Source organism: Candidatus Arthromitus sp. SFB-turkey, from assembly GCF_001655775.1.
GTDB lineage: Bacteria > Bacillota > Clostridia > Clostridiales > Clostridiaceae > Dwaynesavagella > Dwaynesavagella gallinarum.
In genome coordinates, this window is record NZ_LXFF01000004.1 from 15,326 (window position 1) to 68,513 (window position 53,188).

Genomic DNA, 53,188 nt, shown 5'->3' on the forward strand with positions numbered 1-53,188 from the left:
ACCGCAGGATTTTAAGTCCTGTGCGTCTGCCAATTTCGCCACTTCAGCTTATTCATTTTGTTTAACAACTACCTTATTAGTATAACTTATTTTAACTATACTGTCAATATATTTTTAAATTTAAAAATATACTTATCCAAAATTTCTCTTTCCATATCCTCTTTGCTTAGAATCCTGATTTTTTCTGAAGTCTTGCATCCTTTCTTCACTATCTTTCAAATATTTAGATAGTATATCCTCAAAATTTAATTTATTATTCTTACTAGATCTAACATTATCATTTTCTTTTTTATCATTACTTCTCTTATTGTTATTTTCAAACTTATCCTCAGCTTGTTTAATAGATAAACTCATTTTTCCATTGCCATCTACGGATAAAACCTTAACTTTTACATCTTTTTTATCCTTTAAATACTCTTTTATATCTTTTATATACTTATTTGATACCTCAGATATATGTACTAATCCAATCTCTCCATTTACATCTACAAAAGCTCCAAAATTCGTAACATTAACTATTTTTCCATCATAAATACTTCCTATGACTAAAGCCATATTAATTTTGTTCCTCCTTAAAATAACCTAATTATCTTTAACAACATTAATTATAGATTTTTCTCCATCAAATACATATCCCAGTCTATCTCTAACTAAAACTTCTAAATACTCTTCTGTATTTGATAGCTCTAATTCATCTTGTAATAATTGAATTTCATGATTTATATCACTTAATTTTTCTTGATATTTTATAAGCTGAACCTCTACATTATATCTATCAAAATCATTCTTTAACAAAGTAATCAAACTATAAATTAATATGACTAAAATCATAACATTCCTAATAAAGAAAATACGCTTCCTTTGCTTAATCAAAATACCCTCGTCTATAAAATAATTTTTTAACACATAAATATTTTAATACATATTCGTTTTTTTTCAATATTTTTATAAACTTTTATTGATTTTTTTATTAAAAATTCTCAAAAAAGTATAACACATATTTTTAAAAATTATTCTAAAGACAGTTAAAATACCGTTTATTAATATTTTAACTTTTAAAAATATATTTTTAGAAATAAATTTTAAATAAAAAACAACTCCTAAAAATATATAAAAGTAAGTATAAAAAGATAATATTGCATATTGAGTATATAATAAAAAACAAAATACTATAATTCCTATTATAATCCAAAATATACTACATTTAATAAAATTAAAAAAATTCTTCTTTGAATTTCCAACTAGTATTCTATACACATCAAAACTAATACCAAAAACTATTCCTGATAAAAAACTGTAAAGTAAAATTAAAACTTGTATACCTAAATTTATCATTATTTCTTACCTAAAAACTTTTTAAATACATTAGTTTTAACATTTTTTTGTTTTGTATCTTCTAAATACTTACATTCATGTATACTTCCCGAAATACTTACTTCTCCATTTTTAAGATCTAATTTAGAAATTTTAAGATTATTTCCCACTATTTCAAGTTTTTTTAATACAGTATTTAATAAAACCTTATCTTCATCAAAGGATAAAACTTCAAAAACCCCTGTAATACTTACTTTTTTTCTATTTTCCAAAAACACATTACTTTTTTTTATTAAATCACTATTTTCTTTTTTATAATCCATAGTTAACCTCCATCAAATATTCTTTATTAGAATAATATGAATATTTAATGTAAAGTATTACCTATATATTATATAATTCTATACATATTTTCTGCTTCATCTTTTCTTACATGCTCTTTTATTTCTAAAATTTCAACTTTAAAACTTGAATTTCCAAAATTTATTTCTAAAATATCTCCAACATTTACATTAGATGATGGTTTTGATAATTTCCCATTTATTAATATCTTATCAGAATCACAGGCATCTTTGGCAACTGTTCTTCTTTTTATAATTCTAGAAACTTTTAAAAACTTATCTAATCTCATCTTTCCTCCAAATTTAAAAATAAAGACCCGAGAATATCTCGGATCTTTATTTATTAACTCTTTCTTTAAATTCCTTACCCGCTTTAAATACAGGAACCTTAGCTGCAGGAATTTTAATAGGTTCATTATTTTGCGGATTTCTACCTTCTCTCTCAGCTCTCTCTCTAATTTCAAAAGTTCCAAAGCCTACTAATTGAACTTTGTCTCCATTTTCTAACGCTTCAAATACACTCTTTATAAATGAATTTAAAGCAGCCTCTGCATCTTTCTTACTAAGTTCACTTTTTTGCGACATACTCGCAACTAATTCAGCTTTATTCAACCCTATATCCTCCTTAAAATTAATTTATTTAATTACATAAAACTAAATTTACACAATTAAATAAAACTAAAATTAATTACTAAATTTATTTGCTTCAATTAATGTTATCATAAGTAAAAACATTATTCAATAATATTATTACATAAGTCTTAAATTTATATATATTCTATAATTACAATTTATAAAAATAATATTCATATTTTTATTTTATAGATAAAAATATATTATTTATTTCTTTTCTCTTAAAAATAACTACACTTAAAATATAAACTATTCCTCCAATTATTATACAACTCCCTAAACTTAATATAAGATTATCGAAAATATTATATAAATAATTAAAACTTATTAAAACAATAACAATCATCAATAATGAAGATAATAATGGTGACAATACAACATCTATTATATTAACATTTATTTTTAATTTATTTTTTATAGCCCTGATATTTAAATAACTTGTTAAAATATATGAAAAAATTGTAGCTAAAACCGCTCCATAAATATTAAACTTAGAATTACCTGTTAAACATAATGTTATAACTACCTTTAAAAAACATCCAATTAAAAGATTAATAACAGGTCTTATGTAATTATTTGTACTTTGAAGAATAGAGGTTGATACTTGAGAAAAAATTATAAAGGGTATACTAACTGAAGCATACTTTAAAATATCAAATCCATCAGAATTTTGAGGAAATATTACATTCATTATGGGCGCTGATAAGAAATATAATCCTATAAAACATGGAAAAGCAATATAACTAGATAATTTAAAAGATGTTATTACCTTTTCCTTAAATTGATCATATTTTTTTAAAACAAATAATTTAGATAATGCAGGAATAATAGATGTACCTAAAGCAATAGATAAAGCTAAAGGAACATTTATAAGAACTGAAACTTTACCTGTTAATTGACCATATAAAATAGTTGCTTCTTTATGACCATATCCAGCACTTAAAAGCATTTGAGGTACTAAAATAGAATCTATTAAAATCATTATAGTTGAAACCGTAGCCCCTAAAGATAATGGTATTGCAATTTTCAAAATTCTATTTAAATATAAATTACCATCTTTATTTACTTTAACATTGTAAAAATATTTCTTCTTAAATTTAATATAAACAATGATTATAAATAAAGTTGATATAAACCCTCCAAATGATGCTCCAAAAGCAGCTCCTCCTGCTGCATACTCAATCCCCATTGGAAAAAATATAAATGCCAAAGATACACCAAATATAACTCGTACAATTTGTTCAATTACTTGAGATACTCCAGTTGGAATCATATTTTCCATACCTTGAAATACTCCTCTAAATACCCCTAAAGCACAAACACTAATTGGGGCAATTGAAACACCTATTAATGACCAATACACTTTTGAATCCCATTTTAAAAAATCTATTATAAAATTTGAGCATGTAAACAAAATAAAACTAGTTCCTAAACCTAAAATAATCATAATTTTAAGAGATGATCTTACTATACTTAAAATGGAGCTTCTATCATCATAAGCAATTCTTTCTGACACAAGTTTAGATACAGCAATAGGCATTCCTGAAACTATTCCTATAAAAAACATATATAGAGGATAAGTCATTTGATAATATCCAATTCCTTCATCACCCATAAGCATAACAAGTGGCCATCTAAATAAAATGCCCAAAAATTTAGCTAATATACTGCTTAAACTTAATATAATTGTACTTTTTATAATTTGATTACTCATAACCCCCCCATAACTAAATAATTATATGCTTAATTTTTATTTTAAAATATAGAAAAATATTCTAATAAAAAATAAAAAAAGCTATGAATTCATAGCTTTATATGTATAAAATTATTCCATTTGCTTACCTAAAAATGAAGCAGCTGTTTCTGCAAGCTTTTGCTCAACAATTCCTAACTTTTCATCGCCTTCTTTAGATAAAATTATTACAGCTCCAATAGCATCACCCTCAGCAATAATTGGAGATATTATTTGAGAAGAATATTTATTTTGTAAATTTTCATCTGCACACAAAGGCAAAAATTCATTCTCTTCAGTTATACAAATTGTTTTTCTATTTTCTAATACTCTCTCTAACTCATGACTTATTTTTTTCTCCAAATACTCTTTTTTAGATATACCACAAACTGAAATAAACTCATCTTTATCTGCAATTAAAACTATATTTCCTATAGCTTGTTGTAAAGATTCAGCATATTCTTTTGAAAAATCACTTAACTCTTCTATAGGTGAATATTTTTTTAATATAACTCCACCGTCTCTATCTGTAAATATTTCAAGTGGATCTCCTTCTCTTATTCTAAGAGTTTTTCTAATTTCTTTAGGTATTACCACTCTTCCTAAATCATCTATTCTTCTAACTATACCTGTTGCTTTCATTATTTTTTCCTCCTAAAATTTACATATAACATACTCAACACTAATATTATCTATCATTTTTGCTATTTTATACATTAATTAGAAAAAAAGAGCAGCTTAATTGCTACTCTTTTTTCCCTAATATATTATCTTCGTATATTTTAACACCATATTTATCTTTAGCTTTTTGAATTAAAGAATCCATAACCTCATTTATTTTTTCTGCTTTAAGTGTCTCTTCTATGTTCTTAGAAACTCTATCAAGATCTTCAGTCCACTCATCTTCATTAACATTTTCAACCTTTATAATATGATATCCAAATTGCGTCTTAACAGGTCCTCTAACTTCCCCTTCTTCCATATCTCTAACTTCTTCCATAAACTCTTCAACAAGCTGAGAGTTTTCAAATTCTTGATAACCTAAGTACCCGCCAACACTAGCACTTCCATCTTGACTATGAATTTCTGCAAGCTTTGAAAAATCTTCTCCATTATCAAGTAGATCTAAAACCTTTAGTGCTGAACTTTCTTCATTTAAAAATATATGATAAACATCAGCTCCAGGACCCCTTACAAATTTATCAGAATTTTCTTTATAATAACTCTCTATCTCACTATTTGATACCTTTAAATTTTCAGTTTCTTTAGCTATTAATTCTTCTATAATTAAAGAAATTTTAAGTTTACTTTTGTAATCTTCTTCATCTTTAAATCTACTATTTATAATAGCTGTTGAAAAAGCTTCATCATTTCCAAATACTGATTTCATATTTTCAAATTCTTCATCAACTTTTTCTTGTATATCAGATTCATTAACTACCCCTTCATCTTTAGCTAACTGCACCAATACTCTTTGCTCAACATATTGATCTACTAAATCTAAATAAATTTGTTTAAAATCATCTGATTCTTTATAATCTTCTCCATATTGATCTATAAAACCATTTTCAAGTCCACTGTAATATTCATTAACTTCTTCCTTTTTCACAAACTCTTTTTCAATTTTTGCTACTACTTCAGGATCCTTGTGTGAACTTCCTTTATTAATACAGGAATACAAAGAAAATGCTATTATTACTGGTAAAACTACTGATGCAATTTTTCTAAATTTCATGTTATATTTCCTCCCATACTACCTTGAAACCTTAAAATTATTTTACTTTAAGATTTTTCTCTTTAAATAAATTTTCAGAAAACTCATTCACTAAATTTTGTTTCTTTTCAGTTAAAAGAGTTTCCTCTATATCCACCCTGACTGATTCAATATCATCATATTCAGGTTCACTTTTAATACCTTCAACTTTTATTATATGATATCCAAATTGAGTCTTAACTGGATCAGATATCTCTCCTTCACTAAGATTCTTAGCTCCTTCCAAAAAGTCCGCATCATAACTAGTATTGTCATATTCAACAAACCCTAAACTTCCTCCTGTTTGACTAGTAGCATCTTTGTTTAACTCTGCAGCTATATCTTCATATTTTTCACCTGCTTCAATTCTCTCCTTAACTTTTAATGCTTCCTCTTCCGTATCAACTAAAATATGATACATTGTTGCCCCTGCTCCTGTTTTATATTTTTCATCTTTATTGTTTTCATAATATTCAAGAATTTCATCTTCACTAACACTAACATCTTTTACTAAATCATCAACAAGTTTATTTATTTTTATAATATCTCTTTGCTTTGTTTTATAATCTTCAATATCTACATAAAAAGCTGCTTTCAATGCTTCATTTAATTTTTCTTCATTTACTTTATGTCCATGTCCATCATCTAAAGTTCCATTTTCTTCATCAATAAATAAATGCATAACTTCAGAAACCATATTATCTATTTCTTCATTAATCTCTTCTTCTGTAGCAATACCTCTTTTACCAAATTCTTCTACAAGTATAGAATTTTGCGCATAATTTTCTGCAAAAGCTTTTAATTGTTCATTTAAATACTCACTATTATTTTTATAATCTTCACCATACCTTTCAATTAACGCAGCATCAAACCCTTTAAAATAATCTTCTACTTCACCTCGTGTAATTTTTCTTCCATCATAAGTTGCCAATACTTCCCCTCTTATAGCTTCTTCAGTTTTTTGAACTATACTACAAGAAGACAAAACAAAAAACACTAATGCTATCATGGAAATCTTACTTATTAGTTTGTTAAATTTCATACTAAAATATCCTCCAATTTTCTAACTTTTATTAAATTTTAAAATACTACTTTCTTTTATTAAATTTTCTAACAAAATTATAAATTTATCAAGAAGATAATTTTTTTCTTCACCAATAATTTTATAAGAAAATGAAGGTTTATCTCCAGAATTAAATACAATATTTTCAGAGTAATTATTTAAAATATAATCAAAACTACCATTATCCACGTAATCTTTATTCTCATATTCAAAAATTACATTTTCTCCAACCTCTTTTATTTGAGAAAATCCTAATTTCCTTCCAAGAGCTCTTACATACGATATCTTTATAAGACATTCAACCTCTTTTGGTATATCTGAAAATCTATCTATAAGTTCTTCTCTTATGTATTTAATATCTTTCTTATCTTCAATACAAGAAATCTTTTTATAAATTTCAATCTTTTGCATTTCATCTTCAATATATTGAGATTTTATATATGCATCTATTTTAATATCAACAACTGTATTTACTTCCTCTTTACTAATATCTCCTTTTAAAAGTTTTATAGCATCCTCAAGCATTTTACAATATAAATCGTATCCAACAACACTCATTTGCCCATGTTGAGCTTCTCCCACAATATTTCCGGATCCCCTAATTTCTAAATCTTTCATAGCAACTTTAAAACCAGAACCAAGCTCTGTAAAATCTTTTAATGTTTTTAATCTTTTTTCAGCTACTTCAGTTAAAACCTTATCTTTTTTATAAGTTAAATAAGCATAAGCAACTTTATTACTTCTTCCAACTCTACCTCTTAATTGATAAAGCTGAGATAATCCAAATTTATCAGAATTATAAATAATTATAGTATTGGCATTTTCTATATCAATACCTGTTTCAATTATTGTAGTACAAACTAAAAAATCTATTTCCTTATCTAAAAATTTCATTACAATATCTTCTATTTCTCTCTCACTCATTTGACCATGAATTACAGAAAACCTACATTCAGGGACGAGATTTTGAAGATAAATATTCATTTTATCAATAGTCTCAACACTATTATAAACAAAAAATCCTTGTCCAAATCGTGAAATTTCCCTAATTATAGCATCTCTAATTAACTGATCACTATATTCAACAACATAAGTTTGAACTGGATATCTTTCCTCCGGTGGAGTATCAATAACACTTATATCCCTAACTCCTATCATAGACATATGTAAAGTTCTTGGAATTGGAGTTGCACTTAAACTAAGAACATCTATATTTTTTCTTAATTCTTTAATTTTTTCCTTATGTTTAACCCCAAATCTTTGCTCTTCATCTATAATTAAAAGTCCCAAATCCTTAAATTCAACATCTTTAGATAAAAGTCTGTGAGTTCCTACTATTATGTCAACTTCACCACTTTTAAGTTTTAAAAGAGTTTCTTTTTGTTGTTTTGGAGTTCTAAATCTACTTAAAACATCTACATTAAAAGAAAAATCTATAAACCTTCTCTTTATGTTATTATAATGCTGATCTGCAAGTATTGTAGTTGGAACTAAAAATGCAACTTGTTTTTTATCAACAACAGCCTTAAATACCGCCCTTAAAGCAACTTCTGTTTTTCCATATCCAACATCACCACACAAAAGCCTATCCATAGGCTTATTAGATTCCATATCCTTTTTAATATCATAAATAGCAGATATTTGATCAGGGGTCTCATTATATGGAAATTCATCTTCAAATTGATGTTGCCATTCACCATCTTTTGAAAAAGCATATCCATTTAAAATATTTCTCTCAGCATATAATCTTACCAAATTTTCTGCAATTTCATTTACAGATTTTTTAGTTTTAATTTTAATTTTTGCCCATTCACTTCCACCTAATTTATTAACCTTAGGGCTCTTTCCATCAATACCTATGTACTTTTGAACTAAATCTAGTTGCTCTATTGGAACATATAACTTATCATTTTTTTCATACTCTATATCTAAATAATCACGATTAATTCCTTGAACTTCTATTTGCTTAATACCTTTATATACTCCTATACCATGATTAACATGTACTATATAATCTCCTGGTTTTAACTCTGAAAAACTTTTAATTTTACTAAAACCTTTTTTAACAGAAGAAAAAGAAGTCTTATTTTTTTTATTTTTAGATTCTCCAAAAACTTCTTTATCTGATATTACATATAACTTTAAATCTAAAAAATCATAACCATCATTTAATGATCCTTTACTTATTATAACTTCTCCAAAATTAAATTTATTAAGATTTTCATCATAATACGCTTTTATATCATACTCTTCTAAAAGCTCTTTTAATTTCTCACCTCTCATTTTTGTAGAAGATAATATAACAACTGAATAATTTTTACTTAATTTTTCTTTTATTTCATTTAAAATAACATTTATTTTTCCATCCATTTTTACTGTGTCTTTAGTTTCAAATTCTACAATTGAATTACTATTTGACTCATTAAACAAACTAAATTTTAAATCATATACTTCATTTATCTTTTTATATAAAATACCTTTATCTAAAATTAATTTAATTTGACAAGGTAATACCTCACCACGAAGTATCAACATTTGAAAATTTTCTTGAAATCTTTCATATAAAATATCTAAGGTTTCTATACATTTTTTAAATTCATCAACTACAACAATTGAATCATCCATAAAATCAAAAAAATCACAAAAATACTCCTGAAGATATGGAATTATAACGTTATATTCATCAAAAAAAGGAAATTCTTTTATTCTTTCCAAAATAAACTTAAATTTTTCTTCAAGTTTGTTCTTTATATCTAAATCATTTATAGATTCAATATATTTATAAAAATCTTCCTCAAGATTCTTATATAAAATGTTTCTTTCATTATCTTTCAAAATAAATTCTTTAGCTTGTATTAGTCTAACAGTTTCCTTATTATCAATACTTATTTGTGTAACAACATTAAAACTTCTTATAACATCAACACTATCTCCAAAAAACTCTATTCTATAAGGAAACTCCGAATTTATTGGAAAAATATCTATTATTCCACCACGAACTGCGTATTCTCCCTTTTGTTCAACTTTATACACTTTTTCATATCCTAAATTGTGCACATTTTCTAAAAACTTATTAAATCCATAATCCTCATTAATATGTAAATTAACTTCTAACAATTTTGTAGTTTCTTTATTCATATATAAAGAAACTAAACTATCTACAGAAGTACAAATAATTTTCTTAGATCCATTACATATTTCTTTAAGTGCCTTAATTCTATCCCACTTCAAATCTGAAGAAAATGCTTCTATATTGTAAAAAACATTTTCTTTCCCTTGAAAATAAATACATTCATCTGTATAAAATTTTAAATCTTCATACATATTTTTAGCTTCAAAATTACTACTTGTAATTACAAAAATATTTTTATTAGTTTTTTTATATATTCCATATATAATGGCAGATTTAGAAGAACTCACTAATCCGCAAACATTAATTTTTTGTTCACAATCTAAGTTATACAAAATATTTTGAAATTTTTCAGAATTAAATATTCTCTCATTAATTCCTTTTAACCTCATAAAACACCGCCTATTACTCAATTGAATATATTCATAGCCTCAATTATTTTACCATCTATAATCATCTCAATACATTTCAAAATACTTCCATATTCATCATTAAATAATTCAAGTTCCTGTAATGTAAAATTAGATAATACATAATCTGATAAATTAATATTTTTATTTTCTCCAATTCCAATTTTAATCCTTTTAAATTTTTCTGTATTTATTTTATTAATAATATCTTTTATTCCATTATGCCCCCCATGAGATCCTTTCTGCCTTATTCTAATTTTCAAAAAATCCAAACTTATATCATCATAAATAACTAATAAATCATCAAGATTAATTTTAAAATAATTTATAATTTCAACTACAGCATCTCCACTTAAATTCATATAAGTCTTAGGTTTCACTAAAATAACTTTTTTCCCCATTACATTTCCAATGCCATAATTACAAGTATTATTTTCTTTATTAAACTCTATATTAAATTCTTTAGAAAATTTATCTAAAATCATAAACCCTATATTATGACGAGTTTTTTCATATTTTTTACCTATATTTCCAAGACCTACAACTAAAAACATAAACTCATCCTCACTTTTAAAATAAAAATAAAAGTGCAACAAAGCTTATTTAATACTAAGTTGCACCCTCAATCATTTCTTCTATTAATTTTATGATATCCTGTGATGAAATTAAAATAGATGATGTTTCCTTATGTATATTGTAACTATCATTAAATTTAACGCTACTTATACCTAAAATTTCACCATTTACATCAGAAATAGGACCCCCTGTATTTGAAAAATTAACATTAACATCTGTCTTAATAATCTTAATTCCATCATCAAAAATATCAAAGCCACTAATTATTCCCGAATTCACATGGTAAGAATTAAAATCACCTGACGAATTTCCTATAGAAACAACTTTTAAACCATGACTTACATCAGAAATATTTTCCTTAAAAACTCCCTTAACATATTCATTTCCATCAATTTTTAACAAACATATATCATATTTTTCATTATAACCTACAACTTTTGCTTCCTTTACTAAATTAAGAGTACTAGGAATCTTAACATATATCTTATTAGCATTATTTAATCCATAAAAATTAGTAACTATATATCCATCTTCTGAATACAAAATACCGGTCATATTATTTTGTACTAAACTATGATCCCCACGATTGTTAACTTCTCTTATATACGCATTAATTCCAACAACAGATTGATTTAATCTATTTATAACCTGAGTTATATTATAATCATATTTTAAATTTATTTTAGAATCATCTATATTATAAAAATCAAAATAAATTGTAATAAAAATTACAGATCCAATAAATCCAAAAATAATAGAAATAAGAATATTTATAAAAACATTAAGAATTTCTTTTTTAAAACATTTTATATTTTTTTCCTTAAAAATTATACGTCCCTTATGTAAATCTGTATTGCGATTATTAATCCCCAACTTATTACCACCTAAAAGCTAAAATAAATATTCAATTTAATTAGCTAATTGTAATGTAAAGATAAAACTTACTCCCTCTTCTTTTACTCTATTTTCAACCCATATCTCTTCTCTGAATTGTGAAATTATATTTCTAACTATAGACAACCCAAGTCCAGTACTTTCCTTTCCTGTTCTTGATTTATCATTTTTATAAAACCTTACCCAAATATTATTAAATTCCTCTTCACTTAAAAGTTTAGCAGTATTAAAAATACATACAACAGCCTTATTATTCTTTATTTTAGCAGATATATTTATACGTTTCCTATCATCACAATATTTAATAGCATTAGCTATTAAATTATTTAAAACTTGAACAAGCCTATCTTCATCAGCTATTACATTTACATTATCATGCTCAAGAAAAACTTCCATATTTATATTACTTTGTTTTATTTCTTGCTCAAAATTTGTAACTGTATACCTTATTAATGAATTCAATTCTATTATTTTAAACCTTAAAGTAAATTTTCCAGACTCCATTGTTGTTAAATCTAACAAATCATTTACAAGTCTAGATAAACGCTTAACTTCATCATAAACAACTTTGAGTTTTTCCATATGATTTTCTTCAGGTATTATACCATCCAAAATACCACTTAAAAAACCTATAATGGTAGTAAGTGGTGTTCTTAACTCATGGGAAACATTTGATAAAAACTCTCTCCTATTAGAATCTATTTTTTCCAATGATTCCGCCATATAATTAAACGAATTAGCAAGTTCTCCTATTTCATCTTTAGAATTTATTTCAATTCTTTTATAAACATCTCCTAAAGCAAATCTTTTAGCCGTACTATTTATTACTTTAATAGGTGTAACAAGAATCTTTCGAGATAAAAAATACATAAATAAACTTATTATAAATATAGATAACAACACTATTGAAAAAATAATCAAATTAAATCTATGAATTTTATTTAAAATAACACTTTCCCCGAAAAATAAAGTTATTGCACCTTTATAAATACCAGATTCATACAAAGGTTTTACCAATCTATATAACTTTTCACCAAAACCATTATCATAAACATCTAATTCGTTTGAACTAATATGATTAATTTTAAATTTATTATAATAGTCAACTTCATACTGTTTTCCCAACAAATTTTTGTGAGAATCATTAGACACTAAATATACATAATTAAGAGCATCACACAAAACTATATCGACTTCTAAAACTCTACTAACTACATCTACATAATCAGATAAATACTTAATATAATCAGTACTTGGATTATTCATGTAGTCAATTACAGAATCTGATATTATTTCTATCTGAGTTGTTAAATTATCTACTTTAGAATTTATCAAATTATTTTTATACCAATATGATGCAAAAAAGGCAAGTAATACAAAAACACAAGTAACGACAGATAAAAAATACAACAATATCTTATTTACAATACTGTTTTTTGTCATCACTTCACCTCAAATTTATATCCAACACCCCAGACTGTCTCTATCTGCCAATTCATTCCACCATTTAATTTTTCTCTCAACCTTTTAATATGTACATCAACCGTTCTAGAATCTCCAGGATAATCATACCCCCAAACTTCACATAAAAGATTTTCACGAGTAAAAACTTTATTTTTATTTGAAGCGAGATAATGCAAAAGTTCAAATTCTTTTGGTGGCATTTTTATATCCTGTCCCTTAAATATAACAGTATAAGAATTTATATCTATTGTTAGATCTGTAAAAACTAAACTTTCTCTAACATGACTATCTGTATTAAATCTTCTCATAACAGCCTTTATTCTCGCTAAAAGCTCTTTAGGTTCAAAAGGTTTAACCATATAATCATCAGCCCCTAGTTCTAAAGCCAAACATTTATCAAAAAGTTCTCCCTTAGCAGTAAGCATTATTATAGGTACACTAGAATCTCTTCTAATCCACTTTAAAACCTCAGTCCCATCTAAAACAGGCATCATAATATCTAATATAACTAAATTCGGCTTATAATCTGGAAAAATTTCTTGAACTTCTCTACCATCACTACAAGATCTAATATCATAACCTGAATTTCCCAAATACATTTTTAAAACTTCCAATATATTAACATCATCATCTACTATCAAAACCTTAACTGCATTTCCGTCCATCTTAACACTCCCTTATTTTGTGAACATTAAAATTTTGTTCTATATATCCATACATACCACTAAATTTATCATACAAAAAATATTTATTAATGTAAAATTATTTTTAAAATTAACTACTTTTTATAATTTATAACAAAATTTACATTTTTCTTCTATTATAGTTTTCCAATGTTTGAAAAAAATATACTAAAGGCTTTTAAAATTTACCAAATAAAGGACTTAAACTCTTACAATGATGAATTCTTTTTATAGCTTCTGCAAATATTGGTGCCACTGATAACATCTTAAACTTTGAATATTCCTCACATAATTTACATTTAGATATAGTATTTAAAAATACTAACTCTTTTATAGGAGATTTATTTATTCTATCTACAGCCTCTCCCGAAAATACTCCATGAGTACAACAAGCATAAACTTCTTTTGTTCCAAGTTCCATAAGCTTATTTGCAGCATTTACAATTGTTCCTGCTGTATCTATCATATCATCAACTAAAATTGCAACTTTTCCCTTAACTTCCCCTATTACTGACATAACCTCTGAAACATTTTGAGAAGGTCTTCTCTTATCAATAATCGCCATAGGAACATCTCCGCTTAACTTCTCTGCAAATCCTCTAGCTCTCTTAACACTTCCAACATCTGGAGATACAATAACTAAATCTCCATCAAAAACTTTTTTATCATAATATTTTGTTAAAATTGGCAACCCTAATAAATGATCAACTGGAATATTAAAATACCCCTGAATTTGTGGAGCATGTAAATCCATAGTAAGAACTCTATTAGCACCAGCAATTGTTACAATATCTGCAACAAGCTTTGCAGTTATTGGATCTCTAGATTTTGCTTTTCTATCCTGACGAGCATATCCATAATAAGGAATAACAGCTGTAATTCTACCTGCTGAAGCTCTTTTTAAAGCATCTATTATTATTAATAGCTCCATCAAACTATCATTTACAGTTAATTCACTTGTCTCACAAATAGATTGTACAACAAAAACATCTTCTCCTCGTATAGTTTCACTTATATCAACATTTATTTCTCCATCACTAAAATTTACAACTTTAGACTTAACTAGTGATGTATTTAAACTTTCTGCAATATCTTTTGACAACTCAAGATTAGAATTTCCAGCAATTATTTTTATATTGTTAATTTGCTCTAACATGCATTACATCCTCCAACCATTTTTATTTAATTATTTGAATTTTTTAATTACCCAATTTTCTATATTTGTTTGTTTACATCTTCCTATGGCAAGACTGTTTGAATCAACTTTTTCTGTTATAGTTGTACCTGCTGCCACATATGAATTTCTTTCAACAGTAACTGGAGCAACTAAATTAACATTACAACCAACAAAACATTCATCTTCAATAATAGTTTTATTCTTATCTTTTCCATCATAATTTACAGTTACAATTCCACACCCTAAATTACATTTTTTACCCACAACAGCGTCTCCAACATAAGATAAATGAGAAATTTTTGTACCGCTTCCTATTGTAGAATTTTTAATCTCAACAAAATCACCAATTTTAACCGCATCTTCAATAATAGAATTAGGTCTTAAGTATGCAAATGGGCCAATATTTGTATTTTCTCCAACCTTAGAATCATAAATAACCGATGAATCAATCTTAGTATTTTTACCAATAAAACTATTTACTATCTTTGTATTTGAAAATATTTCACAATCTTCTTCTATAACAGTACTTCCATAAATACAAACATTTGGATGTATAATAACATCTTTCTCTATCTTAACATCCATATCTATATACGTAGATTCTGGATTTAAAAATGTAACACCGTTGTTCATATGATTTTCATTTATTTCTTTTCTTAATAATTCATTAGCATAAGATAATTGTTTTCTAGAATCTACTCCTACAACTTCATTTTTATCTGCACATATAGTACCTATTTTCTTATTTTTCCCATTAAAAATTTCAATAATATCTGTTAAATAAAATTCATTTTGCGCATTACAATTTTTTATATTTTTTATTCCATCTAATAAATCCTCAATTTTAAAACAATACAAACTAGTATTAATTTCATTTATAGAAAGCTCTTCTTTAGTACAATCTTTAGCTTCTCTTATACAAAAAACCTTTCCATCTTTTCTTATAATTCTTCCATAACTAAGAGCGTCATCTAACACAGAAGTAACAAAAGTTAAAGAATTCTCTTCTTTAAAATGAACACTTAATAACTCATTAATACTTTCCTCTTTAAAAAGTGGTATATCACAAGCAAATATCAAAACATTTCCTTTTTTATTTTTCAAAAAATCATATGCACTTAAAACAGCATGTCCTGTCCCGAGTTGTTGTTCTTGAAACGAATATGTAACTGACTTATCTTTAGTAACATCAATTAAACTTTCTCTATATTCTCCAACAACTAAATTAATATCATCAACACCACATTTTTTTAATTTATCAATTAAAATATTAATCATTTCCTTACCACAAACTTTATGAGTTCCCTTGTGGTATTTTGACTTCATTCTACTCCCTTTTCCTGCAGCCAAAATTATAGCGCAAACATCCATAGCACACACCTCATAACTAATACTAACTATTATTATAATTTAATAATATTAAAATTTTCAATAACATAAAAAAAAGATAGTTAAATAACTATCTTTGTTAAAATTCTGCAAATTGTGGAGTTCTAGGAAATGGAATAACATCTCTAATATTACTCATACCAGTTATATACATAACAAGTCTTTCAAGACCAAGCCCAAATCCTGAATGTTTTGTTTCCCCATATTTTCTTAAATCTAAATACCACCAATAATTTTCAATTAGAAGTCCACATTCTTCTATTCTATTTTCAAGAACAGTATATCTCTCTTCTCTTTGACTTCCTCCAATTATTTCACCAATTCCAGGAACTAAACAATCAAAAGAAGCAACAGTTTTCTGATCATCATTTAACCTCATATAAAAGGCTTTTATTTCCTTTGGATAATTATATAAAAATATAGGTTTTTTAAAATGGTTTTCTGTTAAATATCTTTCATGTTCAGACTGTAAATCAACTCCCCATTTAACTTCAAACTCAAACTTCTTATTAGATTTTAAAAGTATTTCTATAGCTTCTGTATACTCTATTCTTTCAAAAGTACTATTTTTTACATTGTTTAATCTATCAATAAGACCTTTATCTATAAAATTATTTAAAAATTCTAATTCCTGCTTACATTCATTTAAAACAACATTCACAACATACTTAAGCATATTTTCAGCTAAATCCATAGCACCAAACAATTCTAAAAACGCAGCTTCAGGTTCAATCATCCAAAATTCAGCCGCATGTCTTGAAGTGTTTGAATTTTCCGCTCTAAATGTAGGTCCAAAAGTATAAACTTTTCCAAGTGCAAGGGCCATAATTTCAGCTTCTAACTGTCCACTAACAGTTAAATTAGCTAACTTTCCAAAAAAATCTTTAGAAAAATCTACTTCTTTATTATCTTTCTTTTCAACATCTTTTAAATCTAAAGTTGTAACCTTAAACATTTCTCCCGCACCTTCACAATCACTGGTTGTTATTATAGGAGAATGTATATATTCATATCCTTGTTCTTTAAAATAACTATGTATAGCGTAAGATATAACACTTCGTATTCTAAACACAGACAAAAATGTATTTGTTCTAGGTCTTAAATGTCCAATTGTTCTCAAATATTCAAAAGTATGTTTCTTTTTTTGCAAAGGATAATCCTGATTAGATTTTCCTTCAATGAAGATATTTAATGCTTTTATTTCAAAAGGTTGTTTATTTTCAGGAGTTAAAATCACTTTACCTTTAACAGAAATAGTAGATGAAATAGGAGATGAGCATACTTCGCTATAATTTTCTAAATTATTTTCAATAACTATTTGTATATTTTTAAGCATACTACCATCATTTAATTCAATAAAACCTATATTATTGTTACTTCTTATACTTCTTACCCATCCACATATTAAAATTTCTTTATTATCATAATCTTTAAAATTTTCATATAAAAACCTAGCATTAATTTCCATATAATAACCCTCTCTTTCTAACGAACTCCATTATCATAAGAATTTATAAGTATTTCTGGAAAATTCATCATTTTCATATCCTTTTGAATTTTATGAAAAGAATAATTAATCTTCATAATTTTAAAATTATATAAATTTTCAGACACATCTAAAATTCCAAAAGTTACAAATTCATTACTATAAGATGGTTTTCCAATACTTCCAGGATTCAAAATACATTTACTCTTTGAAATTTTATTTTCATCAGCTAAATGTGTATATCCACAAACTAAAATATCTTCATCAATATCACAAGATTCTTCATAAGGATTTTTATGTATAAATTTTACTTTTAAACCACCAAATTGAAAATTTACTTCTGTTGGTAAAGTCGATAAATAATACAAATTGTTTTTTGTAAGCTCTTCACGAGTAAAATTCATAGAAAAATTATTTACAGTACTTTCATTTATAAAACTAAAATCATTTTTAATAACAGCTAAATCATATATACCTTTCATTGCTATTATTTGTTTTCTTCTCATAAAATTTATAACTTCATTAGGATGAGGACCATATCCAACAATATCCCCAAGGCAAATAACCGTATCTACACCTTCTCTTTCAAATTCAGAATACACTTCCATAAGAGAATATAAATTTGAATGAACATCACTTATAATTCCTATTTTCATAATTTCACTACCTTCTGCTTAAAAATTAAAAGAGGTTTTAAAAAAACCTCTTAACACTTATGACTTTATAAACATATCACATAAATTCCCAACATTACCAGCACCTATTGTTAAAAACAAATCTCCATCTTTTATTTTTCCTCTAGCATACGATAAAGCATCATCAAAATCTTTCGCATTATAACATTTTTGTCCATAAGACCTTATTTTATCCCCAAGTTCCTTTGAATTAATATTTCCCGGATCTTTTTCTCTTGCTGCATAAATATCTAAAAGTATAAGTTCATCTACACCATCAAAACACTTGGAAAATTCATCAAACAAAGCAAGAGTTCTACTATAAGTATGAGGTTGGAAGAAACAAAAAATATCATTTTTAGTAATAGATTTTGCTGTACTAATCGTAGCTCTTATTTCAGTAGGATGATGCGCGTAATCTTCTATAAGTGTTATATTGTCTTTCTTACCTTTTATTTCAAACCTCTTCTTTGGTAACTTAAATTCTTTTAACGCCTTCTTAGTTTTTAAAAAATCAAGATCCATCATAAAAGTAAAAGCTATAGTTGAAAGAGAATTTAAAATATTGTGATCTCCAAGTGCACTTATCTCTACATCTTCATAATACTTGTCTTTGTAAGAAACATCAAAAACTGTTTTATCTAGTTCTTTTCTTATATTTACAGCTTTAACATCTCCATTATTTATGCCATAAGAAATTATTTTACACTTAGCATATTTCAAAATATCTTTAATATTTTCATCATCTCCACACACAATTAAACAACCATCATCAGATATATTTTCAATATATTTTTTAAATGTACTTTTTATATGATCTAAATCTCTATAATAATCCAAATGATCCTTATCTATATTAAGTATAACTCCAATATCTGTAGAAAAATTTAAGAAAGATTCCTTATATTCACAAGCTTCCATTAACAAATATTCACTCTTGCCAATTTTAAAATTACCATCAATAATAGATAACTCTCCACCTAATAAAATTGTAGGATCTAGTTCATTATGAATCATAACATAACTAAACATAGATGTAGTTGTAGTCTTACCGTGTGTTCCTGAGATAGTTACACACTTATTATATCTTTTAGTTAACATTCCCAAAAATTCTGCCCTATTTATCATAGGTATATTTTTCTTTGCACCTTGTTTAATCTCTTCATTATCAGATCTAATAGCTGCCGTATATACAATAAGTCCTACATCATCACTTATATTTTCACTATTATGACCTATATTTATTTTACATCCAGCATTTCTAAGTTTTAATATTAAATCATTCTCCTGCATATCACTTCCAGAAACTTTAAAACCCTTATCTAAAAGTATTGATGCAATACCACTCATACTAATTCCACCAATACCTATCAAATATATACTTTGATTTTTTTCAATAATTTTATCTATAAAATGATCTTGCAAAAAAAACACCCCTTAATTATATAGGACTTTTTATAATTATATACATTTTTTACTAAAAAAAATACATATTTATTAAAGAATAATATATTTTTTTAAAATTTATTGTTATGTGAATATATTTTTTATTTTTTTGCATAGAATACACCTTATATTATTGAAAAACTTATAGAGGTGAATTGAATGCAAGTTACAGATGTTAAAATCAGAAAAATCACTAATGAAGGAAAAATGAAAGCTATCGTGTCAATAACTTTAGATAATGAATTTGTTGTACACGATATTAAAGTTATAGAAGGAGAAAACGGTTTGTTCATTGCTATGCCTAGTAGAAAAACTCCAAATGGAGAATTTAAAGATATAGCTCACCCAATCTCTACGGATGTTAGACAAAAATTTCAAACTGAAATTTTAAAACACTACAATATAGCCTTAAGTGAAAAAGAACAATTATAAAAAAGGAGCAATTAATTTGCTCCTTTTATTTTTTTTCATTATTTTTACAAAATTCATATAAAAACTCTATTCCTGCTCCTGTAGAACCTTTTTTAGGAAATATTTTGCTTGGAAAATCATTCCAAGATACATAAGCAATATCAATATGTGCCCAAGGTTTATTTTCTATAAATTCACCTATAAAAAGTCCAGCAGTTATTGTTCCACCATATCTTCCTCCAAGATTTTTCAAATCTGCTATATCTGATTTTAACAATTCTTTATATTCCTCATCAGCTGGAAGCCTCCAAATACTATCTACAGTATTTTTTGAACTATAATTTAATTTTTTAAATAACTCTTCATTATTATCAATTATTGCTGCATATTTAGTACCAAGTGCAATACCACACGCCCCTGTTAAAGTAGCAATATCTATTATTATATCTGTGTTTAACTTATTTGCAGCATAATAAACACCATCAGCAAGAACAAGTCTTCCTTCTGCATCTGTTGATATTACCTCAATAGTTTTTCCAGATAAAGATCCTATAACATCTCCAGGTTTAAACCCATCACCACTTACCATATTTTCACAAGTAGGTATTATCCCATATACATTTATTTTTAAATTTTGTTTTGATATAAGAGTCATAAGAGATAATACTGAGGCAGCTCCTGCCATATCACACTTCATAGTAACCATTCCATCAGAACTTTTTATAGAATATCCTCCAGAATCATATGTTAAACCCTTACCAACAAAGGAAATAGATTTATTAGTTGTATCATCACCAAAATATTTCATAACTATAAATCTCGGTTTATTAGAAGATGCTTTTCCAACTTCATAAAGTGCCTTTAAACCATTTTCTTTTATCCATTTTTCATCATAAACACTTATATCAACATTTAAATTTTCAATAGCTTCTAAACACCTTTTAGAAAATTCTTCAGGAGTTAAAATATTAGAAGGTTCATTTACTAAATTTCTTGTTAAATTTATAGCATCTCTTATGTTCAAACTTTCTTTTAAATGTTCTTCACTTAAAATGATATTTTCTCCATAAAACTCTACATTTACACAACACTCTTCCTTACGTTTTGTAAAATATTTTGAAAAACTATAACCACAACCACTAATAGCTAAAACAAATGCTTTTATTAAATCACGAGAACTTAAATTTTCACTTTCAAACAAATTAACTAAAATATTTAAAGGTTTATCAAATTTAAAATTTTTAAAACATGAAACAATAGACTTATACATGTTTTCATAATTTAAATCCTTCTTTTTTCCAAGTCCTAAAAAAACCCTATTTAAGATTTCATCTTCTTCATCTTTCATAAAACTATAACTTGTACAACTTTTACAAGAAAATATTTTTTTATCACGTAGTTTATCTAAAATATGAGAATATTTTTGAACTTTTTCATCTGAAAAACATGGAATAACTACAATATCATAGTTTTTATCCACACTATTAGTTATATTAAATTTCATTTAATAATCCCTCCAAGCAAATGAATATTAATTTATTTATTACTTAAAATAACAATGGTGATTCAATTATGATAAATAAAAAAAAGACAATTATATACTTAATAATTTTATTGTTTTTTATGCAATTTATTATTAACTATGGTTTATTTTTTTACAACAAAAAATATAAAATAAATTTTAATATTGAAAATTTTATAGAAAAAACATTTTCTCTTGAAAACAATATTATTACATATTATGAAAGAGATGTTTTAAACAATGATTCCTCACTTAAAAATATTGTTGTTATACACAGTCCATTTGAATCATCCTTTAACTCAAATTATATGTTATCAAATATTTTTAATATATTTAATGATTCAACAAATAATTTTAAAATAATACTAATAGATCTTCCAGCTCATGGAAAATCTTTCAAACAAAATAATTACGATTATTCCTTTAGAAATATCTCCTCATGTATATTGAAACTTTTAGAAAATTTAAATATAAATGATATTTATTTAATATGTGATAAATTATCTTCAAATATAGGTTTAAATATGATTTCTCTAAATGATAAAATTTTTTCAAATACAATATTAATAGACCCTGTATTTAATTACAATTGTTATTTAGAAAATATAAAACTTAGTATGAAAAACAAATTTTTAACCTTAAGCTCCTTTATATTTTTAAATTTAAAAAATAGTGAACTTTATTTAAACAATTATGTAATTTCATATTTCAATAATAAAAATTCATCAAATAAACACGTTAAAAAAATGATAAGTGAAAGCACACCTATATCAATAAAAGAAGTTTCATCAAAAAATATAAATGTTTTTGCTCTTGTTACAAATAAAAAATATTTCAAATCTTCATATTTAAAAAATTTATCAAACAATTTCTCAGTTATATTTTTTCTTCCACACAAAAATTTAGTAGAACAAATAATTAAAAAATAGGTTAATAAACATAACCTATTTTAATTATTTCACCTTAAATTCTTTATAATCATATTCCATTATGTGATATCCTTTTGATTTTTCATAATCATAAACATATTTATTGAAACCTGTTTTCCCATCATAAGGAAATAATGATTCCATTCCTTCATTTACCTCAACACCATAAACAAGATTTGAAATATTTTTATCTTCATCATAATTTAATCCAACTATGAAATATCCCTTATCTTTAAAATATGGATACATAAAAATCATAGGATAATATATAATGGCATACTTTATATTATCATATTTTTCCATATTCTTCATTTGAGAAAAATTATCTATATAAACTTTAAAAAATACATACCCCTCATAATTTAAAGAATGCATTTCATCATATTCATTTAATATATTTAAGAAAAATCTATAATCATAATCCCCATTAATCTCTCTATTTTTTTTGCACATATTAGGCAATATTGATTTTATCATTTTTTCAATTTTACCATCATCTTTTATCAAAAGCTTTTTAAGTGCCTCTATATGATGTTTTGCTTGTTCATATCCTTCCTTAGACATATCTATAATTTTTTTTACATTCTCCTCATGTTTATTATAAATATTTTTTACAAAATTTCTTGACTCACTATGTGAATTATCTATATCCAAAAGATCCAATTGATCATACATACTCATTAAAAATATCCCACTACTTCTAAACTCCATCTCATCTAAATTTTCATCCTCTTCACAACAAAATTCTTCATTTAAATATGTTTTATCTTCTACATCTTTATTTTTAACACTAACATCATCTTTTTCTTTAACATCTTTATCAATATTTTCTGAATCTTCCTGTACATCATGAGCCTCATCATAAGAAGTTTCATTTTTTTTAACATAGACTTCTTTCTTTCTTTCAAATGAATAATTATCTTTTCTAAATGGCCTATTTCTAATTCCTCTAAACTGAGAAACTTTCCAATTAAAAACCCTTTTCTTAGGTAAAAAACCACTTAAAGGAAATTTTAATTCACCTTTTAAATCCTTAACACAAATGGTACTTCCACAAACACCATCTAACATAGATTCATCAAAATCATAGGAAATATCTATTTTACCATTAGAATCTGCTTTAACCTCCCCAATAGAAATTACATCAATTTTGTTAGAATCATTTTTAACAATAAGATTTAAACTATAAGTATTTTCATTGTTAACGTTTTGAATGTAATAAAAAATTTTAAACTTAAAATCTTTACTTTCTATCTTTGTATATCCGGAGGGCTTCTTATTATTAAAAGAAAATCCTTTATCATCTTCTTGAAGTATTATAAATTTTTTATTATCAGAAACACTCATTTAAATCTCCAAAATATTTTTAAATTTAATTGTATATTATGCAACACTAATTTAAAATTTACTAAAATAAAAGCAAACCAAAATTAATTTGGTTTGCTTAATTCAACAAATATTTTTTGAAAATCAAAAACATCTAAATTTTCTGCTCTATTATTAAAATCAATTTGTAATTTATAAGATATATTTTGAAGCTGCTGTTTATTTTTATTAAATTGTGTTAAAACATTAAATAAATTTTTTCTCCTCATACTAAAACATCTTTTTACAAAATTTAAAAACTCATTTTCAATATTATTATCATTAAAAAATCTATTTTTAAAAATTTCAAATTTTATAAAAACAGAGTCAACTTTAGGTTTGGGAATAAAATTATTCGAAGAAATTTTTTTAATCAATAAAGCTTTAGAATAATAATTAACAAAAACCGTAAGAGATCCATATTCTTTTGTAGATGGAGTTGCTAAAATTCTTTCTCCAACCTCTTTTTGAACCATAACTGCTATAAAATCTATATTTAAATTACTTTTAAAAAGTTTCTCAAGTATAGGAGTTGTTATATAATAAGGTATATTTGCTATAACCTTTATAGAATTTTTAAATTCTTCAATTTTATGTAAGTCCATTTTCAAAAAGTCTTCATTTATAAGCAAAAAATTTTTCTTATCTTTAAATTCTTCATTTAAAATAAAAACAGCATTAGAATCAATTTCAACAGATATAACTTTTTTTGCTCTACACAAAAGTTTTTCCGTTAAAACTCCAAACCCTGGCCCTATTTCAAGAACAATATCATCTTTTGATATATTTAAACTTTCAATAATTTCTTCAAGTAAAAAATCATTATTAAAAAAATTTTGCCCTAAAAATGATTTAAAATAAAATCCATATTTTTTCTGAATATCTTTAATATTTATCATTTAATATCTCCTTAAGTTTCTCTAAAGCACATAAAAATTGTTCTCTTGATATATTAAAATAATTAAGTCTAGCTAAAAACTTTTTTCCATTTGCATAACCTATACCTAAAATATCTCCAAGAAGCTCTCTTCTTTTTGATGACTCCTGTGTATTTACTAAGTTATTTTCAATCAAATCCCCCATATTAAATTCATTTCTTTTATATTCTATTGCACACTTAGCATTTTTTATAGATTCAAGTATATCTTCAGGTGATGCATTTTCTACTCCTATATCACCATTTTTAAAACTCTTTTCCCTAGAAATGTAAGCATGTTTAACTCCTAAAACTTTACTTGAAATTATATTTCTTATTCTTTCTCCAGCAGAGTCAGAATCCATAAATAATATAACTCCACATCTTTCTTGTGCATTTTTTATTAATTTAATTGTTTTATTAGAAATTCCAAATCCTGAAACATATATAACCTCAGCATCAACACTTCTTTTAACAGCAATCTCATCTTTTATTCCCTCAACTACAATTACTTCCTTTATTTTTATCATTTATCCTCCTATAAAAATAGCCGCAATACTTGTTAAACAAATATTACAGCCAATTTATTTAAATCTATTCTAAAATATATATTTTAACACCTTTTTTTCTACCCCATGTATAAGCAGCATCTCTACTTGGCATAAACACATCTATAATATTTCCTTTTATAGCTCCACCAGTATCATGAGCTATTCCAAAACCATACCCCTCAACATAAATTCTAGTATAAAGTGGTATAACCTTAGGATCCACAGCTATAGTACTCCATCCACTTGGATTATAAACTGTAGGATTTCCCGTTGCTGTAGTATGATTTCCATTTGATCCACTATTATAAAAAGCTGTAGCCTCAACAGATTTTGTATAAGCTATAGAATATTCTTTACCCAGAAAATTTATTTTATTACCATTTTCATAAGCACTACTTATAACTTGACGAGAACTTGCGTCCTCAACATGAACTACTTCTTTTTTCTTAGTTCCTCTCTCAACTATTTTTTGAACAGGCTGAATTTCTACATTATCATAAATAACTTTGTTATCTACTTCTATTCCATTTTCATAACGTTTTTCTCTTTTTATTACTCTTAATCCACTTTTACCTTCCTGAACTACTTTTTCATTTCCTTCATAAAGATTATCGTTATAATTAATTTTAGTTTCATAACCAATTTCATGTTGTTCTTGCTCCAATTTTATATCCACATATTTAATGTAAATCTCCATATCTGGAACAATAAGTGTATCAATTGAAGGAGTTATTATATCTCCCTCATCAACCTCAACTCCCTGTTCTTGTAAAAAATCTCCAACAGTTCTAGAAATTGTCATAACTTCATATGGATCCATTTTACCTAGATATAAAATAACAGGAACTGGATTTTCAAGAATAATCTTTTCTCCTCTGTCAACTTTTGAGTGTCTAGATGGAAAAACACTACTGCCATCTTGTAAGACTATATCATTCTCCTCTAATACGTCTCCAACAGTTTCTCCACTGGTACGAGTCGTTATTTCAATACCATCTACAACAATTGTAACAGGTTTATTTAAATTTACAACTAAATAAAACAATATTACAAAAATTAAGAAACTAAAAATTGAGAATAATATAGTCTTTATCGATTTTGACTTTATCATAATCTCCCCCTGATAAAACTTTAATATACATTATAAATTCAAAAATTTTAACGCATTTTTATATAACGTATCTGCAATTTTATAGAAGTCTTCATTTTTTACTTCAGAAATTTTTCTTATAATGTGCTCTATATTGATAGATTCATTTCTCTTTCCCCTTAAAGGTACTGGGGATAAATATGGACAATCAGTTTCTGTTAAAAGGTATTCAGTTGGAATTTCTTTTACAACTTCCATAATTTTCACAGCATTTTTAAAAGTTACTACTCCACCTATTCCAAGATAAAAACCAAGTTTTACCCATTCCTTAGCAATATCTAAGCTTCCAGAAAAACAATGAATAACTCCACGAATAGGCATAAACTCCTTAACAATACTTAAAGTATCATTATGTGCATCTCTACAATGAATAATAACAGGTTTATTTAACTGTTTAGCAAAATCTAATTGTTCTTTAAAAATTTCCTTTTGAATACAAACATCTAGATCTTTATAAAAATAATCTAGTCCAATTTCTCCCACAGCTAAAATTTTGTTCTCTTTATGATATTCATATAAATCATCAATATAACTCATTTTATAATAATATTTAGAATAACTTGGATGTATACCACAAGCCCCGTAAATAAAATCATATTTATTTACAAGATTAATCGTTTCTTTACAAGAATCTATATCAACAGCACAATTTAAAATTTTTTTAACTCCAGAATCAAATTGTTTGTTAAGTACATCCTCTCTATCTTCATTAAAACTTTCATCATCATAATGAGAATGAGTGTCAAAAATTTTAAAAAACATTTACTAACTCCTTTCAGTAATTCATGATACAAATATTACTTTTTTATGTCAACTTGACAAAATTTGGATTTTATGTTCAATCTTATAATTAACATGTTTTAATAATATAACTTTTTAAAAAATAGAAATTTATTTAAGTTAAATTATAAATTTTAAAAAATTCAATTTATATAATTTATTTTTGAAAAACATATTGACAAAAACTTTTAAATATTATATACTTTATCAAGTAATTATGGCTCGTTTATGGCTCGTTGGTCAAGCGGTTAAGACACCACCCTTTCACGGTGGTAACACGGGTTCGATTCCCGTACGAGTCACCACTAAAATTTATGGGCGCATAGCTCAGCTGGGAGAGCATCTGCCTTACAAGCAGGAGGTCACAGGTTCGATCCCTGTTGTGCCCACCATTTTGGCCCAGTAGCTCAGCTGGTTAGAGTGCTGGCCTGTCACGCCAGAGGTCGAGGGTTCGAGTCCCTTCTGGGTCGCCAATATAATAATTTGGCCCGTTGGTCAAGTGGTTAAGACACCGCCCTTTCACGGCGGTAACATGGGTTCAAATCCCGTACGGGTCACCAAAAAAGAGGATATATAAATATATCCTCTTTTTTGTATCATGAAAATTTAGTGAAGTGAAGAAATTGTGTTTTATAATGAATATAAAAGACAAATCGCAGCTACTACATATCACTTCCGAACATACAGACTATATTAAAAAATTAATTAATGGAAAAACTTCAACAGAAGCATATATACCAAAATTAAATGAAATATATAAAAATATATCTGAACTCATTATTGCTCATACTTATACAAGATTTTTAGCTGACTTATTTGGAGGAAGAACTTTCTTTTCAATATTAAGTTCAGAATATAAAATTTCTCCTGAAGGATTAAACTATTATAAGTTTAATAAAATAGAAGACTTTAAAACATATGTTGGTGAATATCATGGTAAATTAAATTCACTTACATTATCTGAAGAAATGCAAAAAGAATTTTTAAACGAAATTTATAATGCTTATATATATAACTTAGCTATATCAAATGAATTAGATTGTAAATTAAACAACTAAAAAAGAAGCACAATGTGCCTCTTTTTATTTAAAAATATTTATTATATTTCCTAGTAATATTCCCCATACTCCAAAATCTGAATCTGAAAAAGTTGTTCCAACAAATCCAAATCCTGATAATGTTGGAAGAAGCATTGCAGGTAAAAATGTTATTAAAAGTCCATTTGCAAAAGATCCAATTATAGCCCCTCTTCTTCCTCCTGTTGAATTCCCAAATACTCCAGCTGTTGCTCCGCAGAAAAAATGAGGAACTACTCCAGGTAATATTGCAGGAAAACCAAAAGAAACTAATATAAATAATCCAACTATTCCTCCAACAAAACTACTCAAAAATCCAATTAAAACTGCATTAGGTGCATAAGGAAAAACTATTGGACAATCTAATGCAGGTTTTGCATTAGGAACTAATTTCGTAGCAATTCCTTTAAAAGCTGGAACAATTTCTCCAAGTATTAATCTAACACCTGCAAGAATTATATAAACTCCTCCAGCAAAAGTTATACTTTGTATAACAGAAAATACTATAAAATTTTTCCCCCCACTTAATTCATGTACAAATTCAGCTCCTGCCATAAAAGATACTATTAAAAATAATACAAGCATTGTTATTGATATTGCAACTGATGTATCTCTAAGAAAATTTAAACCTTTAGGAAATTTTATATCTTCTGTTGATTTTGAATTTTTTCCAACTAACTTTCCAACGTATCCTGACAATATATATCCAAATGTTCCAAAATGACCAAATCCAACTTGATCCGATCCAACTATTTTTTTCATAAAAGGATTTGCAAGAGCTGGCATAATCGCCATTGTAAAACCTAATAAAATTGATCCTATAACAACAGCTGTTGTTCCTTTTATATCTCCTGCATATAAAATAGCTGCATACATACATGCCATATATAAAGTGTGATGTCCTGTTAAAAATATATATTTAAGTTTTGTAAATCTCGCAATTAAAATATTTGAAAGCATTCCAAAAGCCATAATCAAAGCAGTTGTTGTTCCTAATTCATTTAATGCAAGTCCAACTATTGCCTCATTATTAGGAACAATTCCCGTTATTCCAAATCCGTATTCAAACATTTTTCCAAAATAATCTAAAGATCCAGTAACAAGACTTGCTCCTCCACTTAAAACTAAAAATCCCATTATAGTTTTAATACTTCCAAGCAAACAATCAGAAAATGATTTCTTTTGTATGATTAATCCAATTAAAGCAACTAATCCAACTAATATAGACGGTTCACTTAATATATCTAAAATAAATTCAAGCATAAATTTTCTCCTTAAGATTTATCATAAAACATTTAATTTTTTTAAAGTTTCTAACAACTTATTCTTTAATTCATCCATATCTATCATATTATTAAGAGATATAACTTCTCCTCCTAAACCTTCTAACTGAGAAGATAAATCTCTCGTGGATACATATATATCTGCACTCATTCCTTTTGCTGATGATAAATCAGAATGTGAAACTTCAATTCCATTTACCCCTAATTCATTTAATATATTTTGTATATTCATCTCAATCATAAAACTACTTCCAAGTCCTGACCCACAACAAACTAATATTTTCATAATTAAATCCTCCTATAAGTCAAATTTTTCAATTATCCTTTTAACGTTTTCAATATTATCTTCATTCATTAAATTTTCAAGATCCTCTTTACTCATTAATAATTTCATTAAATTTGATAATAAAACCATATGATCTTTATTATCTATACTACAAAAACTAAATACAAGTTTTACAGGATCATTTAACTCACTTCCAAAATTAATTGGATTTTTTAATGTTAATATGCTAAGTCCTGTTTTAATTACTCCATCTTCTGGTCTTGCATGTAATAAAACTATTTGAGGTGCTATTACCATATAAGAACCAAACTCATAAAAATTTTCTATTATCTTCTTTTTATAAATTTCATTCACAAATCCATTTTCTTCAAGAAGCCCTACACCTTTAAATACAACCTCTTCCCAATTTTTACATTCTTCTTTTAATTTGATTAAAATATTATTCATTTTCTCACCCCTTTCTTTTTAAAAATATAATTTTTTAAAATATTTTTATGTTTAAATAAAAAAAAATGGAAGGAAAAAAATTTCCCTCTATTTTTTATTTTACTAACTTTTCACACTCTTTAACAATATCATTACAAGTCATTTTATATTTTTCTAGTAAAAATTTCATTGTTCCAACTTCACCAAAATGATCTTTAATACCAATATTTTTTATTAAAGCTGGATAATTTTCACAAGAAACTTCACATACAGCACTATAAAGTCCACCAATTACATTATGGTTTTCAACTGTAATAGCTTTATTTGTTTTTTTCAAAGAATTTATAATAGTTTCTTTATCAATCGGTTTTATAACTGGAACAGAAATGACCTCAGCATTTATTCCCTTAGATTCTAAAATTTTACTAGCTTCAAGAGATGGATTTACCATAAGTCCAGAACAAAAGATTGTTAAATCTTTCCCTTCTTTTAACACATCTGCTTTATTTATATTAAATTTATAATCTTCACTATAAACCTTTGGCATTTCTTTTCTTGGAAATCTTATATAAACAACTCCTTTATAATCAACGGTGTTTAACAAAACTTCCCTTAACTGAATTTCGTCAGCAACATCAATTATTGTAATTCCAGGAATACTTCTTAAAACTCCAATATCTTCAAAACTCATATGAGTTCCACCATTCATTTCAGCTGCAACCCCAGAATCTGTTCCAAGAATTTTTACATTTTGTTTTGCATAAGACAATGAAATCGCTACTTGATCACATATTCTTCTTGATGCAAAAGGAGTAAATGTACATATATATGGATTCATTCCATAAGCACTCATTCCAGCTGCCATACCTGCCATATTAGCTTCACTTATTCCAACATCAAATGCTCTATCTTTAAATATTTTCCTAAGAGTCATTGTTCCATTTGCCTCTGCAAGGTCTGCATCCATAAAAACTATATTTTCGTGTTTTTCCATAAGTTCTTTCATCGTTTCACATAACATTTGTCTCATTTCCATAATTATTTCCCTCCTTAATTTAAATCTTCTATGGCTTTATTTAATTGCTCTTCAGTTAATCCCATACTATGGCTTTTATACCCTGCTTCTTCTATAAATGATACACCTTTTCCTTTTGTTGTGTTTAAAATTATCGCTGTAGGAAGCTCTTGTTTCTTTCCTTTGTTAATTGCTTTACTTATTTCTTCCATATCATGTCCATCAACACTTTTAGTGTAGAATCCAAAAGATTCCCATTTTTTCTCCATATCTCCCATGTCTAAAATATCTTTAAGAGTTCCATCTAATTGCATCTTGTTGTAATCTACAAACACTATCAAATTATTTAATTTAAAAGCAGATGAAGCCATAGCCGCTTCCCAAACCTGCCCTTCATTACACTCTCCATCTCCAACTATACAGTATATATACGCATTATCATTTTTTATTTTTGAAGCTATTGCCATACCAACAGCACAACTAATTCCTTGACCTAGAGATCCTGTTGTCATATCAACACCATTTGTTTTATTCATATCACAATGACTTGGAAGATTTGTGTTTTCTTTATTTAAGGTTAATAATTCTTTTTCATCTATATAACCTTTATCTGCTAATACAGCGTAAAGTGCAGGCCCTGCATGACCTTTTGATAAAACAAGTCTATCTCTTCCTTCCATTTTAGGATTATTTACATCTATGTTCATTTCCTTATTGTAAAGTAAAACAAGAGTATCTACTATTGATAAACTTCCTCCATAATGACCTTTTCCAACACTGTGTATTTCCTTTAATAATAGTTTTCTAACCTCTTTTGACTTCTCTTTTAAAAAATTACCCTCTTTAAAACTCATATTAAATACCTCCATATCAAACATTTTGTTTAAAAACTTTAAATACTTTATTATTTTATCAAATTTAAAATACCGGTTTTACAAATCCTTTGTATTTTTCATTAATAAACTTAAAAGTTTCATAACTATTTAAAAAATGTGCTATTTCTTTCAATTTAACAGATGTTCTCATATCTTCTCTAACTACAAATACATTAACCTTGTCTTCATCTGAAAAAGAATTTTCATAAAATATTCCAGATATATGTGGAAAAATCATATTTTCTAACGCAACATTTGTATTCATAACAACCAAATCTCCCTCATTATAAAAAGAAGGAATAGAGTTAACTTCAACCTCATTCATAACTAAATTCTTAGGATTCTCAGCAACTACATATCTTTGCTCCCCAAAATCCATCATAAGTTTAATAAGATTTGCTTGTTCTAAAAGCTTAAGAGCTCTATCTCTATTTACAGGATCATTAGGTATATATATAACATCTCCTTCTTCTACTTTATCTACAGATTTATACTTATTACTATAAATAATAAGTGGTTCTACATGTACCTCTGCCAATTCAATAAGTTTTACTTCACTATTTAAATTAAAATTATTTAAATATTCCCTAGTTTGAAAAAAATTACCATCAATTTTCCCATTTAAAAGATCATTGTTTAAAGCTTCATAATCTATGTAATTTATAATTTCAAAACCTAAATCAAATATGTCTCTCAAATTTTCAAGTATTTCTCCATGAGGAATTGAGGTAACTCCTATTTTTAATTTTTCTTTATCTTGTCTATTACTTGCATTTGATGAACACGATACTAACAAACAAAAAGCAAAAAACATACAAACACAAATATTTAAAATCCTTTTCATATAAATCCTCCAATTATGATTTAAGGAATCAAAATTAAATACTAAAAATTCCAAAATTAATTTTAAATACATTGTATTTATTTAAAACTTTTTCAAAATCATCTCTTATTTTTTGAAGATTTTTTATTATAATTTCATCATCTGAATTAAATATATCATTTACTAAAAAATCATTATCAATAACTTCTAAAACATCATATAAAATATCTACTAAATATTTTTTATTTAAATCTTCATAATAATCCACCAAATTTATTTCTCTAACAATATCTTGAACATTTAATTTCATATTTGTATAATTATCCCTTATTTCTTTTATAGAATACTTACTTACATAATTATTTTTTAAATAATTATCTATCTCAGAATTTAAAATTTCATCAATTATAGAAAAATTATCAAATACTCCTTCAATTTTATTAAAATACAAATTATTTACATATTTACTGTTGCCAGTATATAAATTAAAAATTCCCAAAAATAAAATTAAAAACAACAAAACTAAAAAATATTTATTAATTTTTACATTCATAACCCACCTCTAAACTATTTATCTAAAAATTCCCCAAAAAAATTATATCATTTATATTTAAAATAATAAATTAAAAAGAAACTAAATATTTTATAAAAAATGCTAAAAAGCTATTGACCTTAAAGTCAATAGCTTTAAAATTTAATATCTTATTGAAGATATTTGTTCAATAGGTGTATATGGTATAAATGTTCTCAAATTTCTATTTAAATCCCCTCTTAACTCTGACATCTCAGTAACTGCAACATAAACATTTGATAAAGCATACCAAGTATCATACTCAACTATTCCTGATACATTAACATTAAATATCTGTTGAAATTTCTTAACTGCATCTCTAGTTTTAGAACCATAAACCCCATCAACTGAAACCTTAGGAATAGCAGGATAATTTTTAGAAATAGTATTTAAATATTTTTGAACTTCTTTAACAGGTGTTCCTTTACTTCCAATTTTTAAAGCATACCCTGGATAAGAAATTGGAATTCCTTTAACTTCTTTTGCTCTTACCAAATCAAGATTTGTTCCATAAAAATTTGTTAAAATTTCATATGGAGTGTATCCTTCATCTGCTAAGTACTTACTTCCCCATTGAGTCATCCATCCAGGACATTTAACTTTTTTCCCATCACAATATTGAGAGAATAATGGTTGCTTTGATCCTGGTCTTTTCATATATGTTGAAAAAATTTCATCTACAATATTTGAAATATTTTTAAATATATTTCTTCCATAGTTAAAAGCATGATCATATGCTGTTGAATTAGTTATAGTAAAATCTTTTCCTTTTCCTCTATACCATTCCGTATACACTCTATTTAATGTAAAAGATACTATTGCATATATATTAGCTCTAATAGCATTTGAGGGCCATGTTGAATAAATTTCACTTGAAGCTACATTTTTTATATAATCCTTATATCCCACAGTATAATTTTTTGCATTAGAATCTGGAGTACCCATGTGAACAGTTATAAGCTCTGGAACAACAACCTCAGATAATACAACTTGTCCTGTTGGTTTTGAAATTGGTTTCTCTTCAGCTTCAGGTATTTTAGGTGGATAATCTCCATAAAGTCTATTAGGTAAAATTTTAATCTCCTGAGATTGATTATTAGAAGAAACATTTCTATTTAACATTTTTAAATCAACTGGCTGAATAGCTTCTTCATCTCCAAATAATTGACATCCTTCTATAAATGTTTGAGAATAACCATCTTTTTCAACTAAAATATCACAAATGCCATAAGGTCTTCCTTCAGCATTCTCATTTAATGAAAGTTCCAAAGGAGGGGTTTGTATTTCATTAATTTCAGCAATTCCAGAATCATCAGTCTTTAAACTAATAACATCTTTAACAATATTATTTGAATCATATAATGTAACTTTTATATTTGCTTTATCCACTGGATTAGCTATATTATTCATGTAAGTTTGAATTTTTAAAGATCCTATAGACATAAAAACTCCTAAAAAGTATTATGTAATAAGAATTTATTCACAAACTAATATAAAGTTACTATTTATTTTTCTTAAAGAAATCCCTTTCCATTTTAAATTCATTAAATAAATCTTCTATTTTCATGTTAATTGAATTTTCAGTTACATTTGCAAAAATTATTTTTTTATTCAATTTTGTTTTAAGTATTTTGTAATAAATATCCAATTCTTTAGGAACTACGTTTTGAAATATAACTACCTTTTCATCTAATAAAAATTCATCTTGAAAAACAAATTTTTCATTTTCTATAACATCTAATAATTTTTTTTCAAAATCCTCATCTAAAATAGTTATGTATTTTATATTTTGACTTACAAATTTAACAAGATTTTTCATTTTAATGATTTCATCTTCTGAAAATCCATAAATTAAAAATTTTTTCAAATTAATTCACCTCCAAATTTAATAAATTATAACATCTATTTATTTTTTGATCATTTAAAGAATTATATATATATACTTTTTTAAAATCTTTGCTCTCAAAATTATTTTCTATATTGCGAATCTTAAGTCTTCTAATAAGCTCTTTATTAGTTCCATAAATACCATCAAATATTTTAACATTATCTCCAAAAATATTTTTAAACACATCTTTTATAAAATTGTAATGAGTGCACCCAAGAACAACACACTCTACCTCTTTAACATATTTTCCCAATTTTTCATTTAAATAGTTATAAATAATATCTGCATCTAAATTTTCCTCAATCATATAGGCAAGTTCTTCAAGAGCAACACTTTCTATTTTAAAATTTTTATATAAACTCAAAGATTTTTTAAACTTATCTCCATTTATTGTAAATGGAGTTGCTAAAACTAAAATTTTACCATTTAATTTATTATTTTCTACGTATTCAATAGCTGGTTTTATAGCAGGTTCTATACCAATAATGGGAATATTAGGTTCATATTTATCTCTTAAAAATTTAATAGCAGCGCTACTGGCTGTATTGCAAGCAACAACAATAGCTTTACAATTATTTTCATAAATTAAAAAATTGCATATATTAGTACATAACTCAATTATTTCATTCTGAGTTTTATTACCATAAGGTGCATTTTTAGAATCACCAAAATATATAAAAACTTCATTTTCTAAAAGCTTTATAGCATTTTTTAAAACAGAAATACCTCCAATACCAGAATCAAAAAAACCAATATTTTTGTGTTTAAAATTCATTTTTGAAACCTCTCAAAATTGACAATAAGTAAAATTTAATTATATCATAATTTAAAATAACATCAAAATAAAAGGAGGACAATAAATACATCTTGTTATGTATTTTAATATCAAAATTTATGGTTAAAGATTTAATATATATAATAAAAAAAGAAAATATATCAAAAGATTTTTTAACTAATTTATTAAATACTCACAGTGAAATTAAATTTGTATCCCTTATAGGAATTGATATAAACGGAAATGATACAGATGAAAAAATACCTTCAAAGGTTTTTATAAACGATATAGATTTATTTTTTGATGGATGTGCAGTACAAACTGATGGTTCTTCAGTTGTCTTAACTGGTATTGCAACTTTAAATGATGCAAAAGTTGATATGGTAATAGATAAAAATTGTAATTGGTTTATTGATTATAATTTTGACAATATTGATGAAGTATCTGGTAAACCTATTGGAACACTTAAAATACCTAGTTTTTTAATTCATAATGAAAAATATATAGATTCAAGATCCGTTCTAAATAGATCTTTAAGTTTCTTGAAAAAAAATTTATTATCACTTCTTAAAAGTAATCCAAATATTTTAAGAACAATAAATCCTGAAGATATAGAGGACATAATAATAAACACAGCAACTGAACTTGAGTTTTGGGTAAAAACTCCTGAGGAATTAATAAATATTGAAGACTTAACTACATCTCAAGATTTACACGAACAATACTGGAATATAACTAAAGGAATAGTTAGAACAGCTTTAGAAAAAACTTTATCAATTATGGAAAACTATGACCTTTATCCTGAAATGGGACATAAAGAAGTTGGTGGAGTAAAATCAAAAATCGATTCAAATGGAAAATATCATATTTTAGAACAATTAGAAATCGACTGGAAATATTCAACTGCCCTTCAATCCTGTGATAATATTTTAATCGTTAAAAGCATAATAAAAGAAACTTTTAAAAGACATGGACTTGATGTAACTTTTTGTGCTAAACCCATAGAAAAAGTTGCAGGAAATGGAGCTCATCTTCATTTTAGTATTTTCCTAAAACTTAAAAATGGTCAAAAAATAAATTTATTTCATGATGAAAATAATGAATTTATGAGTTCAATAGCTTATGGCTCTCTTATGGGAATTCTTAAACACTACAATATTATAAGTCCATTTGTATCAAATACAATTGATTCATTAAAAAGATTAAAACCTGGTTTTGAAGCACCTGTTTGTACTGTAGCTTCTCTTGGAATTTCAAAAAATATCCCATCAAGAAATAGATCCATATTAATTGCACTAATAAGAGATTCCAAAAATCCAAATGCAACTAGGTTTGAACTACGCTCACCAAACCCTAAAACAAATATTTATTTAACATTAGCAGCTATAAATATGTGTGTAGTTGATGGAATTAAATATTCAATAAACAAAAATGAACTTTCTCTATTAAATGAGTTATCAAAAAATTATGGAGATGATTCTACGTATCTAGAAAAAAATAAACTGTATAGAAGTGAAGATAACATATTTGAAAAATATTCAGAAGATGATAGAGATAAATATTTTGGAAAAAGTCCAAAAACTGTATATGAAAATATGCTTCACTTATGTGAAGAAAATAATTATTCTATTTTACTTAAAGATGATGTTTTTACTTTAGACATAATAAATAGCTTTAAATTATCATCATTAGATAGATATATAATGGAAATAGAGCATAGAATTTTTCCTGAATACAAAAAAGATATAGAATTATTAATGAATAATTTTAAATTTAATACAAAATCTTCTTCTTTAATTAATCTCTTATTAAACGAGCTTAAATTTAAATTATTTTCAGATACTTTTGATTATCTAAGTTTACACTCTAAAATGAAAGATTATATAAAAGATAGAGATTTTAAAAATATTTCAAATCTCAACATAGAAATTGAAAAAATCTTAGATATTTTTAAAACTATACACTCTTTATAAAACAAAATAGCTTTAGCAAAATTGCTAAAGCTATTTATTTTTTTTAAATCTATATTTAATAACATAAAACATAAATACAAAACTTAAGAAACCAAAAATAGGATAAATTACTGAAATGAGCTTAGAAAATCCAAAAATAGATATTGGTATAGACACACTTAAAATTATTAATACCGATTTAAAAAATGAATGACCAAACTTATTTGATATACTTCTTGCTAAAGAATATAAACTAGATGTTTCTGTTGAAAGCATTTCAATCCAAATTAAAATTAATATAATTATTTGAAAAGATTTTCCAAATATTTTTGAAATATATAAAAGAGGTATATCATACTGAGCAATATAAGGCATATTAGATAAAATTAAATAATTTATTATAAGACTTATAAGCACTAAAAAAAATGATCCAATTAAAATTCCATTTTTAAAATTTTTCTTTGTATTTTCTGTAGAAAGAGGAGCTAATACTCCAGAAGCACTTAAAATATTAAATCCACCATATAAAAAACTAGATAAAATTATGTTATTATGTATTCTTATTTCATTTTCCAAATTATTTACTATAGATGTTTGAATATTTATTGGATCTGAAAAAATTTCAAACATTAAAAACATTATAAATATTATAAAAATCATTATAGGCACGCTTATAGCGTTTACTAAGAATAATCCTTTCATACTAAACTTTAAAACTATAAGAGTAACTAAAATCATCAAAATGATACCATAAATTTTATGTACTGAAAAAAATTGACTTATTATAGATCCACTTGCTGCAAAAATTATAGATGAAGAAAACAAATAATATAAACTTGTAAATATATTTAAAACCCTAGCTGGAAACTTAGGGCAAATTTCACTTATAAGTAAATTATAAGAAGATAGATTTTTCTTATGAGAAATATTACAGATCATATTTCCTATAAAAATATAAATAAAAAAACATATTATAAATCCAAAAAAACTTTTTAATCCATATATTGAAAAAAATTGATAAATTTCTTTTCCAGAGGCAAGTCCAGCTCCAACAACTGTACCAATAAAAATACTCGCAACCTTAAATATATTTAAAAAATTATTTCCCAAAATATCCCCCACCTTTTTATAATATATTTAATTTTTATTTTTTTTTATGTTAAAATATGATTCTATTATTTTATTTTTAAAAGAAGGTGTATTTTATGCTTTGGGGAGATAAACCTTACTATTCTCTTGATTACTTCCTTAAAAAAACTTTTGGAGAAAAAGTTATGAAAATAACCCTTGATGGAGGTTTTACTTGTCCAAATAGAGATGGAAAAATAGCATTTGGTGGATGCACTTTTTGTAGCTCTCGTGGCTCTGGTGAATTTGCTGGAAATAGATTAAAATCTATTCATGATCAATTTTTAGACCAAAAAAACATGATGAAAAAAAAGTGGAAATCAAATAAATACATTGCATATTTTCAAGCATATACAAACACTTATGCACCTGTTGAATATTTAAAAAAACTTTATGATGAAGCATTAAATGAAGAAGGAGTTGTTGGAATTTCAATAGGAACTCGTCCTGATTGTTTATCTGACGATGTAATAAAACTTCTTTCTTATTACAACAATAAAACATTTTTAACTGTAGAACTTGGACTTCAAACTTCAAATGATCATACTGGAAAATTAATAAATAGAGGCCATGATTCGAAATGTTTTGAAAAAGGAGTTAAAAAACTCAGAGAACATAATATAAACGTAGTTACTCATGTTATTTTTGGATTACCCTATGAAACAGAAAAAGATATGATGGAAACTGTGAGATTTTCAAACAATTTAGACATACAAGGAATAAAATATCATTTACTTTACATTGTAAAAAATACAAAACTTTACTCTGAATATTTAAAAAATCCTTCTATTTATACTCTAACTAAAGAAAAATATATAGAAATCTTAGGAAAAGCCATTTCTTACACAAATCCAAATATTGTAATACACAGAATAACAGGAGATGCAAAAAGAGAAGATATTGTAGAACCTTTATGGAGTATAAAAAAATGGGAATTATTAAATTCAATTCACCATTACTTAAATGAAAACAATTTATATCAAGGTAAATTTTTTAACACCAATGCTTAATTATTGATTTTAATTTAACTATTGTGTATACTTTTTGTGTGAAAATATTTTATATTATGGAGGATTAAAATTGAGAAACTCTTCTTTTTTATCTATTAAAAACATAGTTGCAATCGGTATTGGTTCTGCTGTATTTTTAGTTCTTGGAAGATTTGGTTCAATCCCAACAGGAATTCCTAACACAAACCTTGAAGTAGCTTACGCTTTTCTAGCATTAATGGCTATAATTTATGGTCCCGTATCTGGTTTTTTAATAGGATTTATTGGACATGCTTTAAAAGATATGTTATTTTACGGTACTCCATGGTTTAGCTGGGTTATAGCATCAGCAGTTGTTGGTCTTATAGTTGGATTAAGTTATAAATTTGTAGATTTAGAAAATTTCAATAAAAAGGAAATATTAAAATTTAATTTTTTTCAAATTTTAGGGAACGTCATATCTTGGCTTATAATAGCTCCAACTTTAGATATATTAATATATTCTGAGCCTTCCAACAAAGTATTTATACAAGGTGCTTTTGCATCAATTTCAAATATCTTAACCATAGCTATAATAGGTACGTCTCTTGTACTTATATATTCTAAATCTCTTGTAAAAAAAGGAAGCCTATCTAAAGAATCTTAAAATAAATTTTCCAAAATTAGAGGTACTTATTTAAAATGAAAAAAAAATTAATTGAATTTAAAAACTTTGGTTTTAAGTATGATTCACAACAAAATTACACTTTAAAAAATATTAATTTAGATATATATGAAGGTGAAAAAGTATTAATTCTTGGAGAGTCTGGATGTGGAAAAAGTACCTTATGTAATTCTATAAATGGACTCGTTCCATTTTTTTATAGCGGTATTATTGAAGGATCTTTAAAAATAAATGGAAAAAATACGAAAGATATGTCAATATTTGAAATATCGAAAATTGTAGGAACTGTTTTACAAGATCCTGACAACCAATTTATCGCTTTAACTTCTGCAGAAGACATAGCTTTTAAACTTGAAAATTTATGTGTTAATAAAGAAACTATGTATAAAAAAGTTTTAGAAGTTTCAAAGCTAATTGGAATGGATAATTTTTTAAATTCAAATCCTCATAATCTATCAGGTGGTCAAAAACAAAAAGTTACTCTTGGTGGCGCTATAGTTGATGAAATTGATATTTTATTATTCGATGAACCACTTGCTAGTTTAGATCCAAAAACTTCAAAAAATACAATAGAGTTAATTAACACTATTACACATAAAACAAATAAAACAATGATCATAATTGAACACAGACTTGAAGAAATTTTAAAATTAAATTTAGATAAAATTGTTTTACTTAGTGATGGAGAAATAATTTTTAGTGGAGCTCCCAATGATTTATTAAAAAGTGATTTGTTAAAAAAATGTGGTATAAGAGAACCTTTGTACTTAACTGCTTTAAAATACGCTGGAATTGAAATTTCAAAAGATTTAGATCTTGAAAATTTAAATAACATAGATAAAAATTTAATACAACCATCTTTAAATAAATTTTATAACTCTTTAAATTATGAGTGTGAAGATAAATTAAATAAAACTCCTATTTTTGAGTGTAAAAATATCACTTTTTCCTATAACAATTCAAAAAAAATATTAGAAGATGTTTCTTTTAAAGTATTTGAAAATGAACTTTTATGTATTGTTGGAAAAAATGGAGCTGGTAAATCTACAATTTCAAAGTTAATGTGCGGTTTTATGAAAAACAATTCTGGAAGTTTTATTTTCAATGGTAAAGATATTACAAACTACACTATATATCAGCGTTCAAATATAATCGGATATGTAATGCAAAATCCTAATCAAATGATAAGTCACACAATTGTTTTTGATGAAATTTCTTTTGCTCTTAAAAATTTAAATCTTAATTCTAATGAAATAAAAGAAAAGGTTAATGAAATTTTAAAGATATGCGATTTATATGAAATGCGAAACTGGCCAATATCAGCCCTAAGTTTCGGACAAAAAAGACGTGTAACAATTGCTTCAATACTTGTTATGAATCCTAAAATTTTAATTTTAGATGAGCCAACTGCAGCACAAGATTTTAAACACTACACTCAAATTATGGAATTTATAAAAAGTTTAACAAATCATGGAATAACTTCAATCATGATAACTCACGATATGCATCTACTTCTTGAATACGCTGATAGATGTATAGTTATTTCCGATGGGAAAAAAATTGGAGATGATATTCCTTCAAAAATTTTATCAAATGAAGAAATCATTGAAAAAGCAAATTTAAAACAAACTTCTCTTCATGAACTTTCTATTAAATGTAATATAAAATCTACTGAAGATTTTATAAATAAATTTATAACATATGATAGGAGTATTCGAAATAAATGAAATTAATACTGGAATATATACATAAAGATTCTTTCGTACATAATTTAAATGGAGCAACTAAACTCATATGTTTTTTACTTTGGTGTATTACTACAATGATAACTTATGATACTAGGATTTTATCATTTATGATAATATTTGGATTATTTTTGTTTAAACTATCAAAACTAAAAATACAAGATGTTTCTTTTGTACTCATGTTTATATTATTTTTTTTAGTTTTAAATAATATATTTATATACATTTTTTCACCTAATACGGGAACTGAAATTTATGGAACAAAAACAGTTTTAATTAATTTATTTGGACCATATTCCATAACTCTTGAACAATTATTTTATCAAATAAATATAACATTAAAATATTTTAGCGTTATACCTATAGCTTTAATATTTATACTTACAACAAATCCAAGTGAATTTGCTTCATCATTAAATAAAATTGGTGTAAACTATAAAATTTCTTACGCTGTTTCTCTTTCACTTAGATACATTCCTGATATAATAAACGATTATAAAAACATTTCCATTTCAAAACAAGCTAGAGGTATAGATTTATCAAAAAATGAAAAACTTCATAAAAGAATTAAGAATGTATTTTTAATTTTAATTCCAATAATTTTTTCAAGCCTTGAAAGAATTGAAAAAATTTCATGTGCAATGGAACTTCGTGCATTTGGATACAACAAAAAAAGAACTTGGTATAATCAAAAAGATTTTAAAAAAAATGATTTTATATCAATACTATTTTTCTTATGCATTGTAATAATATCGATAGTTTTTTTGTTTATAAACAATGGTCGTTTTTTTAATCCATTTATATAAAAAAGAGAGAACTTTTTGTTCTCTCTTTTTTATAACACTTTATATTCATTTATTAATTCATTAATTTTATCAATACATCTACGTCCCTTACATCCTCCAGTTGTTGCTCCACACTTTTGTGAAACTTCCTCAACTGTTTTTGCTCCTTCTCTTATACATTCTTTAATTGTATGTTTACTAACTCCTTTGCATAAGCAAACTTTTGTTAATTTATCATTTATCATTTCATTTTTATCCATATTAAACACCTCAAAAATATTATACTTTATTTCAAATATATTTCAATGTATAATATCTTTCATGGTGTTTTGTATTTTTCATAGAGATAATAACATGTCAAAATATTTTAAAGATGAAATTTCCTATAAAAAATATATTTTTTGGTATTTATCACTTTCGATATTTTATTTTATATTAATAGAACTTATACATAGACCAAATATTGAATCTTTCAAAAAATTTTTAACATCAACTAATCCTTTAACAATGTTTTTCTTAATTTTATTTTTTACATTTTCAAGTACTTATGTGTTTATATTCAAAAAACCTATAATTTTATGTAATATACATTATAGTGTTTGGTGTATTCTTGCTTTTGTAAGTAATATAAACTCTTTTTTTAAATCAACTCCTCTTATTTTTGAGGATATTTTTCTTTTTAAAGAAGCAACAAATATAGCTTCAAAATACATAAATAAAGCCGTAATTATAAATTTTCTTCTAATAATAATTTGTATAACCTTAATTTTAACTTTTACAATAAAAAATTTTTATAATATAGACGTTAAATTATTTAACACAAAAAATAAACTTTTAAATTTATTTTGTTATGTATTATTTTTAACTTCATTTTTAATTTTAAAAATAAATTTATTTAATTATGGAAAATCACTTACTTATACAGTAAGTGATTTTAACATCACAGATACATATAACAAAAATGGATTCTTTTATTCATTTTATAGATCAACAGATATATTTTTTTCAAATAACATTACTTCAAATTATAATGTAAACAAAGTAATTGAAATTAAAAATAAACTCAAAGAGTATAATCCATCTAATGAATATCCCGAAGATAACATTATATTAATTCAGTTAGAATCTATATTTGATCCTTTAAAATTAAAAAATGTTAATTTTTCACAAGATCCTCTAAAAAATTATCGTGAACTATGTAAAAATAATAAAAATGGGGAAATTATAGTTCCTGTAATTGGAGGAGGAACAATTCAGACAGAATTTGAAATATTAACAGGAATAAGTATGGAAAAACTATATACAAAAATGCCTTATTTAAATTTATTAAACCACAATTCTGTAGAAAGTATAGCTCATATTTTTAAAGATTACGGATACTCAACTACTTCTATACATAATTACTTTTCAACTTTTTATAACAGAGTTAGAGCTTATGAAAATCTTGGATTTGATACATTTATACCTCTTGAGACTATTTCAAATAGAGATCGAAGTGAAAATTTTTGGTACAAAGATAATTTAATTATTGATGAAATTAAAAATAAAATACTCTCTACTACTGAAAAAGACTTTATATTTGGAGTTACTGTTGAAGCTCATGGACCTTATAACACACAAATAAATGAAGATATCACCGTAGAAAGTAGTGTTTTAACGGAAAAAGAAAGAATAGAACTTCAAAATTATGTAAATATTATTAAACATGTTGATGAGTTCATAATTAATCTAATTAATTCTTTAAATAATTTAAATGAAAGTTATATTTTAATATTTTATAGTGATCATTTACCTACTCTTGGAGAAAATCACAGTACATTTAATAAAACTTTATCAAATGAAGATTTTTTTAAAACTCCTTATTTAATAATAACATCGGATAAATCAAAAAATATTGAATTTAATGATGAAAATCTTCATTCTTATGAATTCCTATCAGAAATTTTAAACTCTTTAAATTTAAACACTACTATATATCAAAAATTTAGAAATATTTTTAAAAAACATGAAGATTTCAATGAATACGAAAAACAATTACTACTTGATATAAAACATAATAACATTTATGAAAATAAAATTTTTCCTCATGAAAAAAAACAAATTAAAATAGGTAATAATTCTCCAATAATAACTAACATAAAAACTGAAAATAATGTTACTTACGTTTTTGGAGATAATTTTACTCCAAATTCTAAAGTTGTTGTAAATAAAAAAGTTATAAACAGTGAATATATTTCTAAAACTTGTTTAAAAGTTAAAGATTATATTCCTAAACCTAAAGATATTTTTATTTCAGTTACATTTTCTAATAAAAATTCCCCTCTTAACTCAAGTAATTTATTTGAATTTTTAAATTAATTGAAAGGATGAATTGAGAATGAAAAATACTTATTATATAACAACACCTATTTATTATGCTTCTGGAAATTTACATATTGGACATACTTATACAACAATAATAAGTGATTGTTTAGCTAGATTTAAAAGACTTCAAGGGTATGATACAATTTTTTTAACGGGAACAGATGAACACGGATTAAAAATTCAACAAAATGCGGAAAAAGCTTCTAAAGATCCAAAAGATTATGTTGATGAAATTGTAGACAAAATAAAAGAACTTTGGGATTTATTTAATATAAAATATGATAAATTCGTAAGAACAACAGACCCTTATCACATTAAAACAGTTCAAAATATTTTTGAAACTCTTTATAAAAATGGAGATATTTATAAAGGAACATATGAAGGACATTATTGCGTACCTTGTGAATCATTTTTTACTGAATCTCAATTAGAAAATGGAAAATGTCCAGACTGCAAACGAGATGTTACTCTTCAAAAAGAAGAAGCTTACTTTTTTAAAATAAGTAAATACGCAGATAAACTTTTAAAATATATAGAAGATAATCCTCATTTCATACAACCTGAATCTAGAAAAAATGAGATGATTAATAATTTTATAAAACCAGGTCTTCAAGACTTATGTGTATCTAGAACTAGCTTTAAATGGGGTATACCTGTAAATTTTGACTCAGACCATGTAATATATGTGTGGATTGATGCACTTTCAAATTATATTTCTGCACTTGGATACAAAAATGATGAAGAAAATTTAATGGAATCTTTTTGGCCTGCAGATTTACATATAGTTGGAAAAGAAATTGTTAGATTTCATGTAATTTATTGGCCAATTATGCTTTTTGCTTTAAATCTTCCACTACCTAAACAAGTTTTTGGACATGGATGGCTTTTAATTGATGGAAATAAAATGTCTAAGTCTCAAGGCAGTGTTATTGATCCAATTATTTTATCAAAACACTTTCCAATTGATGCTATAAGATATTTCCTTCTTCGTGAAGTTACCTTTGGAAATGATGGAATATTTAATAACGAATTGTTTATATTAAAAACAAATGCTGATCTTTCAAACTTACTTGGAAATTTAGTTTCAAGAACAATATCTATGGTTGAAAAATATTTCGGTGGTGTTATTCCTTCTCAAAAAGAAATTCTAGATGTAGATTTAAATTTAATAAATAACGTTAAAAATTTAAAAAATATTGTGACTAAAAATATGGATGAACTTAAAATTTCAAATGCTTTAAGTGAAATATTTAATGTTATTAGTTTATCTAACAAATATATAGATGAAACAGAACCTTGGGTACTTGGAAAAGATGAAAGTAAAAAAGATAGACTCGGCACTGTTTTATACAATTTGTGTGAATCAATAAGAGTTGTATCTATTCTTTTATCTCCATTTATGCCTGATACATCATTAAAAATAAAACAGAAACTTAATTATAAGCTAGATAATTTTGATTCAATTGAAAATTTTGATGGAACAGAATCTGGAGTTTCAATAAATAAAGGAGAAAATTTGTTTCCAAGAATTGATGTTGAAAAAAAATTAGAGGAACTAAAAAATTCTTAAATTAAAACAGGTGAAAATATAAATAATTTTCATCTGTTTTTTTATTTAAATCTATTTTTGGATGAAAATATACAAATATATATATATTTACATTACTTAATTAAGAATTTTTAAATAATTTTTTAACAATACTACATAATATTAATGCAATGAATTTTACCTTTTTAATATTTCTCTAAAATATAACTAAATAAAAGATTTAATAAATCTTGAAAAATAAAAATATTAAAACTAAAATATTAAGTACTAACATAATTTTATTTAACTTTTATGGAGGTATTTTTATGAAAGTTATATTAACAAGTGATATTAAAAATGTAGGTAAAAAAGATGATTTAATAGAAGTATCTGATGGATATGCTAGAAACTTTCTGTTTCCAAAAAAACTTGCAATTGAAGCTAATGACTCAAATTTAAATACATTAAACTATAAAAAAGAAAAGGAGCGTCAAGCTCACGTACAAAAGGTTGAGGAATTTCAACAAATTGCAAAAAATATAAAAGGAAAAGAAATCATAATAAAAACTAAAATAGGAAATAATGGAAAATTATTTGGTTCAATTACTTCTAAAGACATTTGTAATGAAATTAATTCTCTTTTTAATTTAAATTTAGATAAGAAGAAAATATCATTTGATCAAGTGAAAGCTTTAGGTAATTACCCAATTTCTATAAAATTATGCCCAGAAGTTTCAGTAAACATGGTATTAAAAGTTATTAATGAAGATGATAATTAATTTTATACATTTAAGGGGGAGATAATTTGAAATCAGAAGTTACAATAGATGAAATTGAGAAGTTACTACAAAAAAGTAATGATATTGAATTTAGAGTAAAAATATTATACGAAATGCTTGAAAAATTATTTGATAAAAATACTATAAAATCTAGAGCATCTAAATTTAAATTAATTAAACATATTTCAAGTAAAAACGTTAATGAAAAACTTTATGCAATAAATGTAATAGCTAGTGATGGGAAATCTTTAATGGAAATTCCTTCTAATGAACAATTAGAAGAAACATATTTAAAAACAAGAGATATAATCGTAGAAGAAATTAGTAGACGATATATTCAAAGTAAACTTGAAAGCGAAGTTGAAGCAATACTAAATGAAAAACAAGAAAAGTATATTGATGAAATTAAATTACAAATTATAAAGAAAAATAAAGGTCCTGAAAATACAAAAACACTTAAAAAATATGCTCAACTTGAGATGCTCACTAAAAAGAATCTTAATAAAAATATACAAAGTATATTAAGACCTCAATCTTTTGATGAAATAATTGGTCAGAAAAACTCAATTAAGTCCTTAATATCTAAACTTATTTCTCCATATCCACAACATATTTTAATTTATGGACCTCCTGGAGTTGGTAAAACTTCTGCTGCAAGAATTGCTCTTGAAGAAGCTAAAAAATTTAGTTTTACTCCATTTAATGAAAAATCAAATTTTATAGAAGTAAATGGAACAACTTTAAGGTGGGATCCTAGAGAAGTTACAAATCCTCTTTTAGGTTCTGTTCACGATCCAATTTATCAAGGAAGCAAAAAAGATTTAGCAGAAGTTGGTATTCCTGAACCAAAACCAGGTCTTGTAACAGATGCTCATGGAGGAATACTTTTTATAGATGAAATCGGAGAGTTAGATATTATTCTTCAAAACAAACTTTTAAAAGTTTTAGAAGATAGAAAAGTTGATTTTTCATCTGCTTATTACGATCCTGATGATGAAAATGTACCTAAATATGTTAAATTTTTATTTGAACATGGAGCACCCGCTGATTTTATTTTAATTGGAGCTACTACAAGAGAACCTCATGAAATAAATCCTGCTCTTCGCTCTAGATGCGCTGAAATATATTTTGAACCCTTAACGTCCAAAGATATTGAAACAATTGTAATAAATGCTTCAAATAAATTAAATGTTGAACTTGAAGATGGTGTTTCTGAAATTATAAGTGAACACTGCATTGAAGGAAGAAAAGCCACAAATATAATAAGTGATTGTTACGGATATGCTCTTTATAAAAATAAAGATTTAAAAGATAATGAAAAAATTAAAATAACTAAAGAAATTACAAAAGAAGTTTTATCTTCTTCAAGAACTTCTCCTTTTATAAAAATTTCTAAAGATTTTGATGAACAAGTAGGACTTATAAAAGGTTTAGGTGTTTCTGGATTCTTAGGATCAATTCTTGATTTTGAATCAGAAACTTTCAAAGCTAAGAGAACATCAAAAGGAAAGTTTAGATTTAATGAAACCGCAGGATCTATGACAAAAGACTCTGTATTTAACGCATCTACTGTTATAAGAAAATTAACAGGAATAGATTTAAATGATTATGATGTTCATTTAAATGCAATTGGCGGTGGAAAAATAGATGGACCTTCTGCGGGAGCTGCAATAACAATATGTATATTAAGCTCTATTTTAAATAAACCTATAAGACAAGATATTGCTATAACTGGTGAAATTTCCATTAAAGGAAAAATTAAACCTGTTGGTGGAATATTTGAAAAAATATATGCAGCACGAAGAAAAGGCTTAAAATACGTAATAATACCAAAAGAAAATGAAAATGATATACCTAAAGACTTAACAGATATAAAAGTAATTTGTGCTGAGACAATAAATGATATAACAAGTTTTGTATTTAAAGATAGTGATTTAGTTAAAAATATTTAAAAGATTAAAAATTTGGAGGAGTACTTATCCAAAGGACCTGTGCATCAATTGAATTTGATGTGTTTTCTATGTAATGGTCTACTATTGGTGAAAAATAAAAGCACTCTCCTTTTTTTACTCTTATTTTTCTACTTCCAAGATTTAAATATATACTTCCTTGAAACACATATCCAAACTCCTCTCCTTCATGAGGATCCTCTTTTAAAGTTTTCCCTCCTTTTTCTAAATGTACAATAATTGGTTCCATTTTATTTTTTTGAGAATTAGGTACTATCCAGTGTACATTATTTTTAAGTTCCTCATTATTAGTTACAAAATAATCATCACTACTAAAACAAATTTTTTCATTATTTTCTTCACTAAAAAATTCCTTTAAGTTCGTTCCTAAACATTCTAATATATCAACAAGAGTTGCAATAGATGGGGAAGTTAAATCTCTTTCAAGTTGAGATATAAATCCTTTTGATAATTCACTCCTATCTGCAAGCTCTTCTTGAGTTAACCCATTTTTTATACGCAAATGTCTTATCTTCTTACCTATTTTCATAATAATCTCCATAATTAATAAATATTAAACTTAAAGTTTAAAATTATAAACTATTATAATTTAATATTATTTTATTTGTCAATTGACATAACCTCTTTACAATAGTTTAATAGAAGTAAAGTTTTATAAATAAGGACAAGATTATGGAAAATAAAATTTCACCAAACAATATAGAATCAGAACAAACTGTTTTAGGGGCAATGATTATAAACAAAAATATTATTTATGAAGTAATTGAAACTCTAAATACAAATGACTTTTATAAAGATGCCCACAAACATATTTTTAAAACCATAAAAAAATTATTTTTAAAAGATATACATATAGATATAATTTCTCTAATTGAATATTTGAAAAAAGATAATCTTTTAGAATCTTCAGGTGGTTCTACTTACATAACAGAAATTTCAGATTCAATTGCAACTGTTGCAAATATACAAACACACATAAAAATAATAAAAGATAATTCTAAGCTTAGAAAATTAATTGATTTGTCAAACAATACTTTAGAGAAAATTTACAAAAAAGAAGATCCAGATATTTTAATTGAAAACATACAAAAAAATATTTTTGATATGTCTTTATCAGAAGATAAATCTCAAATAGAATCAATAAGCAATATTTTAGATAGAACTCTCTCTAATATTGAAAACTTATATATAAATAAAAATTCATTTGTTGGAGTATCTTCTGGTTTTTATGATTTAGATATGAAAACTTCTGGTTTTCAAAAATCTCAAATGATTTTAATTGCAGCTCGTCCATCTATGGGAAAAACAACATTCGCATTAAATATTGCAGAAAATGTAGCTATTAAAGATAAAAAAACCGTATTAATATTTTCTCTAGAAATGAGTAAAGAACAATTAACAAATAAATTAATATCTTCTATTACAAAAATAGACATGCAAAAACTCCAAACAGGTATGTTAGATGATTCAGACTTAGATAAATTAGCCAGTGGAATAGGAACCTTGGCTGATGCTAAAATTTTTATAGATGATACTCCAAATATTTCAATTTCAGAAATGAGAGCAAAATGCAGAAAACTAAAATTTTCTAACGAAATTGATTTAATTATAATAGATTATCTTCAACTTATGAGTGGAAATACAAGAACTGAAAGTCGTCAACAAGAAGTATCTGAAATTTCAAGATTTATAAAAGCTTTATCAAAAGAAATTGATTGTCCAGTAATTGCACTTTCCCAGCTTTCTCGTGCACCAGAACAAAGATCTGATCACAGACCAATGCTTTCTGATTTACGAGAATCAGGATCAATTGAACAAGACTCAGATATTGTTTTACTTTTATATAGAGATGAATACTACAATAAAGATACTGAATTTAAAAATATTGCTGAATGTATTATTGCAAAACATAGAAATGGAGAAGTAGGAACTGTAAAACTTGCGTGGATAGGACAATATTCAAAATTTGTAAATCTAGATAATGTACATTAAAAGAGTATTTATTTTTTTAAATACTCTTTTTATTTTATTATTATTATTTGTTAATTGATGTATAATTAATTCTAATTAGTTTTTGATAGTTGGAATTTTATAAAAATATTTTAAACAACCATAAAAGGAGAATTTTTTGTATGAGTAATCATGATGAATTTCTATTAGAAGAAAGCAATAAATGTTTATTGTGTAAAAAACCAAAATGTAAATCTCACTGCCCTATAAGTACAGATATACCAAAAATAATTGAACTATATAAAAATAAAAATTTACACGAAGCTGGAGAAATACTTTTTAAAAATAATCCTCTATCTCTTATATGTTCAATTGTTTGTTATCATAAAGATCAATGTTTTGGAAATTGCGTATTAAATTTTAAAAATAATGCTGTAAAATTTTATGAAATAGAAAATCACATATCATCAAAATACCTATATGAAAAAAAGTTCAGAAAAGAAAAATATTTAAATAAAAAAGTTGCC

At 25.3% G+C, this 53,188-nt stretch carries 52 protein-coding genes, 4 tRNA genes and 1 pseudogene; 18 read left to right on the forward strand and 39 right to left on the reverse strand.

Features of this window, described 5'->3' with window-relative positions:
• Positions 1-132: 132 nt before the first annotated feature.
• From A6P36_RS00240 to murC, 20 genes are all read right to left on the reverse strand, one after another.
• Positions 133-555, reverse strand: coding sequence for a S1 RNA-binding domain-containing protein (locus A6P36_RS00240; protein WP_066760182.1), 423 nt, complete (start codon positions 553-555; stop codon positions 133-135).
• A 27-nt stretch (positions 556-582) separates the two neighbouring features.
• Positions 583-831, reverse strand: a complete 249-nt coding sequence (locus A6P36_RS00245) for an FtsB family cell division protein (protein ID WP_242861583.1) — start codon at positions 829-831, stop codon at positions 583-585.
• 114 nt (positions 832-945) lie between these two features.
• Positions 946-1,335: a spore cortex biosynthesis protein YabQ gene (gene yabQ, locus A6P36_RS00250; protein ID WP_066760186.1), complete on the reverse strand. Its 390-nt coding sequence runs from the start codon at positions 1,333-1,335 to the stop codon at positions 946-948.
• Positions 1,335-1,637, reverse strand: a complete 303-nt coding sequence (gene yabP / locus A6P36_RS00255; protein WP_066760188.1) for a sporulation protein YabP — start codon at positions 1,635-1,637, stop codon at positions 1,335-1,337. The genes yabQ and yabP overlap by 1 nt, the downstream gene beginning before the upstream one ends.
• A 68-nt stretch (positions 1,638-1,705) precedes the next feature.
• Positions 1,706-1,945, reverse strand: coding sequence for an RNA-binding S4 domain-containing protein (locus tag A6P36_RS00260; protein ID WP_066760190.1), 240 nt, complete (start codon positions 1,943-1,945; stop codon positions 1,706-1,708).
• A 46-nt stretch (positions 1,946-1,991) separates the two neighbouring features.
• Positions 1,992-2,267 carry an HU family DNA-binding protein gene (locus tag A6P36_RS00265; RefSeq protein ID WP_066760192.1) on the reverse strand — a complete coding sequence of 92 codons (276 nt, stop codon included), beginning with the start codon at positions 2,265-2,267 and terminating at the stop codon, positions 1,992-1,994.
• A 202-nt stretch (positions 2,268-2,469) separates the two neighbouring features.
• Positions 2,470-4,002: a putative polysaccharide biosynthesis protein gene (locus tag A6P36_RS00270; protein WP_066760194.1), complete on the reverse strand. Its 1,533-nt coding sequence runs from the start codon at positions 4,000-4,002 to the stop codon at positions 2,470-2,472.
• Positions 4,003-4,113: 111 nt separating this feature from the next.
• Positions 4,114-4,662 carry a stage V sporulation protein T gene (gene spoVT / locus A6P36_RS00275; protein ID WP_066760195.1) on the reverse strand — a complete coding sequence of 183 codons (549 nt, stop codon included), beginning with the start codon at positions 4,660-4,662 and terminating at the stop codon, positions 4,114-4,116.
• A gap of 103 nt (positions 4,663-4,765) precedes the next feature.
• Positions 4,766-5,755: a peptidyl-prolyl cis-trans isomerase gene (locus tag A6P36_RS00280; protein WP_066760197.1), complete on the reverse strand. Its 990-nt coding sequence runs from the start codon at positions 5,753-5,755 to the stop codon at positions 4,766-4,768.
• Between the two features lie 37 nt (positions 5,756-5,792).
• On the reverse strand, positions 5,793-6,815 hold the full coding sequence (locus A6P36_RS00285) for a peptidyl-prolyl cis-trans isomerase (RefSeq protein ID WP_066760199.1): 1,023 nt from the start codon (positions 6,813-6,815) through the stop codon (positions 5,793-5,795).
• A 21-nt stretch (positions 6,816-6,836) separates the two neighbouring features.
• Positions 6,837-10,358: a transcription-repair coupling factor gene (gene mfd / locus A6P36_RS00290; protein ID WP_066760202.1), complete on the reverse strand. Its 3,522-nt coding sequence runs from the start codon at positions 10,356-10,358 to the stop codon at positions 6,837-6,839.
• 17 nt (positions 10,359-10,375) lie between these two features.
• Positions 10,376-10,930 (reverse strand): aminoacyl-tRNA hydrolase, encoded by a 555-nt coding sequence (pth, locus tag A6P36_RS00295; RefSeq protein ID WP_066760204.1) that lies wholly within the window; start codon positions 10,928-10,930, stop codon positions 10,376-10,378.
• 55 nt (positions 10,931-10,985) lie between these two features.
• The gene (locus A6P36_RS00300; RefSeq protein ID WP_156507944.1) at positions 10,986-11,825 is read right to left on the reverse strand and encodes a S1C family serine protease; all 840 of its coding nucleotides are present in this window, start codon (positions 11,823-11,825) and stop codon (positions 10,986-10,988) included.
• Positions 11,826-11,861: 36 nt separating this feature from the next.
• Positions 11,862-13,289 carry a sensor histidine kinase gene (locus A6P36_RS00305; protein ID WP_066760205.1) on the reverse strand — a complete coding sequence of 476 codons (1,428 nt, stop codon included), beginning with the start codon at positions 13,287-13,289 and terminating at the stop codon, positions 11,862-11,864.
• Positions 13,289-13,975 carry a response regulator transcription factor gene (locus tag A6P36_RS00310; protein ID WP_066760207.1) on the reverse strand — a complete coding sequence of 229 codons (687 nt, stop codon included), beginning with the start codon at positions 13,973-13,975 and terminating at the stop codon, positions 13,289-13,291. The genes A6P36_RS00305 and A6P36_RS00310 overlap by 1 nt, the downstream gene beginning before the upstream one ends.
• A 196-nt stretch (positions 13,976-14,171) precedes the next feature.
• Entirely contained in the window at positions 14,172-15,149 is a 978-nt protein-coding gene (locus A6P36_RS00315; RefSeq protein ID WP_066760209.1) for a ribose-phosphate pyrophosphokinase, read from the reverse strand.
• A gap of 30 nt (positions 15,150-15,179) precedes the next feature.
• A complete protein-coding gene (glmU, locus tag A6P36_RS00320; RefSeq protein ID WP_066760210.1) occupies positions 15,180-16,541 on the reverse strand; it encodes a bifunctional UDP-N-acetylglucosamine diphosphorylase/glucosamine-1-phosphate N-acetyltransferase GlmU in 1,362 nt (453 codons plus the stop codon).
• 97 nt (positions 16,542-16,638) lie between these two features.
• Complete coding sequence (gene asnS / locus A6P36_RS00325) at positions 16,639-18,027, reverse strand: asparagine--tRNA ligase (protein ID WP_066760211.1); 1,389 nt, start codon at positions 18,025-18,027, stop codon at positions 16,639-16,641.
• 17 nt (positions 18,028-18,044) lie between these two features.
• Positions 18,045-18,701 (reverse strand): metallophosphoesterase family protein, encoded by a 657-nt coding sequence (locus tag A6P36_RS00330; protein WP_066760212.1) that lies wholly within the window; start codon positions 18,699-18,701, stop codon positions 18,045-18,047.
• Between the two features lie 57 nt (positions 18,702-18,758).
• Complete coding sequence (gene murC, locus A6P36_RS00335; RefSeq protein WP_066760213.1) at positions 18,759-20,144, reverse strand: UDP-N-acetylmuramate--L-alanine ligase; 1,386 nt, start codon at positions 20,142-20,144, stop codon at positions 18,759-18,761.
• 180 nt (positions 20,145-20,324) lie between these two features.
• Between murC and spoVG the strand changes: the two genes are divergently transcribed.
• Positions 20,325-20,597: a septation regulator SpoVG gene (gene spoVG, locus A6P36_RS00340; RefSeq protein ID WP_066760214.1), complete on the forward strand. Its 273-nt coding sequence runs from the start codon at positions 20,325-20,327 to the stop codon at positions 20,595-20,597.
• A gap of 25 nt (positions 20,598-20,622) precedes the next feature.
• Here spoVG and A6P36_RS00345 read toward each other — a convergent pair whose 3' ends face one another.
• Positions 20,623-22,080 carry a leucyl aminopeptidase gene (locus A6P36_RS00345; protein WP_066760215.1) on the reverse strand — a complete coding sequence of 486 codons (1,458 nt, stop codon included), beginning with the start codon at positions 22,078-22,080 and terminating at the stop codon, positions 20,623-20,625.
• A gap of 68 nt (positions 22,081-22,148) precedes the next feature.
• On the opposite strand from A6P36_RS00345, the gene A6P36_RS00350 reads away from it, so the two are divergent.
• On the forward strand, positions 22,149-23,027 hold the full coding sequence (locus A6P36_RS00350) for an alpha/beta hydrolase (protein ID WP_066760216.1): 879 nt from the start codon (positions 22,149-22,151) through the stop codon (positions 23,025-23,027).
• A 24-nt stretch (positions 23,028-23,051) separates the two neighbouring features.
• Here A6P36_RS00350 and A6P36_RS00355 read toward each other — a convergent pair whose 3' ends face one another.
• The 5 genes from A6P36_RS00355 to A6P36_RS00375 all read right to left on the reverse strand — a co-directional run bounded on the left by A6P36_RS00355 (position 23,052) and on the right by A6P36_RS00375 (position 27,771).
• Positions 23,052-24,374 (reverse strand): hypothetical protein, encoded by a 1,323-nt coding sequence (locus A6P36_RS00355; RefSeq protein ID WP_066760217.1) that lies wholly within the window; start codon positions 24,372-24,374, stop codon positions 23,052-23,054.
• Between the two features lie 83 nt (positions 24,375-24,457).
• Complete coding sequence (gene rsmA / locus A6P36_RS00360) at positions 24,458-25,291, reverse strand: 16S rRNA (adenine(1518)-N(6)/adenine(1519)-N(6))-dimethyltransferase RsmA (RefSeq protein WP_066760218.1); 834 nt, start codon at positions 25,289-25,291, stop codon at positions 24,458-24,460.
• Positions 25,278-25,838 carry a ribonuclease M5 gene (rnmV, locus tag A6P36_RS00365; RefSeq protein WP_066760219.1) on the reverse strand — a complete coding sequence of 187 codons (561 nt, stop codon included), beginning with the start codon at positions 25,836-25,838 and terminating at the stop codon, positions 25,278-25,280. The genes rsmA and rnmV overlap by 14 nt, the downstream gene beginning before the upstream one ends.
• A gap of 64 nt (positions 25,839-25,902) precedes the next feature.
• Positions 25,903-26,970, reverse strand: coding sequence for a G5 and 3D domain-containing protein (locus A6P36_RS00370; protein WP_066760220.1), 1,068 nt, complete (start codon positions 26,968-26,970; stop codon positions 25,903-25,905).
• Between the two features lie 30 nt (positions 26,971-27,000).
• On the reverse strand, positions 27,001-27,771 hold the full coding sequence (locus A6P36_RS00375; RefSeq protein ID WP_066760221.1) for a TatD family hydrolase: 771 nt from the start codon (positions 27,769-27,771) through the stop codon (positions 27,001-27,003).
• A gap of 248 nt (positions 27,772-28,019) precedes the next feature.
• Between A6P36_RS00375 and A6P36_RS00380 the strand changes: the two genes are divergently transcribed.
• The 5 genes from A6P36_RS00380 to A6P36_RS00400 all read left to right on the forward strand — a co-directional run bounded on the left by A6P36_RS00380 (position 28,020) and on the right by A6P36_RS00400 (position 28,847).
• Positions 28,020-28,094: transfer RNA gene (locus A6P36_RS00380), tRNA-Glu, on the forward strand.
• A gap of 11 nt (positions 28,095-28,105) precedes the next feature.
• Positions 28,106-28,181, forward strand: a tRNA-Val gene (locus A6P36_RS00385).
• 4 nt (positions 28,182-28,185) lie between these two features.
• Positions 28,186-28,262 (forward strand) — tRNA-Asp (locus tag A6P36_RS00390).
• Positions 28,263-28,274: 12 nt separating this feature from the next.
• Positions 28,275-28,349, forward strand: a tRNA-Glu gene (locus A6P36_RS00395).
• A 75-nt stretch (positions 28,350-28,424) separates the two neighbouring features.
• Entirely contained in the window at positions 28,425-28,847 is a 423-nt protein-coding gene (locus A6P36_RS00400; protein ID WP_197487206.1) for a biliverdin-producing heme oxygenase, read from the forward strand.
• 24 nt (positions 28,848-28,871) lie between these two features.
• Here A6P36_RS00400 and A6P36_RS00405 read toward each other — a convergent pair whose 3' ends face one another.
• From A6P36_RS00405 to murI, 10 genes are all read right to left on the reverse strand, one after another.
• Positions 28,872-30,128 (reverse strand): PTS ascorbate transporter subunit IIC, encoded by a 1,257-nt coding sequence (locus A6P36_RS00405; RefSeq protein WP_066760223.1) that lies wholly within the window; start codon positions 30,126-30,128, stop codon positions 28,872-28,874.
• Between the two features lie 21 nt (positions 30,129-30,149).
• Positions 30,150-30,434 (reverse strand): PTS sugar transporter subunit IIB, encoded by a 285-nt coding sequence (locus A6P36_RS00410; RefSeq protein ID WP_066760224.1) that lies wholly within the window; start codon positions 30,432-30,434, stop codon positions 30,150-30,152.
• 12 nt (positions 30,435-30,446) lie between these two features.
• Positions 30,447-30,881, reverse strand: coding sequence for a PTS sugar transporter subunit IIA (locus A6P36_RS00415; protein WP_066760225.1), 435 nt, complete (start codon positions 30,879-30,881; stop codon positions 30,447-30,449).
• A gap of 94 nt (positions 30,882-30,975) precedes the next feature.
• Entirely contained in the window at positions 30,976-31,896 is a 921-nt protein-coding gene (locus A6P36_RS00420) for a transketolase family protein (protein ID WP_066760226.1), read from the reverse strand.
• A 14-nt stretch (positions 31,897-31,910) separates the two neighbouring features.
• Entirely contained in the window at positions 31,911-32,729 is an 819-nt protein-coding gene (locus tag A6P36_RS00425) for a transketolase (RefSeq protein WP_066760227.1), read from the reverse strand.
• Between the two features lie 64 nt (positions 32,730-32,793).
• A complete protein-coding gene (locus tag A6P36_RS00430; RefSeq protein WP_066760257.1) occupies positions 32,794-33,594 on the reverse strand; it encodes a MetQ/NlpA family ABC transporter substrate-binding protein in 801 nt (266 codons plus the stop codon).
• Positions 33,595-33,628: 34 nt separating this feature from the next.
• Positions 33,629-34,126, reverse strand: coding sequence for a hypothetical protein (locus A6P36_RS00435; RefSeq protein WP_066760228.1), 498 nt, complete (start codon positions 34,124-34,126; stop codon positions 33,629-33,631).
• 141 nt (positions 34,127-34,267) lie between these two features.
• Entirely contained in the window at positions 34,268-35,587 is a 1,320-nt protein-coding gene (locus tag A6P36_RS00440) for a peptidoglycan-binding protein (RefSeq protein ID WP_066760230.1), read from the reverse strand.
• Between the two features lie 58 nt (positions 35,588-35,645).
• Positions 35,646-36,011: a DUF3783 domain-containing protein gene (locus A6P36_RS00445; protein WP_066760232.1), complete on the reverse strand. Its 366-nt coding sequence runs from the start codon at positions 36,009-36,011 to the stop codon at positions 35,646-35,648.
• A gap of 1 nt (position 36,012) precedes the next feature.
• Positions 36,013-36,807, reverse strand: coding sequence for a glutamate racemase (murI, locus tag A6P36_RS00450; RefSeq protein ID WP_066760234.1), 795 nt, complete (start codon positions 36,805-36,807; stop codon positions 36,013-36,015).
• A gap of 119 nt (positions 36,808-36,926) precedes the next feature.
• Between murI and A6P36_RS00455 the strand changes: the two genes are divergently transcribed.
• Positions 36,927-38,780 (forward strand): glutamine synthetase, encoded by a 1,854-nt coding sequence (locus A6P36_RS00455; RefSeq protein WP_066760258.1) that lies wholly within the window; start codon positions 36,927-36,929, stop codon positions 38,778-38,780.
• A gap of 30 nt (positions 38,781-38,810) precedes the next feature.
• Here A6P36_RS00455 and A6P36_RS00460 read toward each other — a convergent pair whose 3' ends face one another.
• The gene (locus A6P36_RS00460) at positions 38,811-39,869 is read right to left on the reverse strand and encodes a YkvI family membrane protein (RefSeq protein ID WP_066760240.1); all 1,059 of its coding nucleotides are present in this window, start codon (positions 39,867-39,869) and stop codon (positions 38,811-38,813) included.
• A gap of 95 nt (positions 39,870-39,964) precedes the next feature.
• Between A6P36_RS00460 and A6P36_RS00465 the strand changes: the two genes are divergently transcribed.
• The 4 genes from A6P36_RS00465 to A6P36_RS00480 all read left to right on the forward strand — a co-directional run bounded on the left by A6P36_RS00465 (position 39,965) and on the right by A6P36_RS00480 (position 44,091).
• Positions 39,965-40,897 (forward strand): TIGR01212 family radical SAM protein, encoded by a 933-nt coding sequence (locus tag A6P36_RS00465; RefSeq protein ID WP_066760241.1) that lies wholly within the window; start codon positions 39,965-39,967, stop codon positions 40,895-40,897.
• 70 nt (positions 40,898-40,967) lie between these two features.
• Positions 40,968-41,522: an ECF-type riboflavin transporter substrate-binding protein gene (locus A6P36_RS00470; protein WP_066760242.1), complete on the forward strand. Its 555-nt coding sequence runs from the start codon at positions 40,968-40,970 to the stop codon at positions 41,520-41,522.
• Positions 41,523-41,557: 35 nt separating this feature from the next.
• A complete protein-coding gene (locus A6P36_RS00475; RefSeq protein WP_066760246.1) occupies positions 41,558-43,267 on the forward strand; it encodes an ABC transporter ATP-binding protein in 1,710 nt (569 codons plus the stop codon).
• Positions 43,264-44,091, forward strand: a complete 828-nt coding sequence (locus tag A6P36_RS00480; protein ID WP_066760247.1) for an energy-coupling factor transporter transmembrane component T family protein — start codon at positions 43,264-43,266, stop codon at positions 44,089-44,091. The genes A6P36_RS00475 and A6P36_RS00480 overlap by 4 nt, the downstream gene beginning before the upstream one ends.
• A gap of 29 nt (positions 44,092-44,120) precedes the next feature.
• Here the strand turns inward: A6P36_RS00480 and A6P36_RS00485 are convergent, their stop codons facing one another.
• On the reverse strand, positions 44,121-44,330 hold the full coding sequence (locus A6P36_RS00485) for a (2Fe-2S)-binding protein (protein WP_066760248.1): 210 nt from the start codon (positions 44,328-44,330) through the stop codon (positions 44,121-44,123).
• Between the two features lie 94 nt (positions 44,331-44,424).
• Between A6P36_RS00485 and A6P36_RS00490 the strand changes: the two genes are divergently transcribed.
• The 4 genes from A6P36_RS00490 (at position 44,425) to lonC (ending at position 50,693) form a co-directional block, all read left to right on the forward strand.
• The gene (locus tag A6P36_RS00490; RefSeq protein ID WP_066760249.1) at positions 44,425-46,428 is read left to right on the forward strand and encodes an LTA synthase family protein; all 2,004 of its coding nucleotides are present in this window, start codon (positions 44,425-44,427) and stop codon (positions 46,426-46,428) included.
• Between the two features lie 19 nt (positions 46,429-46,447).
• Positions 46,448-48,004, forward strand: a complete 1,557-nt coding sequence (gene metG / locus A6P36_RS00495; protein WP_066760250.1) for a methionine--tRNA ligase — start codon at positions 46,448-46,450, stop codon at positions 48,002-48,004.
• A gap of 284 nt (positions 48,005-48,288) precedes the next feature.
• Positions 48,289-48,741: a 50S ribosomal protein L9 gene (gene rplI / locus A6P36_RS00500; RefSeq protein ID WP_066760251.1), complete on the forward strand. Its 453-nt coding sequence runs from the start codon at positions 48,289-48,291 to the stop codon at positions 48,739-48,741.
• A 26-nt stretch (positions 48,742-48,767) separates the two neighbouring features.
• A complete protein-coding gene (gene lonC, locus A6P36_RS00505) occupies positions 48,768-50,693 on the forward strand; it encodes a Lon family ATP-dependent protease (RefSeq protein ID WP_066760252.1) in 1,926 nt (641 codons plus the stop codon).
• Positions 50,694-50,697: 4 nt separating this feature from the next.
• On the opposite strand, the gene A6P36_RS00510 is transcribed toward lonC, so the two are convergent.
• Positions 50,698-51,240, reverse strand: a complete 543-nt coding sequence (locus A6P36_RS00510) for a helix-turn-helix domain-containing protein (protein ID WP_066760253.1) — start codon at positions 51,238-51,240, stop codon at positions 50,698-50,700.
• A 143-nt stretch (positions 51,241-51,383) separates the two neighbouring features.
• Between A6P36_RS00510 and dnaB the strand changes: the two genes are divergently transcribed.
• Both dnaB and A6P36_RS00520 read left to right on the forward strand, forming a co-directional pair.
• Complete coding sequence (gene dnaB, locus A6P36_RS00515) at positions 51,384-52,703, forward strand: replicative DNA helicase (protein ID WP_066760254.1); 1,320 nt, start codon at positions 51,384-51,386, stop codon at positions 52,701-52,703.
• A 140-nt stretch (positions 52,704-52,843) separates the two neighbouring features.
• Positions 52,844-53,188: pseudogene (locus A6P36_RS00520) on the forward strand (NAD(P)-dependent oxidoreductase); the annotation flags it as partial.

Excerpts from the sequence above, each read along its gene's own strand:
- A6P36_RS00240 (WP_066760182.1), bottom strand. The coding sequence starts at position 555 with ATGGCTTTAGTCATAGGAAGTATTTATGATGGAAAAATAGTTAATGTT.
- A6P36_RS00245 (WP_242861583.1), bottom strand. The coding sequence starts at position 831 with ATGATTTTAGTCATATTAATTTATAGTTTGATTACTTTGTTAAAGAAT.
- yabQ (WP_066760186.1), bottom strand. The coding sequence starts at position 1,335 with ATGATAAATTTAGGTATACAAGTTTTAATTTTACTTTACAGTTTTTTA.
- yabP (WP_066760188.1), bottom strand. The coding sequence starts at position 1,637 with ATGGATTATAAAAAAGAAAATAGTGATTTAATAAAAAAAAGTAATGTG.
- A6P36_RS00260 (WP_066760190.1), bottom strand. The coding sequence starts at position 1,945 with ATGAGATTAGATAAGTTTTTAAAAGTTTCTAGAATTATAAAAAGAAGA.
- A6P36_RS00270 (WP_066760194.1), bottom strand. The coding sequence starts at position 4,002 with ATGAGTAATCAAATTATAAAAAGTACAATTATATTAAGTTTAAGCAGT.
- spoVT (WP_066760195.1), bottom strand. The coding sequence starts at position 4,662 with ATGAAAGCAACAGGTATAGTTAGAAGAATAGATGATTTAGGAAGAGTG.
- A6P36_RS00280 (WP_066760197.1), bottom strand. The coding sequence starts at position 5,755 with ATGAAATTTAGAAAAATTGCATCAGTAGTTTTACCAGTAATAATAGCA.
- A6P36_RS00285 (WP_066760199.1), bottom strand. The coding sequence starts at position 6,815 with ATGAAATTTAACAAACTAATAAGTAAGATTTCCATGATAGCATTAGTG.
- mfd (WP_066760202.1), bottom strand. The coding sequence starts at position 10,358 with ATGAGGTTAAAAGGAATTAATGAGAGAATATTTAATTCTGAAAAATTT.
- pth (WP_066760204.1), bottom strand. The coding sequence starts at position 10,930 with ATGTTTTTAGTTGTAGGTCTTGGAAATATAGGTAAAAAATATGAAAAA.
- A6P36_RS00305 (WP_066760205.1), bottom strand. The coding sequence starts at position 13,289 with ATGACAAAAAACAGTATTGTAAATAAGATATTGTTGTATTTTTTATCT.
- A6P36_RS00310 (WP_066760207.1), bottom strand. The coding sequence starts at position 13,975 with ATGGACGGAAATGCAGTTAAGGTTTTGATAGTAGATGATGATGTTAAT.
- A6P36_RS00315 (WP_066760209.1), bottom strand. The coding sequence starts at position 15,149 with ATGTTAGAGCAAATTAACAATATAAAAATAATTGCTGGAAATTCTAAT.
- glmU (WP_066760210.1), bottom strand. The coding sequence starts at position 16,541 with ATGGATGTTTGCGCTATAATTTTGGCTGCAGGAAAAGGGAGTAGAATG.
- asnS (WP_066760211.1), bottom strand. The coding sequence starts at position 18,027 with ATGGAAATTAATGCTAGGTTTTTATATGAAAATTTTAAAGATTATGAT.
- A6P36_RS00330 (WP_066760212.1), bottom strand. The coding sequence starts at position 18,701 with ATGAAAATAGGAATTATAAGTGATGTTCATTCAAATTTATATTCTCTT.
- spoVG (WP_066760214.1), top strand. The coding sequence starts at position 20,325 with ATGCAAGTTACAGATGTTAAAATCAGAAAAATCACTAATGAAGGAAAA.
- A6P36_RS00345 (WP_066760215.1), bottom strand. The coding sequence starts at position 22,080 with ATGAAATTTAATATAACTAATAGTGTGGATAAAAACTATGATATTGTA.
- A6P36_RS00350 (WP_066760216.1), top strand. The coding sequence starts at position 22,149 with ATGATAAATAAAAAAAAGACAATTATATACTTAATAATTTTATTGTTT.
- A6P36_RS00355 (WP_066760217.1), bottom strand. The coding sequence starts at position 24,374 with ATGAGTGTTTCTGATAATAAAAAATTTATAATACTTCAAGAAGATGAT.
- rsmA (WP_066760218.1), bottom strand. The coding sequence starts at position 25,291 with ATGATAAATATTAAAGATATTCAGAAAAAATATGGATTTTATTTTAAA.
- rnmV (WP_066760219.1), bottom strand. The coding sequence starts at position 25,838 with ATGATAAAAATAAAGGAAGTAATTGTAGTTGAGGGAATAAAAGATGAG.
- A6P36_RS00370 (WP_066760220.1), bottom strand. The coding sequence starts at position 26,970 with ATGATAAAGTCAAAATCGATAAAGACTATATTATTCTCAATTTTTAGT.
- A6P36_RS00375 (WP_066760221.1), bottom strand. The coding sequence starts at position 27,771 with ATGTTTTTTAAAATTTTTGACACTCATTCTCATTATGATGATGAAAGT.
- A6P36_RS00400 (WP_197487206.1), top strand. The coding sequence starts at position 28,425 with ATGAATATAAAAGACAAATCGCAGCTACTACATATCACTTCCGAACAT.
- A6P36_RS00405 (WP_066760223.1), bottom strand. The coding sequence starts at position 30,128 with ATGCTTGAATTTATTTTAGATATATTAAGTGAACCGTCTATATTAGTT.
- A6P36_RS00410 (WP_066760224.1), bottom strand. The coding sequence starts at position 30,434 with ATGAAAATATTAGTTTGTTGTGGGTCAGGACTTGGAAGTAGTTTTATG.
- A6P36_RS00415 (WP_066760225.1), bottom strand. The coding sequence starts at position 30,881 with ATGAATAATATTTTAATCAAATTAAAAGAAGAATGTAAAAATTGGGAA.
- A6P36_RS00420 (WP_066760226.1), bottom strand. The coding sequence starts at position 31,896 with ATGGAAATGAGACAAATGTTATGTGAAACGATGAAAGAACTTATGGAA.
- A6P36_RS00425 (WP_066760227.1), bottom strand. The coding sequence starts at position 32,729 with ATGAGTTTTAAAGAGGGTAATTTTTTAAAAGAGAAGTCAAAAGAGGTT.
- A6P36_RS00430 (WP_066760257.1), bottom strand. The coding sequence starts at position 33,594 with ATGAAAAGGATTTTAAATATTTGTGTTTGTATGTTTTTTGCTTTTTGT.
- A6P36_RS00435 (WP_066760228.1), bottom strand. The coding sequence starts at position 34,126 with ATGAATGTAAAAATTAATAAATATTTTTTAGTTTTGTTGTTTTTAATT.
- A6P36_RS00440 (WP_066760230.1), bottom strand. The coding sequence starts at position 35,587 with ATGTCTATAGGATCTTTAAAAATTCAAACTTACATGAATAATATAGCT.
- murI (WP_066760234.1), bottom strand. The coding sequence starts at position 36,807 with ATGAATTTTAAACACAAAAATATTGGTTTTTTTGATTCTGGTATTGGA.
- A6P36_RS00455 (WP_066760258.1), top strand. The coding sequence starts at position 36,927 with ATGGTTAAAGATTTAATATATATAATAAAAAAAGAAAATATATCAAAA.
- A6P36_RS00465 (WP_066760241.1), top strand. The coding sequence starts at position 39,965 with ATGCTTTGGGGAGATAAACCTTACTATTCTCTTGATTACTTCCTTAAA.
- A6P36_RS00475 (WP_066760246.1), top strand. The coding sequence starts at position 41,558 with ATGAAAAAAAAATTAATTGAATTTAAAAACTTTGGTTTTAAGTATGAT.
- A6P36_RS00480 (WP_066760247.1), top strand. The coding sequence starts at position 43,264 with ATGAAATTAATACTGGAATATATACATAAAGATTCTTTCGTACATAAT.
- A6P36_RS00485 (WP_066760248.1), bottom strand. The coding sequence starts at position 44,330 with ATGGATAAAAATGAAATGATAAATGATAAATTAACAAAAGTTTGCTTA.
- A6P36_RS00490 (WP_066760249.1), top strand. The coding sequence starts at position 44,425 with ATGTCAAAATATTTTAAAGATGAAATTTCCTATAAAAAATATATTTTT.
- metG (WP_066760250.1), top strand. The coding sequence starts at position 46,448 with ATGAAAAATACTTATTATATAACAACACCTATTTATTATGCTTCTGGA.
- rplI (WP_066760251.1), top strand. The coding sequence starts at position 48,289 with ATGAAAGTTATATTAACAAGTGATATTAAAAATGTAGGTAAAAAAGAT.
- A6P36_RS00510 (WP_066760253.1), bottom strand. The coding sequence starts at position 51,240 with ATGAAAATAGGTAAGAAGATAAGACATTTGCGTATAAAAAATGGGTTA.
- dnaB (WP_066760254.1), top strand. The coding sequence starts at position 51,384 with ATGGAAAATAAAATTTCACCAAACAATATAGAATCAGAACAAACTGTT.